General features: G+C 32.0%; 53 protein-coding genes, 3 tRNA genes and 1 pseudogene (2 of these 57 only partly in view). 28 read left to right on the top strand and 29 right to left on the bottom strand.

The window, feature by feature from the left end:
• The 6 genes from ACFSSE_RS03040 to mtgA all read left to right on the top strand — a co-directional run.
• Positions 1-262, top strand: the final stretch of a protein-coding gene (locus ACFSSE_RS03040; protein ID WP_379040535.1) for a M48 family metalloprotease. The gene continues 1190 nt to the left of window position 1, outside the view; only the last 262 of its 1452 coding nucleotides appear in the window; its start codon lies off the left edge, out of view; the stop codon is at positions 260-262.
• 150 nt (positions 263-412) lie between these two features.
• The gene (locus ACFSSE_RS03035) at positions 413-823 is read left to right on the top strand and encodes a BrxA/BrxB family bacilliredoxin (RefSeq protein ID WP_379040537.1); all 411 of its coding nucleotides are present in this window, start codon (positions 413-415) and stop codon (positions 821-823) included.
• 171 nt (positions 824-994) lie between these two features.
• The gene (gene rpsF / locus ACFSSE_RS03030; RefSeq protein WP_379040538.1) at positions 995-1357 is read left to right on the top strand and encodes a 30S ribosomal protein S6; all 363 of its coding nucleotides are present in this window, start codon (positions 995-997) and stop codon (positions 1355-1357) included.
• Positions 1357-1620: a 30S ribosomal protein S18 gene (rpsR, locus tag ACFSSE_RS03025; protein WP_379040539.1), complete on the top strand. Its 264-nt coding sequence runs from the start codon at positions 1357-1359 to the stop codon at positions 1618-1620. Before rpsF ends, rpsR begins: the two co-directional genes overlap by 1 nt.
• A gap of 12 nt (positions 1621-1632) precedes the next feature.
• The gene (gene rplI / locus ACFSSE_RS03020) at positions 1633-2076 is read left to right on the top strand and encodes a 50S ribosomal protein L9 (protein WP_379040541.1); all 444 of its coding nucleotides are present in this window, start codon (positions 1633-1635) and stop codon (positions 2074-2076) included.
• 71 nt (positions 2077-2147) lie between these two features.
• Positions 2148-2867: a monofunctional biosynthetic peptidoglycan transglycosylase gene (gene mtgA / locus ACFSSE_RS03015; RefSeq protein ID WP_379040543.1), complete on the top strand. Its 720-nt coding sequence runs from the start codon at positions 2148-2150 to the stop codon at positions 2865-2867.
• A 3-nt stretch (positions 2868-2870) separates the two neighbouring features.
• Here mtgA and ACFSSE_RS03010 read toward each other — a convergent pair whose 3' ends face one another.
• A complete protein-coding gene (locus ACFSSE_RS03010) occupies positions 2871-3347 on the bottom strand; it encodes an ABC transporter ATPase (RefSeq protein ID WP_379040544.1) in 477 nt (158 codons plus the stop codon).
• Between the two features lie 123 nt (positions 3348-3470).
• Here ACFSSE_RS03010 and ACFSSE_RS03005 point away from each other — a divergent pair, with 123 nt between their 5' ends.
• Complete coding sequence (locus ACFSSE_RS03005) at positions 3471-3920, top strand: hypothetical protein (protein WP_379040546.1); 450 nt, start codon at positions 3471-3473, stop codon at positions 3918-3920.
• 424 nt (positions 3921-4344) lie between these two features.
• Here the strand turns inward: ACFSSE_RS03005 and ACFSSE_RS03000 are convergent, their stop codons facing one another.
• Both ACFSSE_RS03000 and ACFSSE_RS02995 read right to left on the bottom strand, forming a co-directional pair.
• Positions 4345-5139: a (Fe-S)-binding protein gene (locus tag ACFSSE_RS03000; RefSeq protein WP_379040547.1), complete on the bottom strand. Its 795-nt coding sequence runs from the start codon at positions 5137-5139 to the stop codon at positions 4345-4347.
• A gap of 130 nt (positions 5140-5269) precedes the next feature.
• Entirely contained in the window at positions 5270-6571 is a 1302-nt protein-coding gene (locus ACFSSE_RS02995; RefSeq protein ID WP_379040548.1) for a 4Fe-4S dicluster domain-containing protein, read from the bottom strand.
• Between the two features lie 258 nt (positions 6572-6829).
• On the opposite strand from ACFSSE_RS02995, the gene ACFSSE_RS02990 reads away from it, so the two are divergent.
• Positions 6830-6902: transfer RNA gene (locus ACFSSE_RS02990), tRNA-Phe, on the top strand.
• Positions 6903-7125: 223 nt separating this feature from the next.
• On the top strand, positions 7126-8541 hold the full coding sequence (locus ACFSSE_RS02985; protein ID WP_379040549.1) for an alanine/glycine:cation symporter family protein: 1416 nt from the start codon (positions 7126-7128) through the stop codon (positions 8539-8541).
• A 172-nt stretch (positions 8542-8713) separates the two neighbouring features.
• Here the strand turns inward: ACFSSE_RS02985 and ACFSSE_RS02980 are convergent.
• Both ACFSSE_RS02980 and ACFSSE_RS02975 read right to left on the bottom strand, forming a co-directional pair.
• A tRNA-Asn gene (locus ACFSSE_RS02980) sits at positions 8714-8787 on the bottom strand.
• Positions 8788-8949: 162 nt separating this feature from the next.
• Positions 8950-9023 (bottom strand) — tRNA-Asn (locus ACFSSE_RS02975).
• A gap of 109 nt (positions 9024-9132) precedes the next feature.
• Here ACFSSE_RS02975 and ACFSSE_RS02970 point away from each other — a divergent pair.
• The 4 genes from ACFSSE_RS02970 to ACFSSE_RS02955 all read left to right on the top strand — a co-directional run bounded on the left by ACFSSE_RS02970 (position 9133) and on the right by ACFSSE_RS02955 (position 13733).
• Entirely contained in the window at positions 9133-10047 is a 915-nt protein-coding gene (locus tag ACFSSE_RS02970; protein WP_379040550.1) for a PfkB family carbohydrate kinase, read from the top strand.
• A gap of 148 nt (positions 10048-10195) precedes the next feature.
• The gene (locus tag ACFSSE_RS02965) at positions 10196-12454 is read left to right on the top strand and encodes an ABC transporter substrate-binding protein (RefSeq protein ID WP_379040551.1); all 2259 of its coding nucleotides are present in this window, start codon (positions 10196-10198) and stop codon (positions 12452-12454) included.
• Between the two features lie 100 nt (positions 12455-12554).
• The gene (locus ACFSSE_RS02960; RefSeq protein ID WP_379040552.1) at positions 12555-13139 is read left to right on the top strand and encodes a YceI family protein; all 585 of its coding nucleotides are present in this window, start codon (positions 12555-12557) and stop codon (positions 13137-13139) included.
• A gap of 183 nt (positions 13140-13322) precedes the next feature.
• Complete coding sequence (locus ACFSSE_RS02955; protein ID WP_379040553.1) at positions 13323-13733, top strand: response regulator; 411 nt, start codon at positions 13323-13325, stop codon at positions 13731-13733.
• Here ACFSSE_RS02955 and ACFSSE_RS02950 read toward each other — a convergent pair.
• Entirely contained in the window at positions 13728-14501 is a 774-nt protein-coding gene (locus ACFSSE_RS02950; protein WP_379040554.1) for an MBL fold metallo-hydrolase, read from the bottom strand. The two genes, ACFSSE_RS02955 and ACFSSE_RS02950, sit on opposite strands and share 6 nt — an antisense overlap.
• A gap of 104 nt (positions 14502-14605) precedes the next feature.
• On the opposite strand from ACFSSE_RS02950, the gene recJ reads away from it, so the two are divergent.
• The 6 genes from recJ (at position 14606) to gcvP (ending at position 24741) form a co-directional block, all read left to right on the top strand.
• On the top strand, positions 14606-16306 hold the full coding sequence (recJ, locus tag ACFSSE_RS02945) for a single-stranded-DNA-specific exonuclease RecJ (RefSeq protein ID WP_379040555.1): 1701 nt from the start codon (positions 14606-14608) through the stop codon (positions 16304-16306).
• 6 nt (positions 16307-16312) lie between these two features.
• Positions 16313-17047, top strand: coding sequence for an LPS export ABC transporter ATP-binding protein (gene lptB / locus ACFSSE_RS02940; RefSeq protein WP_379040556.1), 735 nt, complete (start codon positions 16313-16315; stop codon positions 17045-17047).
• Between the two features lie 160 nt (positions 17048-17207).
• The gene (locus ACFSSE_RS02935) at positions 17208-18719 is read left to right on the top strand and encodes a GH3 auxin-responsive promoter family protein (protein ID WP_379040557.1); all 1512 of its coding nucleotides are present in this window, start codon (positions 17208-17210) and stop codon (positions 18717-18719) included.
• A 52-nt stretch (positions 18720-18771) separates the two neighbouring features.
• Positions 18772-19494: a pyridoxine 5'-phosphate synthase gene (locus ACFSSE_RS02930; RefSeq protein ID WP_379040558.1), complete on the top strand. Its 723-nt coding sequence runs from the start codon at positions 18772-18774 to the stop codon at positions 19492-19494.
• Between the two features lie 116 nt (positions 19495-19610).
• The gene (locus ACFSSE_RS02925) at positions 19611-21656 is read left to right on the top strand and encodes a tetratricopeptide repeat protein (protein ID WP_379040560.1); all 2046 of its coding nucleotides are present in this window, start codon (positions 19611-19613) and stop codon (positions 21654-21656) included.
• A 199-nt stretch (positions 21657-21855) separates the two neighbouring features.
• Positions 21856-24741 (top strand): aminomethyl-transferring glycine dehydrogenase, encoded by a 2886-nt coding sequence (gcvP, locus tag ACFSSE_RS02920; RefSeq protein ID WP_379040561.1) that lies wholly within the window; start codon positions 21856-21858, stop codon positions 24739-24741.
• 99 nt (positions 24742-24840) lie between these two features.
• Here the strand turns inward: gcvP and ACFSSE_RS02915 are convergent, their stop codons facing one another.
• The 14 genes from ACFSSE_RS02915 to ACFSSE_RS02850 form a co-directional block, all read right to left on the bottom strand.
• Positions 24841-26043 carry a Gfo/Idh/MocA family protein gene (locus ACFSSE_RS02915; RefSeq protein WP_379040562.1) on the bottom strand — a complete coding sequence of 401 codons (1203 nt, stop codon included), beginning with the start codon at positions 26041-26043 and terminating at the stop codon, positions 24841-24843.
• A gap of 1 nt (position 26044) precedes the next feature.
• Positions 26045-26974 carry an FAD:protein FMN transferase gene (locus ACFSSE_RS02910; protein WP_379040563.1) on the bottom strand — a complete coding sequence of 310 codons (930 nt, stop codon included), beginning with the start codon at positions 26972-26974 and terminating at the stop codon, positions 26045-26047.
• A 93-nt stretch (positions 26975-27067) separates the two neighbouring features.
• Positions 27068-28423, bottom strand: a complete 1356-nt coding sequence (locus tag ACFSSE_RS02905; protein WP_379040565.1) for a Gfo/Idh/MocA family protein — start codon at positions 28421-28423, stop codon at positions 27068-27070.
• Positions 28424-28434: 11 nt separating this feature from the next.
• Positions 28435-29790, bottom strand: coding sequence for a 3-keto-disaccharide hydrolase (locus tag ACFSSE_RS02900; protein WP_379040567.1), 1356 nt, complete (start codon positions 29788-29790; stop codon positions 28435-28437).
• 272 nt (positions 29791-30062) lie between these two features.
• Entirely contained in the window at positions 30063-31193 is a 1131-nt protein-coding gene (locus tag ACFSSE_RS02895) for an ATP-binding protein (RefSeq protein WP_379040569.1), read from the bottom strand.
• A 199-nt stretch (positions 31194-31392) separates the two neighbouring features.
• Positions 31393-32277, bottom strand: a complete 885-nt coding sequence (gene atpG / locus ACFSSE_RS02890; RefSeq protein ID WP_379040570.1) for an ATP synthase F1 subunit gamma — start codon at positions 32275-32277, stop codon at positions 31393-31395.
• Between the two features lie 97 nt (positions 32278-32374).
• A complete protein-coding gene (atpA, locus tag ACFSSE_RS02885; protein WP_379040571.1) occupies positions 32375-33949 on the bottom strand; it encodes a F0F1 ATP synthase subunit alpha in 1575 nt (524 codons plus the stop codon).
• Positions 33950-34063: 114 nt separating this feature from the next.
• Positions 34064-34612 carry an ATP synthase F1 subunit delta gene (atpH, locus tag ACFSSE_RS02880; RefSeq protein WP_379040572.1) on the bottom strand — a complete coding sequence of 183 codons (549 nt, stop codon included), beginning with the start codon at positions 34610-34612 and terminating at the stop codon, positions 34064-34066.
• 95 nt (positions 34613-34707) lie between these two features.
• Positions 34708-35202, bottom strand: coding sequence for a F0F1 ATP synthase subunit B (locus tag ACFSSE_RS02875; RefSeq protein WP_379040573.1), 495 nt, complete (start codon positions 35200-35202; stop codon positions 34708-34710).
• Positions 35203-35283: 81 nt separating this feature from the next.
• Positions 35284-35502, bottom strand: coding sequence for an ATP synthase F0 subunit C (gene atpE / locus ACFSSE_RS02870; protein WP_017259479.1), 219 nt, complete (start codon positions 35500-35502; stop codon positions 35284-35286).
• Positions 35503-35607: 105 nt separating this feature from the next.
• On the bottom strand, positions 35608-36714 hold the full coding sequence (gene atpB / locus ACFSSE_RS02865) for a F0F1 ATP synthase subunit A (protein WP_379040575.1): 1107 nt from the start codon (positions 36712-36714) through the stop codon (positions 35608-35610).
• A gap of 409 nt (positions 36715-37123) precedes the next feature.
• Complete coding sequence (locus ACFSSE_RS02860) at positions 37124-37348, bottom strand: AtpZ/AtpI family protein (RefSeq protein WP_379040577.1); 225 nt, start codon at positions 37346-37348, stop codon at positions 37124-37126.
• Positions 37302-37742 (bottom strand): bactofilin family protein, encoded by a 441-nt coding sequence (locus ACFSSE_RS02855; protein ID WP_379040578.1) that lies wholly within the window; start codon positions 37740-37742, stop codon positions 37302-37304. Before ACFSSE_RS02855 ends, ACFSSE_RS02860 begins: the two co-directional genes overlap by 47 nt.
• A 9-nt stretch (positions 37743-37751) precedes the next feature.
• A complete protein-coding gene (locus tag ACFSSE_RS02850; RefSeq protein ID WP_379040579.1) occupies positions 37752-38618 on the bottom strand; it encodes a M23 family metallopeptidase in 867 nt (288 codons plus the stop codon).
• A gap of 153 nt (positions 38619-38771) precedes the next feature.
• Here ACFSSE_RS02850 and porW point away from each other — a divergent pair, with 153 nt between their 5' ends.
• From porW to uvrC, 3 genes are read left to right on the top strand one after another with little or no spacing between them, the layout of a single operon-like run.
• Positions 38772-41735, top strand: a complete 2964-nt coding sequence (gene porW, locus ACFSSE_RS02845) for a type IX secretion system periplasmic lipoprotein PorW/SprE (RefSeq protein ID WP_449304940.1) — start codon at positions 38772-38774, stop codon at positions 41733-41735.
• Positions 41735-43972 carry a penicillin-binding protein 1A gene (locus ACFSSE_RS02840; RefSeq protein ID WP_379040581.1) on the top strand — a complete coding sequence of 746 codons (2238 nt, stop codon included), beginning with the start codon at positions 41735-41737 and terminating at the stop codon, positions 43970-43972. Before porW ends, ACFSSE_RS02840 begins: the two co-directional genes overlap by 1 nt.
• 58 nt (positions 43973-44030) lie before the next feature.
• Positions 44031-45839, top strand: coding sequence for an excinuclease ABC subunit UvrC (gene uvrC, locus ACFSSE_RS02835; RefSeq protein ID WP_379040582.1), 1809 nt, complete (start codon positions 44031-44033; stop codon positions 45837-45839).
• A 47-nt stretch (positions 45840-45886) separates the two neighbouring features.
• Here uvrC and ACFSSE_RS02830 read toward each other — a convergent pair whose 3' ends face one another.
• The 8 genes and pseudogenes from ACFSSE_RS02830 to ACFSSE_RS02795 form a co-directional block, all read right to left on the bottom strand.
• Complete coding sequence (locus ACFSSE_RS02830; RefSeq protein WP_379040584.1) at positions 45887-46789, bottom strand: hypothetical protein; 903 nt, start codon at positions 46787-46789, stop codon at positions 45887-45889.
• A gap of 1 nt (position 46790) precedes the next feature.
• Complete coding sequence (gene porM / locus ACFSSE_RS02825) at positions 46791-48320, bottom strand: type IX secretion system motor protein PorM/GldM (protein WP_379040585.1); 1530 nt, start codon at positions 48318-48320, stop codon at positions 46791-46793.
• Positions 48321-48359: 39 nt separating this feature from the next.
• A complete protein-coding gene (gene porL / locus ACFSSE_RS02820; RefSeq protein WP_379040586.1) occupies positions 48360-49163 on the bottom strand; it encodes a type IX secretion system motor protein PorL/GldL in 804 nt (267 codons plus the stop codon).
• 47 nt (positions 49164-49210) lie between these two features.
• The gene (gene porK, locus ACFSSE_RS02815) at positions 49211-50575 is read right to left on the bottom strand and encodes a T9SS ring complex lipoprotein PorK/GldK (protein ID WP_379040588.1); all 1365 of its coding nucleotides are present in this window, start codon (positions 50573-50575) and stop codon (positions 49211-49213) included.
• 275 nt (positions 50576-50850) lie between these two features.
• Positions 50851-51618, bottom strand: a complete 768-nt coding sequence (locus ACFSSE_RS02810; protein WP_379040589.1) for a uroporphyrinogen-III synthase — start codon at positions 51616-51618, stop codon at positions 50851-50853.
• Between the two features lie 6 nt (positions 51619-51624).
• Positions 51625-52596: a DUF4271 domain-containing protein gene (locus ACFSSE_RS02805; protein WP_379040590.1), complete on the bottom strand. Its 972-nt coding sequence runs from the start codon at positions 52594-52596 to the stop codon at positions 51625-51627.
• Positions 52597-52600: 4 nt separating this feature from the next.
• Positions 52601-54316 carry a hypothetical protein gene (locus ACFSSE_RS02800; RefSeq protein ID WP_379040591.1) on the bottom strand — a complete coding sequence of 572 codons (1716 nt, stop codon included), beginning with the start codon at positions 54314-54316 and terminating at the stop codon, positions 52601-52603.
• Positions 54317-54412: 96 nt separating this feature from the next.
• A pseudogene (locus ACFSSE_RS02795) lies at positions 54413-54574 on the bottom strand (helix-turn-helix domain-containing protein); the annotation flags it as partial.
• 258 nt (positions 54575-54832) lie between these two features.
• Here ACFSSE_RS02795 and ACFSSE_RS02790 point away from each other — a divergent pair.
• Genes ACFSSE_RS02790 through ACFSSE_RS02775 form a run of 4 tightly spaced genes read left to right on the top strand, consistent with a single transcriptional unit; the run spans position 54833 to position 56508 of the window.
• Positions 54833-55024: a hypothetical protein gene (locus ACFSSE_RS02790; RefSeq protein WP_379040592.1), complete on the top strand. Its 192-nt coding sequence runs from the start codon at positions 54833-54835 to the stop codon at positions 55022-55024.
• Between the two features lies 1 nt (position 55025).
• Complete coding sequence (locus ACFSSE_RS02785) at positions 55026-55217, top strand: hypothetical protein (protein WP_379040594.1); 192 nt, start codon at positions 55026-55028, stop codon at positions 55215-55217.
• A 57-nt stretch (positions 55218-55274) separates the two neighbouring features.
• Positions 55275-56006: a hypothetical protein gene (locus ACFSSE_RS02780; RefSeq protein ID WP_379040595.1), complete on the top strand. Its 732-nt coding sequence runs from the start codon at positions 55275-55277 to the stop codon at positions 56004-56006.
• A gap of 1 nt (position 56007) precedes the next feature.
• On the top strand, positions 56008-56508 hold the full coding sequence (locus tag ACFSSE_RS02775) for a hypothetical protein (protein WP_379040596.1): 501 nt from the start codon (positions 56008-56010) through the stop codon (positions 56506-56508).
• Positions 56509-56552: 44 nt separating this feature from the next.
• On the opposite strand, the gene ACFSSE_RS02770 is transcribed toward ACFSSE_RS02775, so the two are convergent.
• On the bottom strand, positions 56553-56804 hold the full coding sequence (locus ACFSSE_RS02770) for a helix-turn-helix transcriptional regulator (protein WP_379100699.1): 252 nt from the start codon (positions 56802-56804) through the stop codon (positions 56553-56555).
• Positions 56805-56986: 182 nt separating this feature from the next.
• Between ACFSSE_RS02770 and ACFSSE_RS02765 the strand changes: the two genes are divergently transcribed.
• Both ACFSSE_RS02765 and ACFSSE_RS02760 read left to right on the top strand, forming a co-directional pair.
• Positions 56987-57169, top strand: a complete 183-nt coding sequence (locus tag ACFSSE_RS02765; RefSeq protein ID WP_379040599.1) for a class IIb bacteriocin, lactobin A/cerein 7B family — start codon at positions 56987-56989, stop codon at positions 57167-57169.
• Positions 57170-57229: 60 nt separating this feature from the next.
• Positions 57230-57671, top strand: partial view of a hypothetical protein gene (locus ACFSSE_RS02760; RefSeq protein ID WP_379040601.1) — the 5' portion only. It continues 128 nt past the right edge of the window; the window shows 442 of its 570 coding nt (coding positions 1-442); it begins with the start codon at positions 57230-57232; the stop codon falls past the right edge of the window.

Here is a 57671-nt window from a genome sequence, read left to right as displayed (position 1 = left end):
TTTGAATACCTTTGAAACATACAATAATCTTTTCAGCAGTACCATGTCTGGATTTAAGCGATTAACCGATGCAGATAAATTAAATAGAAAACCAGAAAGAATAAAAATTATTACTACTAGTGGTATCACTAATTTAGAGCAGGTTTTAAGAATTAGAAAAGAAACTAACGAGCAGCGAAAAAAGGAAATTGCCATTTTAAATGGAATGACTTTAACGCAAAGTATCCCTAGCGGAACAATGATTAAGGTGATTGACAAATAGTTTAAACTCTTAATTAGCAATTTACAAGTTTATTGTAAAACAGATTATGACATCTATTTGATATCCAATATTGTCTATCAAAACAGAAAACAGTAATTTTGTAAGCACAATGTTTTAAAACTTTGTACTTTAAAATTTAAAATATAGAAAATGTATCCAGAATATTTAGTTGCCCCAATGCGTACAGATTTAACAGGCGTGGGATTTGAAGAATTAAAAAGTGCTGAAGAAGTAACAAGAGCGATTGAAAGTGAAGGAACAACTTTTGTTGTTGTAAATTCAGTATGTGGGTGTGCAGCTGCAAACGCTCGCCCTGCGGCAAAGTTGGCAGTTACAGAAGGTAAAAAACCCACTAAAATTGTTACAGTTTTTGCAGGTATGGAAAAAGAAGCTGTTGATGCTGCAAGAAATCACATGCTACCTTACCCTCCTTCATCTCCATCTATGGCGTTGTTCAAAGATGGTAAATTGGTACACATTATAGAGCGTCATCAAATTGAAGGCCGCCCAGCACAAATGATTGCCGATAACTTGATGGGTGCATTTGAACAATATTGCTAATTAAATTCCTGATTAATAAACAATTAAAAAAGCTCAGCAAACTTTGTTGGGCTTTTTGCTTTTACAAACAAATCCACAATTAATAAGTATAAACTATTGTTTTCCAAATTAATAATTAATACTTTTGCAGTCCCGCAAAAAAGCGGAAATTAAAAAACAATATTGTAAGAAATGAATCAATACGAAACCACTATCATTCTTACCCCATTGTTATCAGAAGAAGTAGCTAAAGAAGTAATTGCAAAATTCTCTAAAATACTTACTGATAACGGAGCCGAAATTGTTATGGAAGACAATTGGGGTTTGAAAAAACTGGCGTATCTAATTGAGAAAAAATCAACTGGATACTATCACTTGACCGAATATAAATGTTCAGGTGAGGTTATCGGCAAATTAGAAATCGAATTAAAACGTGATGAGCGTGTAATGAGATTTTTAACAATTAGTTTAAATAAGCATGCTGTTGCGTACAACGATAAAAAACGTACCGGTGCTTTTAACAAGAAAAAAGAAAAAACTGAGGTAGCAAACTAATGGCACAAGACAAAATCCAGTATGTGACTGCTCCCAAGGTGGAGGATAACAGAAAAAAATATTGCCGTTTCAAAAAGAACGGAATTAAATACATTGACTACAAAGACGGTAACTTTTTATTAAAGTTTATCAATGATCAAGGTAAAATTTTACCTCGTAGATTAACTGGTACTTCTTTGAAATATCAACGCAAAGTAGCTCAAGCAGTAAAAAGAGCTCGTCATATAGGTATATTGCCATTCGTGGCTGATGGTTTAAAATAAGGGAGGCTAAACATGCAAGTAATATTAAAACAAGATGTGAAAAACCTAGGAGAGAAAGATGATATCGTTTCTGTAAAACCTGGTTTTGGCCGTAATTATTTAATCCCTCAGGGTCAAGCTATTTTAGCTACTGAGTCGGCAAGAAAAGTTTTAGCTGAGAATATTAAACAAGCTCAGTTTAAACAAGAAAAAATTAAAAAAGATGCTGATGCTACTGCAGCTAAATTAGAAGGTATTGTACTTTCTATTGGTGCTAAAGCTGGCGAAAGCGGAAAAATATTTGGTGCTGTTAACACTATTCAAGTGTCTGATGCATTAAAGAAATTAGGGTTTGAGGTTGACAGAAGAAGAATTACTTTTGAAACTGATGTAAAATTTGTTGGTGAATACATTGCCAACTTAAACTTACATAAAGAAGTTAAAGTACAAGTTCCTTTTAATGTTATAGCCGAGTAAGCTATTCTCTAAAAACTTTATTAAATGCTTTCTGAGAAATCAGAAAGCATTTTTTATTTTTGGCTAAAATTATGGCAAAAAGAAAATCTACCTCACTCAATTTTACTTTACAAAAGCTGAAACGTATAATTTTAAAAACTTTACTATATTTATTTGCTATTAGTATTGTTTGGGTAATACTTCTCCGTTTTGTTAACCCTCCTCTTACATTTTTAATGGTGCAAAGGGCTTTTGAACGTAAAGCCGATGGCAAAACTTTGAAAATTGATAAGGAGTGGAAAAATTTTGAAGAATTATCATCAAATTTAAAAAGAGCTGCTATTGCTGGTGAGGATGCTAACTTCATGAATCATAATGGTTTTGACTTTGCGGCAATTGAAAAAGCATTTGAGAAGAACAAGAAAGGCAAAAAGTTACGAGGTGGTAGTACTATTAGCCAACAAACTGCAAAAAACGTTTTCCTTTGGCCAGGCCGTTCTTATATCCGTAAAGGATTTGAAGCTTATTTTACCTTATTGATTGAGCTATTTTGGAGTAAAAACAGAATTTTAGAAGTTTACCTAAACGTAATTGAAATGGGTAATGGCATTTATGGTGCTGAGGCTGCTTGTCAACATTATTATAATAAACCTTCTCATAGCCTCTTAAAAGGAGAAGCAGCATTATTGATAGCGGTTTTGCCTAATCCAAGAAAATGGACACCCACTAAACCAACAGCTTATATTTATCATAAACAATCCCTCATATTAAGAAATATGAGAAATTTAGGTAAAATTGATTTCGGTAATTAAATATTAAGCCTCTACTTTAAATAATTTGGCATGCCAGCTATTTGCTAATGGAGTTTCCCAATTATTCAAATACTCTTCATAAGTGGGTACTATATTGTTAAAAACAATAGTAAAACTGTTTACTTTGCCATTAGCTATTAAATCTTCAAAACTATTTCTATTTACAGTCACTATTTTATCCCCGTCTTTGTAGGCAATATTAAATCTATCGAACAAATTAACATTAAATTTTTGTTCAACGTCTTTCATTAAATGAACAGATTTATCTATTGAACAACCGCTTGCCCCAGCTTGCGTTTCATCAACAATTAAAACGATAAATCTATTGTATTTTATTTCAAATGAGGCACTAAGTTGCTGATTATGAGCCGACCAATTTGCAGTAAAATTTTTCAATAGGACATCCAAATCAATCAATTGTGACTGTTCAAATTCTTTGTCTGATTGGTATATCCATACCCTTGCTCCCGGATTTATCATTTTCAAAAATAATTATAATTCAAAAAAAGATAGGTAATAAATTGTCATATTCTTTATAAAAAGTTAATAAGTTGATAATTTTTTTTTTGGTGAAATATTTTTAAAATAAATTTGTAAATGTTTATGATTTTAAGCAAAAATATAGCTGTTGCGGCTTTAACTTACTTGTTTTTAAACAACGAAGAAATTAACATCGCAAATGCTAAAAAAAGTGTTGTAAATCATTACCAACAGTACCAAGCAGAAAAAGAGTTTGGGGTTAAAAAAGCAAGCTTTGAACTTTCCAATAATGGATTTATAAGATATAGAAGAACCGGAAACGACAATAAGGTTGAGTATTTTAGTGTAAAAATGGATAAAATACTAAATGTTGACTATTTAGGAACAGAAAAAATGGGTTGGCTAGTAATTAAATGCCTTGAGGAATCAGTAATATACCAAACCTACCAAGATAACAAAGGAAACGTTGATGATATGATTGCTGAAATAAAAATTCCTATAAAAAATATAGACATCACTGAAATAAACGTTTGGGTTAATGATATTAACAACCTTAAAGCATCAAAGTTTTAAAAAATACCCAGAAATTGGTATGTGAATGACTACAAATTTTACCTATATTAGCAATATCAAAAAAATTAAAACTTTTTAGTCTTAATGAAGTCTCCAAAAAAATTTTACTTGTTCTTTATATTTACTGTATTAATTGCACATACAGTAATATTGAGTAATATGTTGGATTCTCCAAACAAAGAAAATTTTCATTCAAAATTAAATATTAAAACCAAGTACACTCAGCCTAGATTTGTTAAAACCAATTTCGGCAATCACTTTATTTCTAAAACAGATTCTACAGATCTCTATAAAACTTATTATTTAAAAAATTCAATTAACACGGAAAGTGTAAAATAACTGGCATACATTAAACCAGTTGATTATTATTATCAATCTGTTTTTAATGTATGCCTTTCCATTAAATGTCTAACTAAATTTTCGATTATAAATTATTTGCTTGCGCTGTGATCTCGGCAATATCTAACACTATAATTTTTTGCTCTTTTTCAAAATGCTTTACGCCATCGTTTATCATGGTCATGCAAAACGGACAACCTACTGCAACTACATCAGCTTTTGATGCCAATACATCCTCCATTCTTTCAATATTTACGTCTTTATTTCCTTTTTCTGGCTCTTTAAACATTTGTGCACCGCCTGCACCACAGCATAAGCCGTTAGCTTTACATCTTTTTAACTCAACTAAGTCAGCATCTAAAATTTCTAAAGCAGCCCTAGGTGCTTCATAAACATCATTTGCTCTTCCTAAATAACAAGGGTCATGAAATGTTATTTTTTTACCTTTAAAACCACCTCCTTCTGCTTTTAATTTACCTTCAGTAATCAAATCTTGAATCAGTTGTGTATGATGTATCACCTCATAATTGCCACCCAAACTTGGGTACTCATTTTTTAAAGTATTAAAACAGTGAGGGCAGGCAGTTACAATTTTTTTAACATCATATCCGTTTAAAACATCAATGTTAACCATTGCCTGCATTTGAAATAAAAACTCGTTGCCAGCTCTTTTTGCAGGATCACCAGTACAACTTTCCTCTGTACCTAAAACAGCAAACTTTACTCTTACATGGTGAAGTATTTTTGCAAAAGCCTTGGTAATTCTTTGTGCTCTTTCATCATAACTGCCAGCACAACCTACCCAAAACAAAATTTCTGGTTTTTCTCCTGATGCTAGCATTTCTGCCATGGTTGGTATTTTTATATCTGTAATTTCCATTTCTTAATTAGTTTGTTTGGTGGTTAGGTGGTAAGTGAAAGTAGTTCATTAGTATCAATAATTTTTGAGCTGTTAATTAGTATTAAACCTTAATCTTAGCTCTAGATTCTTGCATCTTAATTATTCTCTATCAATCTTCCCCTTTCGCCCAGTTTAATCTATCAGCAGGTGAGTATTTCCATGGCGCACCATTATTTTCAATATTAGAAAACATAGCATTAAGACTACCTGCAACATTTGATTCTTCCATTACCGCATATCTACGTAAATCTACTATAATAGAAAGCGGATCTATATTGATAGGGCAAGCCTCAGTACAAGCATTACAAGTTGTACAAGCCCAAATTTCTTCTCGGCTAATAAAGTCGTCTAACAAAGTTTTTCCGTCATCATAACCTTTTCCATGCTGATCTATGTTTTTCCCTACCTCTTCTAACCTGTCTCTGGTATCCATCATAATTTTACGTGGAGATAGCAGTTTACCGGTTTGGTTTGCTGGGCAAACAGAAGTACACCTTCCACATTCGGTACAGGTATAAGCATTCATTAATTGCACCCAATTTAAATCTTGTACATCTTTTGCGCCAAAACGAGAAATTTCTTCAGCAACTGGAGGAGTAAATGAAGGGTCTAACATTGCTTTAACTTCGTTAGTAACTGATTCCATATTAGAGAAACGTCCCTTTGCATTCAAGTTACTATACCAAGTATTTGGAAAAGCTAAAATGATATGAAAATGCTTTGAGAAAGGTAAATAATTAAGGAAAGCAAAAATACCTAATATATGAAACCACCAGCAACCTCTTTCTATCAGTACTAAAGCAGAAGTTGTATTTGGTAATAAATTTACTAAGAATTGCGAAACAGGAAATGCACCTGCTTTAACGTAATGGTCAAAATTTAGCATTTGCAACTTATAATCGGCTGCATTCATGGTTAAAAAAGCCGACATTAATAAAACCTCAATAATAAGAATATAAATTGCGTCCGATTTAGGCCAAGCAGTCATCTCTATTCCAGAAAATCTTTTTAAACCAAAAACTAATCTTCGGGCTAAAAAAACCAATACTCCTACCAAAACTAGTAATGCTAAAATTTCAAAAGACGCGATTAAAAAACTATAAAAGCCCCCTAAGAAAGAAAAAATACGGTGAGTGCCAAAAATACCATCAATTATTATTTCTAATACTTCTAAATTAATGATGATAAAACCAACGTAAACAAATAAATGCATTATGCCTGCAACTGGCCTAACCACCATTTTGCTTTGTCCCATTGCCACTTTTGCCATTACTGCCCAACGTTCCGCAGGTCTATCACTCCTATTTATGTCTTTACCGATATTTATATTTCGGATAATTTTTTTGATTTGAATTGCAAAAAATACAGCTGCTGATAGAAAAGCAACGGTAAAAATAATTTGTGCTATCATTTAAATAAGGTTTATTTGAGCTAATATAATGAATAGGCTTTTAAAATTTACTATGCTTGCATATTATTTTTTTAATTTAGATAGATTTAAAATTAGGAAGCTTACAGAGTTGAATAAAATTTATGGTAATAAATTATTGAAGTTGAGCTAATTATAAAATTTGATCAGAAATGGAGCAATTTTTTTTATAATTAATTTGCTTTTAAACAAAAAGAAGCTACATTTGCACTCCCTAACAATAACAATTAGGAAACGGCGGGTGCCTTAGCTCAGTCGGTAGAGCAAAGGACTGAAAATCCTTGTGTCGCTGGTTCGATCCCAGCAGGCACCACATCCAAAACAGAAAGCTTCACAGTAATGTGAGGCTTTTTTGTTTTAATATTTAAAAAAACCTATTCTTAATTCATTTAAATTTCTTAAAAGTTTCAATTTTTCTAACTTAATTATCGGATTTGATTAAAAATAAGACCATTAAACATAAAAACTTTGTTGCTTTACATTAAATCAGCTAATAAATCATTTACTTTATATCAAAAGCAAAATAAATACCTCAGATGGATAAAATTATCAACACAATTAACGATTTAGTTTGGAGTAATGCCTTAATCATATTATGTATGGGTGCGGGTATTTATTTCTCTATTGTTACCCGCTTTATACAAGTGAGGTATTTAAAAGAAATGGTAAAACTTCTTTTTGATGGTAAAAGTTCTGATAAAGGAGTAAGTTCTTTTCAGGCATTTGCTATTGCAATTTCGGGCAGAATTGGAACAGGAAATATTGCGGGAGTAGCTACAGCTATAGCAATGGGCGGGCCTGGCGCTATATTTTGGATGTGGATTATTGCATTCTTAGGAAGTGCATCTGCTTTTGTTGAAGCAACATTAGGACAGGTTTACAAAGAGGTTAAAAACGGAGAATACAGAGGCGGGCCGTCTTACTATATTGAAAAAGGTTTAGGTATTAAATGGTATGCCATCATTTTTGCAATAGCAACAGTTATTAGCACTGCGGTATTACTTCCAGGTGTACAAAGTAACAGCATTGCTTTAAGTGTCGAAAATGCTTTTCAAATTCCAGTAGCTTACACCGGTGCAGGGGTAGTTATTTTATTAGGGTTAATTATTTTTGGAGGAGTTAAAAGGATTGGAAAGGTTGCTGAAATTGTAGTTCCGTTTATGGCGGGTGGCTATATTTTAATGTCATTGGTAATCATAGGTTATAACTACGCAGAAATACCTACTGTTTTTTCATTAATTATTAAATCTGCATTTAATTTAGAACCGGCATTTGCTGGTGTTTTTGGAATGGCTATAACTTGGGGCGTTAAAAGAGGAATATACTCTAATGAAGCAGGACAAGGGACAGCCCCACATGCAGCGGCGGCAGCCGAGGTTAGTCATCCGGCTAAACAAGGTTTGGTACAGGCTTTTTCCGTTTATGTAGACACTTTATTTGTGTGTACTGCAACAGCATTGATGATTCTTTTCACTGGAAAATATAATGTAACTAATCCAGCAGGAGGATTTTTATTGGAAAATATTCCCGGAGCAAAAATTGGGGCAGAGTACACTCAACTTGCAATAGCTTCTCACTTTCCTTCTTTAGGAGCGGGCTTTGTAGCCATTTCACTATTGTTTTTTGCATTTACTACAATAATGGCTTACTACTACATAGCAGAAACAAACTTAAGTTATCTTGATAAAACAGGAAACAGATGGTTTGTTAATGCCTTAAGGATACTTATTTTATTAGCTACATTTTACGGAACTGTTAAAACAGCAGAAGCTGCATGGACTTTAGGCGACATAGGAGTTGGAATTATGGCTTGGCTTAATATTGTTGCCATTATTTTACTAAGAAAACCAGTATTAAAAGTACTTAAAGACTATGAGCGTCAAAGAAAAGAAGGGAAAGACCCTGTTTTTTTAGCTAAAGAAGCCGGTATTGAAAATACTACAGAATGGTAGTTTATAATATTTCTCAATAAAACATTTATTATCAGGATGGCATCTAAAATTAGGTGCCATTTGTTTTACACCACTTTTTTAAGCGATTACAATAATCCAATCTTAATATTTTATAGCATTTTAAACCAAAGTTCAATACGCAAAAAAGCCTCACATTTCTGTGAGGCTTTTGCTCCCAAGCCTGGACTCGAACCAGGGACCCTCTGATTAACAGTCAGATGCTCTAACCAGCTGAGCTACTTAGGAATTTCTGGTTGTTTCAAAAACTTTAAAGCTTTTGTCCCTTTCGGGAGTGCAATGTTCGGAATTTTAATTCTATTTTCAAAATAAAAATAAAAATATTTTCACATTGTTTTATCAGTCAATTTAATAAAAGCAAAAAAGCCTCACATATCTGTGAGGCTTTTGCTCCCAAGCCTGGGCTCGAACCAGGGACCCTCTGATTAACAGTCAGATGCTCTAACCAGCTGAGCTACTTAGGAATTTCTGGTTGTTTCAAAAACTAATTAGCCTTTGCTCTTTCGAGGATGCAATGTTCGGAATTTTAAATTAAAAATCCAATATTTGTAAAAAAAAATAATTAAAAAAAATATGAGCTTAGTAGTAATTGGCACTGTGGCCTTTGATGCAATTGAAACTCCATTTGGAAAAACTGATAAAATTGTTGGCGGTGCAGCCACGTATGCTAGCTTAGCAGCATCTTACTTTTATGATAAAACAAAAATTGTTGCTGTTGTAGGCGATGATTTTCATAAAGAAGATATAGAAGATATTAAAAATCATGGTATTGATGTTGAAGGTTTACAAATAAAGAAAGGAGAGAAATCTTTCTTTTGGGCAGGGAAATATCACAACGACATGAATAGTAGAGATACTTTAGCCACAGAATTGAATGTTTTGGCTGATTTTGATCCGATAATTCCAGAATCTTACCAAGATTGCGAATATTTAATGTTGGGAAATTTAACGCCTCAGATTCAAAAAACCGTAATTGAAAGAATGCATAAACGTCCTAAATTAATAGTGATGGATACCATGAATTTTTGGATGGACATTGCAATGGATGATTTATTAGAAACAGTTAAATTGGTTGATGTTTTAACTATTAATGATGCAGAAGCTCGTCAACTTTCTGGAGAGTATTCTTTAGTAAAAGCAGCTCAAAAAATTTTAGAGATGGGACCAAAATACCTGATTATAAAAAAAGGTGAACACGGGGCTTTATTGTTTCATGAAGATCAAATATTTTCTGCCCCTGCGTTACCTTTGGCAGAAGTTTTTGACCCAACAGGTGCCGGAGACACATTTGCTGGTGGTTTTATTGGTTATTTAGCAAAAGTAGGAACTATCAATTTCTCAAACATGAAAAATGCCATCATATTTGGATCTGCCCTAGCATCATTTTGTGTAGAGAAATTTGGAACAGAAAGGTTAAAAGATTTAAAACAAGATGAAATTAGCGAGAGAGTGAAGCAATTTGTTAGCCTAAGTAGTTTCGTTATTTAATTAATATTTAAAACACCTAAGTTATTTTAAATCCTGCTGATTATCTCAGTAGGATTTTTTTTAATCCAATATTTGAACTTTACTACTTAAAACAACTAAATTTATTTTTTTCCGTATAAAAATATAAATGCTAAAAAATATATTTAATATGAATAAATGTTTTGCCAACAACAATAAAGAAATAATACCATTGGCAATAAGATACTCATTGTTTTTAGTGTTTTTATTCTTTATTTCATTACATGCATTTTCAAAAGATGTTAAAGAAAAACCAATTAAATTACAGTTAAAATGGCGTAACCAATTTCAATTTGCAGGTTATTATGCCGCAAAAATCAAAGGTTTTTACAAAGAAAACCAACTTAATGTTGAAATTAAACCAGGTGGAAATGGAATTTTCCCAGTTGAAGAAGTTAAAAAGGGGAATGCAGATATTGGAATATTTGATCCTGGAATTTTATTGAAAAATAATGCCAAGCAGCCTTTGGTAGTTTTAGCAACCATTATGCAATCTTCTGGCTATTGTATTATAAGTTTAAAAGAAAAAAAAATCTTAAAACCTTCTGATTTAATAGGTAAAAAAATTCTTGCAGAAGAAGGACAGGGATGGACAATTTTTAAAGCTATTTTATTGAAAGAAGGTTTAGATACCAATAAAGTTCAAATTATTAAAAGAAAAAAAGATTCAGAAGAAATTTTAGATAATGAGGCAGATGCTGTAGTTACTTACGCTACCTCACAACCACAAAGGCTAACAGCTTTAGGATATCAATTAAATATTTTAAGACCCGAGGAGTATGGTGTTGATTTTTATGGAGATGTGATATTTACCACAAGTAAGTTTGCATATAAGGATATTGAAAAAACCAATGCCTTTATTAAAGCTTCTATTAAAGGATGGAAGTATGCATTAACCCACCAAAAAGAACTTATTGATTATATTTTAACCTTACCAGATGTTGTAAAATATGGTACTACTAGAAAAGATTTAGAAATTGAGGCTAAAGAAATAAGCAAATTAATAATGCCTGAATATGTTGAAGTTGGGCATACCAATATAGGCAGATGGCAGTACATGCTTAACTTGTATCAAAAATTAGGCTTAGCGTCAAAAAATGTAACCCTAAAAAACTTTATTTATGATGATGAAGAATTACAAATAAACAAGTGGATATTACCCGTGGTTTATGTCGTTTTTTTTGTTCTAATTATAATTGTATCTATCATATTTATTAATTGGCAATTAAGAAATAGAGTAAGGATAAAAACTAAAGAACTGCAAAACGAAATAGATAGCAGAAAATTAGCTGAAAACTTTGCCAACGAAAGCAGGCAACAAATTGAATTAATTTTAGAAAGTTCAAATATTGGATTATGGGAACTTGATTTAATTACAAACAAAAAAACATTTAATCTTCAATTTAAAACCATTTTAGGTTTTCCTAATGATTTCAATTTTTTAGAAGAAGACTTTTTTGAAAGAATACATCCAGAAGATTTAGTAAACGTACAACCACTATTTGAAATTCTTGATAGTGCTATGAGTTTAAAAAGAATGATCAGTTTTAGAATTGAAAAAGCAACAGGAGAGTATATCAATGTTTTATCATCTTCAAAAATTTTATTTCAAAACGGTGTTCAGTCAAAAATATCTGGTGTTTTACTTGATATTGAAGATATAAAAAGGAAAGAAAATGAGATTATAAAAGTTTCTGAAGAATTGATGCGTAGAAATAATGAGTTAAAAAAGTTTGCCTACATAACATCTCACAATTTACGCGGACCTGTGGTAAATTTATCTAGTTTGTATGGAATGATTGATAAAGAGAGTTTAGATAAAGAGAATAATTTATTTATTGATAAAATTGGCATATCAATAACCAAATTAGAAAACACATTAAATGATTTAATTGAAGTGGTATCTCAAGAAAAAGCGGAAAATTTAAAAATTGCACCCATTAATATAAATGATTGTTTTCAATCGGTTTTACAATCTATAGAAAATCAAATTATTGAATCTGGAGTCTCTTTTACATTCAATTTAGGAGTTAAAGAGATATCGTATCCAAAACATTACTTTGAAAGCATCATACTAAATCTTATTACAAATGCAATAAAATATCGGGCTGAAGACAGAAAACTTGAAGTAATTGTTGAAACTTTTGAAACTGATGACTTTGTAGGCTTGAAGTTAAATGATAATGGAATTGGAATCGATTTGAAAAAAAATAAAAGTAAAATATTTGGTTTGTATCAACGTTTTAACCCTGAAATACAAGGAAAAGGCATAGGTTTATTTATCATAAAGTCTCATATCGAATCTTTAAATGGCAAAATAGAAGTTGAAAGTGAATTGGGTAAAGGCTCAACTTTTAATATTTATTTCCGTAAGGCGTTAAACTTTTAGTGTCACACTAAGGTAATGATTTAACTTTTTTAATAATACATGTTTAAACATATAATATTAAAATTACCTTTGCTTCATCATTAAATTAAAAACATAAAAAATGAAAAAGAACTTATTACTATTAGCCTTCGTTGGCATTTTATTCGCATTTGCTCCAGCTGCTGATGTTTACAAAGTTGATTTATCAAAATCTAAAATTGAATGGATTGGTGCTAAAGTTACCGGTAAACATAATGGTGAAATAAAATTAGCATCAGGTGTACTAAATGCAAAAGGAAACAAACTTGATGGTGGCAACTTTGAAATGGATATGACTTCTATGACTTGTATAGATTTGGATGCTAGCAACGGTAATAAGCTATTAGGTCATTTAAAATCTGACGATTTTTTCTCAGTTGAAAAAAATCCTACTTCAAAGTTTGTAATTACTAAAGTTCAAAACACTGGTGTAGATAAAGCTACTATTACTGGTAACTTAACTATTAAAGGAATAACAAATGCAATTTCTTTTCCGGCAAGTATTAAGCAAAAAGATGGTGTTCTAGTTGCTGTAGCTAACGGAGTAAAAATAAACAGAACTAAATTTGACATTAAATACGGGTCAAAAAGTTTTATTGACGGGCTTGGAGACAAAGCTATTGATGATGAATTTACATTAAACATTACACTTTTAGCTAAAAAATAGTATAAAATAAATTTAATAAAAAAACCAACTTTATAAGTTGGTTTTTTTATGTTTATCATACTTATGTTACAGCTTTATTAAATGTTAAGATACTTTATTTTAAAATTAATAGTTAAGTTAGAATATAAAATAAAATTGTATAAAGTTGAAACCATTTAAAACAGTTTAACGTAAACCATTAAAATGGATAAAGAATTATTAAATATTTTAATTATTGATGACGATGAAATAAACAATTTCATCGCTGTTAAGTTGATAGATAAAATTCCTGTTAAAGCAAAAGTTATAACTCGTTTGAACGGTTTAGAAGGGTTAAATTTTATTAAAGAAAAATTAACAGATCAAAACAATTTTCCGGATATTATTTTTTTAGATATAAACATGCCCATCATGAATGGCTGGGAATTTTTAGATGAATTTGAACAAATTAAGTCCGAATTGAATAAATCCACCTATATCAATATGCTTTCATCATCTGTTTACAATGATGATATTAGTAAAGCTAAAACTTATACCACCGTAAATAAATTTATTTCTAAACCATTAACAGTAGAAAAAATTAGAGATTTGTATGAATCTTTGAGTATTTTATAAAATCTCTTCTATTAAAATGGCATCATCTTTCAATTTCACTTTTGAAACAGATTTTGCTTTGGCATGGTAAAACAAGCAAGTCCAATTACCTTCTGCCGCTTTAACTCCAAATTTCTCTCTTAATTCCATAGATTTTCTTCCGTCTAAATCATACTTCGCTATAAATTTTCTTTGTAGCTGTTCTGGCTCCGGCACAACATCTGCGCCGAAAAATATCGTCTCGCTATTTTCTTTTATGTAATATACTTGATGAAACTCTGTATGCCCTCCAGTAATTTCATAACTTATTTGATCATTTATTTGCCCATCGCCTTCCAAAAATATTACTTGACCAGACCGTTGCAAAACGTCAAAAATTTGAGTTTTGTAAGAACTTGAAGGTTTACTGTAAGCTACTTCCCACTCCCCTCTTTGTATATAGTACTCGGCATTAGGAAAACTAACTTCTAACTTACCCTTATTATCTTTTACCATACCACCACTATGGTCGTAATGTAAGTGAGACATTAAAACTTTTGTGACATCATCTGGATGATAACCTGCCTTTTTAATATTCTCATGTAAAATAAGTTCGCCTTTCTCATTATTATAACCTAAACCTGTATCTATCAAAATTAAATCGGTACTGGTTTTTACTAAAAAGGGTTGAATAAAGATAAAAAGAGAAGCTGGTCTATCGCTTACTTTATCAATATCTGGATTAAATGGAATAAATTTCTTTGAGGCATCAACAGAATATGAACCTTCATGCAGGGCAACTACTTTCAAATCTTATAATTATAATATTAACAAAAACCCTTAAAATTTGCTGAAATTCTATTGCTCAACACATCTTATAAAATGTATATTTACGGGTGATTCAAAGCAAATATATGGAAAAAAGGTGGGTAGCGCAGGAAAAAGCTGATGCACAATTGGTTGAAAAACTCTCGGAGGATTTAAAGGTTAACAAAACCTTGGCGGGGATGATGGTTAAGAGAGGTTTAAACACTTTTGATGAAGCAAAGGCATTTTTTAGACCAACGCTTAACCACTTACATGATCCTTTTTTAATGAAGGACATGGAGCAGGCTATTTTGCGAATTGAAAAAGCGATTAAAGATGATGAAAATATTTTAGTTTATGGAGATTACGATGTTGATGGCACCACTTCTGTTGCTTTAACTTATTCTTTTTTTAAAAAAATACACTCCAAAATAGATTATTACATCCCCGATAGGTACAAAGAAGGTTATGGAATTTCTACCGAGGGTATTGATTATGCTTTTGAAAATCACTATGGTTTAATTATAGCTTTAGATTGCGGAATAAAATCTGTTGATAAGGTAGCTTATGCAAATGAGAAAAATATTGATTTTATAATTTGTGACCATCATTTACCCGGAGACATAATTCCTGCTGCGATAGCTGTTTTAGACCCTAAAAGAGTTGACTGTGAATACCCATACAAAGAATTATCTGGCTGTGGATTAGGTTATAAATTGATACAAGCTTACGCTATCAAAAATAATATAGATGGCAAAGAAGTAGAAGAATATTTAGATTTAGTAGTAGTAAGTATAGCTTCGGATATTGTACCTATTACCGGCGAAAATAGAATTTTAGCCTATTTTGGTTTAGAGAAATTAAACAACAACCCGTGTAACGGTTTACAAGCTTTAAGAGAATTATCAGGTAAAACCGATGATTTCACGATTACTGATATTGTATTTTCTATTGGTCCACGTATTAATGCTGCCGGCAGAATTGACGATGCAAAGAAAGCGGTTAAATTACTAATTGCGAATTCATCAGAAACTGCAGAAGATGCTGGCTTTATTGTAAACCTAAAAAATGCTGAAAGAAGAGAATTTGATACAAACATAACTGAGCAGGCTTTAGCTATGATTTTAAATTCGCCAGAAATGGAGCATAGAAAATCAACAGTTGTATATAACGAAAGTTGGCATAAAGGGGTTATTGGCATTGTAGCTTCGAGATTAACAGAAAAATACTACCGCCCTACTATTGTGCTTACCCAATCAAACGGAATAGTTGCGGGTTCGGCAAGATCTGTTATTGGTTATGATTTGTACGAAGCCTTAACTGCTTGCAGCGATTTATTAGAACAATACGGCGGACATAAATACGCAGCTGGCTTAACTATGAAAGTGGAAAACGTGGAGGCTTTTAGTCAACGTTTTGAAGAAGTTGTTTGTGCTTCAATAACAGATAATTTATTGACTCAAGAAATTATTATTGAGGATGAAATATTATTGAATGATATTGATGCGAAATTTTTCAGAATATTGAATCAATTTTCGCCATTTGGCCCACAAAATATGTCACCAATTTTTTTAAGCAAAAATGTAACTTCGTATGGTTATGGCTCTGTTGTTGGTAATAATCATTTAAAAATGACCATTAGACAACCAAATAGCTCTTTATTTGAATGTATTGCTTTTGGATTTGGTAATCATCTGGAGAATATTAATTTGGGCAAACCATTTGATGTTTGTTACACCATAGAACAAAATGTTTGGAAAGACAGAAAAAACATACAGCTTAATATTAAAGGGATAAAAACTTATTAGAATTAAATGATATTAAAGGCAGAAAATCTAATTAAAAAATACAAACAAAGAGTTGTAGTAAATAATGTTTCTTTCCATGTAAACCAAGGAGAAATTGTAGGTTTACTGGGCCCAAATGGTGCGGGAAAAACAACTTCTTTTTACATGATTGTTGGTTTAATAAGGCCCAATGAAGGCAAAGTATTTTTAGAAGACGAGGATATTACGGGAGACCCCATGTATCGCAGGGCACAAAAAGGTATTGGTTATTTAGCACAAGAAGCTTCAATTTTTAGAAAACTAAGTGTTGAAGATAATATTTTGGCTGTTTTAGAAATGTCAAAACTATCAAAAGAAGAGCAAAAAGATAAATTAGAATCTTTAATAGATGAGTTTAGTTTGCATAAAGTGAGAACAAACCGTGGAGATTTACTTTCTGGAGGAGAAAGAAGAAGAACAGAAATTGCAAGGGCATTAGCTGCCGACCCTAAGTTTATTTTATTGGACGAACCCTTTGCCGGAGTTGACCCTATTGCGGTGGAAGAAATACAGATGATTGTTGCTAGATTAAAACATCGAAACATAGGTATTTTAATTACAGACCATAATGTAAACGAAACGCTTTCTATTACCGACAGAGCTTATTTATTAGCCGAGGGAAATTTGATGTTAGCAGGAACCCCACAAGAAATTGCGGATAACGAAATGGCTCGTAAATTTTATTTAGGTCAACATTTTGAATTAAAAATTAAAAGGTTTTAGCCAGTTGGTTAGTTGGTCAGATTGGTAGTTTGTTAGGCTTTATAAGATACAATATTAATACACCATTCAATTAAAATTTTAATCAACTCATAGACTAACCACCTATAAAACTGAAAAGTTCTGACAAACTAAAAAACTAACCACCCAACCAACTAAACAAATGACAATAGTAAATTCCTTTTTGAATTGGTACATGAAAAAGCGGATGCATCAAATCGAGCTTTTTATGAAATATCCTGTTGAAGTGCAAGAAGAGTGGTTTGGAAGTTTAATTTCTGATGCAGTTTCTACCGAATGGGGTAAAAAATATGATTATCGTTCTATTGAAAACATCAATCAGTTTAAAGAAAGAGTTCCGGTACAAAATTATGATACTTTAAAGCCATATATAGAAAAAATGCTGAATGGTGAGCAAAATGTGCTTTGGCCTTCAGAAATTAAATGGTTTGCAAAATCATCTGGCACCACTAACGATAGAAGTAAATTTATACCCGTTAGTGAAGAATCTTTAGAAGACTGCCATTTTAGAGGAGGTAAAGATATGTTGGCTATTTACTGCAATAATCGCCCTCATGCTAAAATGTTTACAGGTAAAAGTTTGGTGCTTGGTGGCAGCCATCAAATAAACCAACTTAGCCCACATTCTTTTTATGGAGATTTGTCTGCAGTAATTATTAAAAACCTGCCATTTTGGGCCGAAATGCTTCGCACACCAGGTATGGACATTGCCTTAATGGATAATTACGAAGAGAAAATTGAAAAGATGGCCCATGCCACCATCACAGAAAATGTAACAAATATTGCTGGTGTACCCACTTGGACTATTGTTTTAGCTAAACGTATTTTAGAAATCACAGGTAAACAAAACTTGATGGAAGTTTGGCCAAATTTAGAGCTTTACGTTCATGGAGCTGTAAATTTTGAACCTTATAGAGAGCAATTTAGAAGGTTAATTCCAGATCCAACGATGTATTATTTAGAAACCTACAATGCTTCGGAAGGTTTTTTTGGAATACAAGACCAAAGTGATTCTTCTGATTTATTGTTGATGTTAGATTATGGGATTTTTTACGAATTTATACCCATGGAGGAGCTGGATAAAGAATATCCAAATACCATAACCTTAGATGAAGTGGAAATTGGCCAAAATTATGCAATGGTGATTAGTACCAATGGAGGTTTGTGGCGCTACATGATTGGCGATACTGTTAGTTTTACCTCTAAAATTCCTTACCGTTTAAGAATAACAGGCCGTACCAAACATTTTATAAATGCTTTTGGCGAAGAATTAATTATAGATAATGCAGAAAAAGCTTTAAATAAGGCTTGTGCCGATACGGGAGCGCAAATAAAAGATTATACCGCTTGCCCAATTTATTTTAACGAAAACGAAACCGGTGCTCACGAGTGGATTATAGAATTTGAAAAGAAACCCAAAGAATTTGAACGCTTTATAGATATTTTAGACAATACCCTACGTGAAGTAAACTCAGATTATGATGCTAAACGTTTTAAAGACATGGCATTAAGGCGCCCAAAAGTTCATATTGCACCAAACCATACTTTTTACAATTGGCTAAAAGCTAAAGGTAAATTAGGTGGACAACATAAAGTGCCCAGGCTAGCTAACGAGCGTAAATATGTTGATGAGTTGCTAGAGATGATGAGGTAGCAAAATTTTAAAATCATTTATCCAAATTATCAGATTAAATTACCTTTGCACTATGTCACAAGCTAAACTTTCTGTAAATATCAATAAAATTGCAACCCTTCGTAATTCAAGAGGCGCTAACAATCCTAATTTAGTAAAAACCGCCTTAGATTGTGAACGATTTGGAGCTCAAGGAATTACCGTACACCCTCGCCCAGATGAAAGACATATCCGCTACCAAGACACTTTTGATTTAAAAGCTGCAATTAAAACTGAGTTTAATATTGAGGGCAATTGCGAAGAGCAAAAGTTTGTAGAATTAGTTTTAGCCAACCAACCCGCCCAAGTAACATTAGTGCCCGATATTTTAGGGCAGATAACCAGTAATCACGGTTGGGACACCATTAAACACCAAAATTATTTACAAGATATTATTGGAGTATTCAAAGAAAAAAATATCCGCGTTTCCATTTTTGTTGATCCAAATACAGAAATGGTAGAAGCCGCTAAAACAACGGGAACTGATAGAATTGAGCTTTACACAGAAGCTTACGCAAGTGGCTTCCATCGTGATAAAGAAAAAGCAATAGCGCCTTACATTTTTGCAGCCAAAAAAGCGAATGACTTAGGTATAGGGATTAATGCCGGCCACGATTTAGATTTGGATAACCTACAATACTTTGCACAAAACATTCCCGGTTTATTAGAAGTTAGCATTGGCCATGCGCTCATTTGCGATGCCTTATATTTAGGCTTAGAAAACACCATACAAAGATACCTATACCAATTAGCCTAAACATTTTGATTATCAGTTTGTGAAGATGAGATTTATTTCTAAAATTTATTTTTTTACCACAAAATCATACTTTAGTTCACAAATTATTATTTAAGGAGTATTGCATTTTTTAAAACATGAATAAGTTAAATAGAAACATTTTAATTATTGGATCATTAATTTTTTTAGTGCTTTGTGCAGCCTATTCAAACCATTTTTATAACGGCTTTCATTTTGATGATTGGCATACAATAGAAGAAAACCCGTTTATCAGAAATATAAAAAACATTCCTGCTTATTTTTCTGACCCAAAAATGTTTAGTGTTTTACCTTCAAACCAATCATTAAGACCTATTGTTACTACAAGTCTTGCTATTGATTATTGGCTCGGAGGAGGGTTAAATCCTTTTTACTTTCACCTATCAACATTTATTTGGTTTATTGTTTTGGGTATTTTAATTTTCTTTTCCTACAAAATTATTCTCAATAAAGCCATTAACCACCATTATACAAGTTACTTTGCCATTTTAGCAACAGGGTGGTATATGTTAAATACAGCTAATGCAGAAACTATAAATTATGTAATATCTCGTTCCGATGTTTTATCAACACTTTTTATCGTAGCTTCATTTTATATTTACATAGCCTGGCCAGCTAAAAGAAAATGGTTTTTATACATTATCCCCGCAGTTATAGGTGTTTTTACAAAAGAAACTGTATTAGTTTTAATCATTATCCTTTTCTTTTACATTATTCTTTTCGAAAAAAACTTAACCATTTCTAATCTGTTTAAAGCAAATAATTTCAAATTTATATTACAAACAATTTCATCATTAATTCCGCTTATTTTAATTGTTGGTATTGCACAAGTTTACACTTTAACAAGAATATCCGGGATGGACGGCATTAGCAATCCGTTATTTAGTTATCTAATTACACAAACCTATGTTTGGCTACACTATTTCATCAGTTTCTTTTTGCCTTTAAATTTAAGTGCTGATACTGATTGGAAAGTTTTTACAAATTTATTTGATGAACGAATAATCATAGGTTTTGCATTTATAATTGCGCTTTTAATCTCTATTTTTAAACTCTCTGATAAAAAAGAAACCAAGCCAATTACGTTTGGTTTAATTTGGTTCTCTGCTGCACTTTTACCAACTTCAATAGCTCCATTTGCAGAAGTAACAAATGATCATCGTATGTTTTTTCCATTTATTGGTTTAGCATTAAGTGTAGTTACTAGTATTGGTTTATTTATTTTGAAACATGAGCCAAAAATAAAAGCCAACTCATTTTATCGTTTTGGGATTAGCTTAGTTTGTTTAATTGTTTTATCGTTAAATGCTTTTGGTGTATATCAAAGAAATAAAATTTGGAATAATGAGGAATCTTTGTGGTATGATGTTACCATAAAAAGTCCTTTAAACGGAAGAGGTTTTATGAATTATGGCTTAGCATTAATGGAGAAAGGCGACTACGAATCTGCGCTAACAACTTTTGAAAAAGCATTGCCATTATCTCCTAATTATTCTTCATTATACATCAATTTAGGGATAGTAAAAAACAGATTAAACCGTACAGAAGAAGCCGAAAAAAATTTTAAAAGAGCTATAGAATTAGCGCCAGATAAATTTAATCCATATATCTATTATGCTAAATTTTTAGATCAAAATAATCGTACAACCGAGAGTATATCCATGGCAGAAAAAGCAAACTCTTTTGGTGATAATGCGCCAATTGTAATAAACTTTTTAATGCAATTATACAATCAAACTTCACAGTGGGATAAATTATCAAACATTAGCAAACAAATGCTACAAATATCACCTAATGATGAAATGGCTGCTGCTTATTTGAATGCTGCAAAAAGCCAAACACCTTACTTTAATACAGCAAATAAAAGCACTATTAAAACCGTAAGTGATTATATTAATTTAAGTTTAGAACTATATAATTCAGGTAAATATTTAGAATGTATAAATGCTTGTAATGAGGCTTTGAAATTAAAACCAAATAGTACAGAAGCTTACAATAATATTGGTGCAGCTTATAATAAATTAAAAGAGTGGAAAAAAGGAATTGAAGCTTGTCAAAAGGCGCTAGATATAGATCCAAACAATAAATTAGCACTGGGCAACATGGCTTGGGCAAAAGAAGAGCTTGAAAAACTAAACAATTAAGATCATTAATTGTTAAAAAATAAAAAGTTAGAACTTCTATTTAACTAAGTTTAAAAGCGGGAAATTGTCCTCAAAAAATTACAAATAATTGCTTTGTAATTAACACAATAATGAGGCATAATTTACCTATTTTTGCACCAAATTTTAGGAAGTAAAACTTACTACTTAACAGTTTCAAAATCTTTCAATATAGCCCAAAATGAAATTAAATGTAAATTATAAGGAACAATTTGAAAACAGACATATTGCGCCTAATGAGCAGGACACCCAAGCCATGCTTAAAACAATTGGTGTAGCTAATATTGATGAGCTAATTGATCAAACTGTACCAAAAAATATTAGGTTAAAACAACCTATGAATTTACCAGCTGTTAAAAGCGAGTTTGAATACCTGAATAAATTACGTGTTACTGCTTCTAAAAACAAAGTATTTAAATCTTACATAGGGCAAGGTTATTATGATGTTATTGTACCTGGCGTAATACAAAGAAATATATTAGAAAACCCAGGCTGGTACACTCAATATACACCATACCAAGCAGAAATTGCACAAGGACGTTTACAAGCTTTGTTAAATTTTCAAACAATGGTTTTGGATTTAACAGGAATGCAAATTGCAAATGCTTCTTTATTAGATGAAGGAACCGCTGCTGCTGAAGCCATGTTTATGCAATATAGTTTGCGTAAAAAAACAGAAGCTAAAACTTATTTTATTTCTGAAGAGGTTTTTCCTCAAACTATTGATATTTTAAGAACAAGGGCACAACCTTACGGTATTAATTTAGTTATTGGCAACCACCAAAACATTGAATTAACTGATGATATGTTTGGTGCTTTGGTACAATACCCAGCTGCACATGGCGAGGTTTATAATTATAAAGCTTTCGCTGATGCTGCTCACCAAAAAGATATTAAATTGACAGTTGCTGCTGATTTAATGAGTTTGGCATTGCTAACTCCTCCGGGAGAATGGGGTGCTGATATTGTAGTGGGTACTACACAACGCTTTGGTATTCCTATGGGTTTTGGTGGCCCACACGCTGCATTCTTTGCTACAAAAGAGGAATATAAACGCAGCATGCCTGGTCGAATAATTGGAGTTACCATTGATGCGCATGAAAATTATGCTTTGCGTATGGCTTTACAAACCAGAGAGCAGCACATCCGTAGAGATAAAGCCACTTCAAACATTTGTACCGCACAAGCTTTATTGGCAATTATGGCAGGGATGTATGCAACTTACCACGGACCAATAGGTATTAAAGCAATTGCAAGCAGAATACATGGTTTGGCAATTGTTTTAACTAAGGCCTTAGCCGATTTGGGTTATGAGCAATTGAACCAATCTTATTTTGATACCGTAAAATTTAACGTTGGGGTTTTAGTTAATCCAATACACTCCGAAGCATTAAATAATGAAGTTAATTTAAATTACGATGGGGAGTTTATTACCATCGCTTTAGACGAAACTACTCGTTTACACGATATTGAAGTATTGATAAAAGTTTTTGCAAGAGTTAAAGCTAAAAACATAAATGATGTTGATTTAGAAAGCATTACTGCCAATGTTGAATCTGTAATTCCAGATGAATTGCAAAGACAATCTGCATTTTTAACGCACTCCGTATTTAATAAACACCATTCGGAGCATGAAATGTTGCGTTACATTAAATCTTTAGAAGCAAAAGATTTATCACTTTGCCATTCTATGATTGCGTTAGGATCATGTACCATGAAATTAAATGCAACTACAGAAATGATACCTGTTACGTGGCCACAGTTTGGCGGATTGCATCCATTTGCACCGGTAGATCAAACTGGCGGTTATATGCAAATTATGGCCGAGTTAAATGCTTGGCTAAGTGAAATTACAGGTTTTGCTGCTATGAGCTTACAGCCAAATGCTGGCGCACAAGGCGAATATGCAGGTTTAATGGTAATCAGAGCTTACCATCAGGATAGAGGCGATTTCAATAGAAATATTGCTTTAATTCCTTCATCAGCACATGGTACAAACCCAGCTTCTGCTGCTATGGCTGGGATGAAAATAGTAGTTACCAAATGTGATGAAAAAGGAAACATTGATGTAGCGGATTTAAAAGCTAAAGCCGAAGAACATTCAGCTAATTTGAGCTGTTTAATGGTAACTTACCCATCTACACATGGTGTTTTTGAAGAATCTATTATTGAGATTTGTGATATCATACACCAACATGGTGGCCAAGTTTATATGGATGGAGCTAATATGAATGCTCAGGTAGGTTTAACATCTCCAGCTAATATTGGTGCTGATGTTTGCCATTTAAATTTGCACAAAACATTCTGCATTCCTCACGGAGGTGGTGGCCCAGGAATGGGCCCTATTGGTGTTGCTGCACATTTAGTTCCGTTTTTACCAGGGCATTCAGTAGTGGATATGGGTAACGAAAAATCTATTTCTGCTGTTTCTGCTGCGCCTTGGGGTTCGGCATCTATTTTATTAATATCCCACGCTTACATAGCCATGATGGGGGCAGAAGGTTTAACCAACGCTACCAAAGTTGCTATTTTAAACGCAAATTATATCAAAGCAAGGCTAGAGTCACACTACCCTGTTTTATATGCTGGTGCTAACGGACGTTGCGCTCACGAAATGATTTTAGATTGCCGTAGTTTTAAAAACTTTGGAATTGAGGTAACTGATATAGCTAAACGTTTAATGGATTACGGTTTTCATGCTCCTACTGTTTCTTTCCCTGTTGCAGGCACATTAATGGTTGAGCCAACAGAATCGGAACCTAAACATGAATTAGACCGCTTTTGTGACGCTTTGATAGGCATCAGGAATGAAATAAGTGATGTGGAAGCTGGCTTATTAGATAAAGTAAATAATCCACTTAAAAACGCTCCGCATACTGCCGCTATAATTACTGGTAATGAGTGGGACAAACCATATACCCGTCAAAAAGCTGCTTTCCCATTGCCATACGTTGCACTAAATAAATTTTGGCCTTCTGTAGGTAGAGTAAATGATACTTTTGGAGATAGAACTTTAATTTGTACTTGCCCACCAATTGAAGAATATGAATTTGACGTATTGGTATAAGTAGATTTAATTTTGATAACTATTAAATAGCATTGTGGCTTTCCATGATGCTATTTTTTTTAAATAAAATTTAGCCAATAAACCTCAGCCCAATTCAACCTAAACATCAAATTCTGGTTTCCAATACTGGATGGTGTTATTATACATAGCTTCGTTTGCTAAATGTACACAAAAGGCGGTAGTAGCTCCAGTTTTTACGTTAGATGTTGGCTCTTTACGCCCTACAATACAATTATGGAAATCTTTAAGTGAATGCCAGGAGCCATCTTTAGATTTATCAGCATCTATTGGTATTCCTCCATCAGTATTCCATTCAATTTTAGTAGCTCCGGTTACACCATCAACTGTTAGCAATTCTTTAACAGTTTCCTTTTCAGGATAGTAAACTCCGTCGTTTATTAATAAAGAAACCATGCCTTTTGTTCCTTTAATTTTAAACAAATAGCCATCATGGGCATTGGCCAAGGTAGAGCCAAAAGTACCAATCATGTTTTCTTTCTCATACCTAAAAAGTACTTGCACATTATCAAAAGTTTCCCTCCCATCTTTGTAAAAATCTACTCCACCAGTTGCAATAATTTCTTTGGGGCGGGTATCAAAAACCCAATTAATAAAATCCATTTGATGTGATAATAATTCTGCAGCTAAACCTCCCGAGTATTCTTTATACATTCGCCAATTTACAGCTCGTTCCAAATATGAAGACGGCAGTGCCCTTCGCCAAGTACTATTCCTATCCCAACGGCAATCTACATGAGTTATCTTACCCAAATAACCTTTCTGAATCATCTCTTTAACTTTAAAATAAAGTGGAGTGTACCTGTATTGATGCCCTACCTGTAAAATTTGTTTAGGATAATTTTCTTTAAGTTTTACCAATTCTAAAGCTTGCGGAATATCGTAAGTCATCGTTTTTTCTAAATAGATATGCTTGCCCGCCAATAATGCAGCTTTAGCTATTTCAAAATGATTACTCAATGTAACAGAGATAATTACCGCATCAACATCTTTGCTATTCATTAACTTTTTATAGTCTTCGTAAGCAATATATGAACCATCTAATAGTAATTTTTTAGCATTATTTAATCTAAAATCTAAAACATCACAAATGGCATTTATTTTAAAAAAATCTGGTAGGGTTTGCATTACTTTAATTAAACCTGTACCCCTGTCTCCGCAACCTATAACCGCAATTTTTATTGGATTTGATGAAAGCTGAATAGCACTAGCCAACGTATTCTGTAACAAAACTCCGCCAGCTAATAAACTTGATTTTTTTATAAAACTCCTTCTGTACATCATTTTAATTAATACTTTTAATTATTGGAAAACCTGAAGAACAGGTATCTTTAACCAAACCATCCTTATTATAAATAAAATAGGCTGCTATCTGCTTTTCTTTTTCTACAAAATCTAAAGCTTTTTCCATACCCATTAGCATCAATGCATTATCAAAACCATCAGCAGTAATTGCATCTTTTGCAAATACGGTAACACTAATTAAATCTGATTTTATACTATAACCGGTTTGCGGATTGATTAAATGTGATACTTTCTCTCCATTACTTTCGTAAAATTTACGATAGTTTCCAGATGTAGTTATGGCACCGCTTTCTATTTCTATATATTTTTTAATTGGTAAAAAATCTTGGTCTTTTATGGCTTCTATACCAATTTTAAATTTCTGATTTTTTGATTTCGTTCCTTTAACACGCAACTCACCACCTAACTCTACTAAATAATTTTTGATCTTATTTTTCTCTAAAAATTCGGCAATTACATCAACAGTATATCCTTGCGCAATACCGTTTACATCAATTTTAACACAAGGCTTTGTCTTTTCTAAAATACTATGGTTTAAACTTATTTTTTGATATCCAACGCAATTTAATATTTCATTTATCTTATAGTTTGATGGTATATTGTTTGATTTTTCTAAACCAAAACCCCAAGCATTTACTAATGGATAAACAGTAATATCAAAGGCACCGTTGGTAGCGTTTGATATTACTATGGATTTTTCAACCACTTTTTTAAAGTGGTTATCTATCCTAATTCCCTTTTCTGATTTATTGAAAGCATTAATTAAACTGTAAGTTTTATAAATAGACAACGAACTATCTATTTGATTGAGTATTTTCTCAATCTCATCTTTTTTCACCAATTGTTTAGAAGAGCGATAAACTAAATGATAAGTAGTGCCTTGAGCTTTACCACTAAATTCAAAAATCATTTCTTCATCTACTATTGTAAAAGATGAAGAAATGCTTAATATAACGAGGAATATACAGCAATTAAAAAACTTGGTATTTACCACTTTAACAATTTAGTAGGTAAATGCTTTACCATTAACCATAACTTCTTGAGTTTTCTCGTCAAATGTTGCTTTATATCCTGTACGTACGGCAGCATTTGTCATAATATTTGCGATAGAATGATAGTAACCTGCTTCCACTGGTGCATTAGTTTGTTTTCTGCTTCTAATACATTCCATCCAGTTTCTCATGTGGTTGCTCACCAAATCATCTGCACCTGCATTTGCTGCGGCATCTACTTTTACCAACTCTGATAATTTAAGCTGAGGCAATAAATTAGGCTGCATTCCCATTGCGCTAGCTGGACCTTCTTTTAAACCTCCTACTGGCGAAACTGTATTAGTAATTAAATTTAACTCGCCGCCGTTAGCATAATAAATTTCTGCTGGTCTTTCGTCTCCATTGTGCATACGTGATGTAAACACCACCTGAAAACCTTTTTCTTTATCATTTGTAGGTCCGTAATCAAAAACGGCTGTTGTTGTGTCCCAATTTCTGCGTCCATCTTTCCACTTATATATGCCACCGTTTGCAACTACACTTCTTGGGTGTTGCAATCCAGTAAACCAATGCACTGTATCTATTTGGTGCGACATCCATTGCCCCGGCATACCAGATGAATATGGCCAGAATAAGCGATATTCTAAATATTTACGAGGATCCCAAGCTTCAAAAGGTCGGTTCATTAAAAAACGTTTCCAATCGGTATCTTGTTCTCTAATTTTATCTACCAAATCTGGTCTTCTCCATCTCCCAGGTTGGTTAACATTCCAACTTAGTTCTACCATGGTAATATCACCAAACTTTCCTTGCTTTATAAAATCGTTTGCGGCAATATAATTTTTACCACTTCTTCTTTGCGATCCTATTTGCATAATTTGATTAGAGGCTTTTACCGCTTTTAATGCTGCCCTATTATCGGCCATAGTTTCTGCAAATGGTTTTTCGCAATACACATCGCATTTGGAATTTACTGCTTCTATGGCATGTAAAGCATGTTGAAAATCAGCTGTACTAATAATTACAGCATCCAAATCTTTAGTAGCATATAACTCGTCGTTGTTTCTACAGGCTTTTATATCATGATTAAATGTTTCTTTAAGATGTGCTACACCTAAATCTCTTCGGTAATTCCACAAATCTGAAACAGCCACAATATCAAAATTCAGTTCTTTATTACTCTTTAAAAAACTTGGCAAAAGGGCCGATTTAAAACGATCTGAATATCCTACCACTCCTACTCTAACTCTATCATTTGCGCCAATAATGTTAGCGTAACTTTTTGCACTCCAGCCCATGGTGCCTAAATAAGTACCGGTTGCTGCAATTGCAGATTGTTTTATGAATTTTCTTCTAGAATTTTCCATTTTTCTTAGGTTTAGTTTAATTCTCTGATTTTCAAGCTTCGGAAAGACACCTCATCTCCATGGTCTTGTAATAATATGTGACCCTTATCTGCCATACCAAAATTAGCCCAGTCTTTATATTTACTTTCTGACACCAGTTTTAGGAATTCTTCAGAACCACGTGTATATTCTAAAATTTTGTATCCGTTTAACCAATACTCAACCTTATTATTAGGATTAACCCTTATTATACCTTGATTCCATTCACCAATTTTCTTTTGCGAAGCTGGTATTTTTTCTGAAGTAATTAAATCGTACAAAGAACCTAAAGTACGGTTACCATTCTTACCTAATTTGGCATCAGGATGCTTTTGATCATCTAATATTTGATACTCCGGACCAATTGCTGAGCCTTTGTTTCCTTCGTTTTCTGTAACAAAATATTTAACACCGCTATTTGCACCTTCCGTTAATTTAAAATCGAATTTAAATTCAAAAGCACCGTATTCTTTTTGAGTAACAATATCTCCACCGTTTGTAGATTCGGCTCCATTTGCTTTTACTACCGATAACTCTCCATTTTTAACCTCCCAACCACTTTTAGGAAAATTTGCTTTATAAGCCCCACGCCATTGATTAGTACTGCTACCGTCAAATAACAATGAAAACCCATTAGCTTTTTCTTGCAAAGAAAGGTTGTTAGGAATTAAGTTAACAACGTAGATATCATCGCTTTTGGTAGGTGACAAATTTTCTGTTTGTATTTTTATATTTTTCCATTTGGTTATTAAACCATCTTTACTTTTACTATCTCCTACAGAATGAACTTGCAAAGCAATAAAACCTTTAGATGTCATGTCATCAACAACGTTGGCAGTAGGAATTCCGTTAACCCAAGTACGTAAACTGTTACCAATGGCTTCTATTCTGTATTTATTCCACTGCCCGTTTTTAAAAGCCGATTTAGCTTTAGGGTTTAATTCTAAAGTATATAACCATTTACGTCTAGCTTCATCATAAATACCCCCACTCCATTGTCTTTTAGAGGGATCTACTTCCATTTGATAGCCATGCACTCTACCATCCATATAATCTAGTTTGCTTTCACTCCTAAATTGTACTCCAGAATTCATTGTGGTATCTACCAATAGTTCTAATTCTAAAATAAAGTCTCCATATTCTTTTTCGGTAGCCAAAAAAGAATTGGGTTCACCAGCTTTTGTAAAACCTACAATTTCACCGTTAATAACTTTGTACGGAGCTTTCCCATTCAATGTTTTCCAGCCTTTTAAATCTTTTCCATTAAATAATTGTTGCCATTTTTTGTTTTGCGCATTTGAATTATAGACAAAGCACAAGCTCAAGGCAAGTAAAAAAATATTTTTCATTATTTGTGATTTATTAAATTGGTTATCATAGCGTTTAACTAGCATTAAAGCGCTTTTTCAAAAATAGTTTTCTTGTTGTAAAAAACAATCTCGTAATATAATGATAATACTTTTCTTCAAATATTTAGGCTGAGGAAAATTAGAATCAATTTTAACAAGCTTGTTTAAGTTACTAAAAGCTAAAACTACTATAATTTTTACTTTAACAAAAGTATAACAACAAAAAACGAGGCAACTATCGAAAATATTTCTCGAACAAAAAATCTACTTCCTTACAGTCTATTCAAAAACAATCCTCTTTCCTTTTTACTAATAATTAACTCTTCAACATTTGAATATGCTTTTTTAAAAGTTACAGGAATTCTACCTTTTTTATTCTCACTCCATTTAAACTCTACTGCTAATAACTTATTTGTTGTTTTCTCTACATAATCAATTTCTTGCTGCTGAGTTGTGCGCCAAAAATAAGTTTCTGCTTCTAATTGGTTTTGTTGTAAAAATTTAACTCTTTCACTAATCATATAGTTTTCGAAAAGTGCACCAACGTCATTTCTATTTGCTAAAGCATTAAAATTTCTAGTTACAGAATTAATAATACCATTATCGTAAAAGTAGATTTTTCTGTTTTTCTTTATCTCATTTCTAACATTGCCAGAATATGCTGTTAAAGAAAATATTACAAATGCCTTTTCTAATAAATCTATATATTTTTCTACCGTTTTCTGATCTGCTTTTACGAGCTGGGCTAATTCTGAAAAATTGACTTCACTCCCCACTTGTAAAGCCAACGCCTTCACTATCTTTTGGAACAAAGCTGGTTTGCTTACTTGCTCTAAAGCAAATAAATCTTTGTATAAATAGCTATCAGCTAAAAGTTTTAAATGTTCTTCAGCATTACTTGGATCGTTAATTATTTCTGGGTAAGAACCGTAAATTAAACGTTGCTCTAGTAATCTTTCTTCTGTTAAGTAATCAGTATGTTTTACCAATTCGGCATAAGAAAAAGGCAGTAACATCATTTCATACTTTCTGCCAGTTAAAGATTCGTTTACCTTGCCAGTCAGCTCAAATGCAGATGAACCAGTAGCAATTACCTGTACATTTTTGAATCTATCTACAATTATTTTAAGTAGCAGGCCAATTTCATTAATCCTTTGTGCTTCATCAATAAATAAAACGTCATAACCATTTAGCATCTGAGTGATTTGTGCTGCATTAGGTTTTGCTAACATTTCTCTAACGTCGGCATCGTCTCCGTTTAAGCTTAAAGTATTTTTATTGATTTTGGCAAGTAGTGTTTCTACAAAGGTAGTTTTACCTGTTTGGCGAGGTCCAAAAACAATTAACGCTTTGTTTTTGAACATCCTTTGTAGGGCATAATCTATTTGTAGTCTATCTATCACATATCAAATATATAATAATTTAGGATTACAATCCAAAATTAACATAATAATTTTGGATTATAATCCCAAATAAACATAATAATTTTGGATTTTTGATAGTAAAAGTATATTTACAAGCATAAAAAAACCTCAACCATTTATCATGATTGAGGTTTTCATTGCTTTCGGCATTAAGCCTTCCGCTTTATGCTTTTAAAAATTATCCGTTAGATAAAGCCGCAGCACCACTTACAATTTCAGAAAGCTCTGTAGTAATTGCAGCCTGACGAGCTTGATTATAAGCTAATTTTAATTTTTTCAATAAGTCACCAGCATTATCTGTTGCTTTATCCATAGCAGTCATTCTAGCCCCATGCTCAGAAGCGTGAGAATCTAAAACTGCTTTATAAAGCTGTAATTTAATATTCTTTGGTATTAATTCTTCAACTATTTCTTCTTTAGAAGGCTCTAAAATATAATCAACCTGACTAGTACTAGTATCAGCCTTTCTCTCAGCTTTAGGTACAGGCAATAACTGCTCAGTAGTTAAAATTTGCATTGCTGCATTTTTAAACTGGTTATAAATAACCTCAACTTTATCGTATTTACCATCAACAAAACCTTGCATAATTGCCTCAGTAATTACAGAAATGTTTTCGAAATTCAAAGCACTATAAACTTCGTTATTGTTACCAATAATATTGTATTTGCGTTTCTCGTAATAATCTTGTGCTTTTTTACCTATTGCAACAATATGTAAGTTTCCAGATTGATGGAAATTGCTATACTTATCAGCAATTAAATTGTTTGCTGTTTTAATAACGTTGGTATTGAAAGCCCCAGCCAATCCACGATTTGAAGTTACTACAACTACTAAAACGTTTTTAACTTCACGTTCTTGAGTATATACAGAAACACCATCCTCTAAACTAGCAGATAAATTAGCTAAAATCTCTTTTAATTTATTGGCATAAGGACGCAATTGAATAATAGCATTGGTAGCTCTTTTTAACTTAGCTGCCGAAACCATTTTCATTGCTTTGGTAATTTGCTGTGTAGAGCTTACCGAAGATATTCTGATTCTTACTTCTTTTAAATTTGCCATTTTCTGTTTAGATGTGAGATGTGAGATATGAGAATTGAGATGACTTGTTTGTCGGCTCAATAGGTCTCATATCTCATATCTCAATACTCAAATCTATTTAGTATTTCGCTGATAATTCTTTCGCAACAGTCTCTAATACACCAGTTAAGCTATCGTCAAATTTACCAGCCTTTAATGCTGCTAAAACTTCTGGATGACGTTGCTCTAATTGTGTAGTATATTCTAATTCGAATTCTCTAACCTTATTAACTGGTACGTTTCTCATTAAGTTTTTAACACCTGCATATATAATTGCAACTTGTTTTTCAACTGTTACTGGAGAAAACTGACCTTGTTTCAAAATCTCAACGTTTCTAGCACCTTTATCTAACACCAATTTGGTAGAAGCATCTAAGTCAGAACCAAATTTAGAGAAAGCCTCTAATTCACGGTATTGAGCTTGATCTAATTTGAGTGTACCAGCAACTTTCTTCATTGATTTAATTTGAGCGTTACCACCTACACGAGATACAGAAATACCTACGTTAATAGCTGGACGAACACCTGCATTAAATAGATTAGATTCTAGGAATATCTGACCATCAGTAATAGAAATTACGTTAGTTGGGATATAAGCAGAAACGTCACCAGCTTGAGTTTCGATAATTGGTAAAGCAGTTAAAGAACCACCACCTTTTACAATACCTCTGATTGATTCTGGTAAATCATTCATCGCTTGAGCAATAGAATCATTTTGGTTGATTTTTGCAGCTCTTTCTAATAAACGACTGTGTAGGTAAAATACGTCACCTGGGTATGCCTCACGTCCTGGAGGGCGTTTCAATAATAAAGAAACCTCACGGTAAGCAACAGCTTGTTTAGATAAATCGTCATAAACAATTAAAGCTGGTCTTCCTGTATCACGGAAAAACTCACCAATTGCAGCACCTGCAAACGGAGCATAAAACTGCATTGGAGCAGGATCTGCAGCAGAAGCAGCAACAACAACTGTGTAAGCCATTGCGCCTTTTTCGTCTAACGCTTTAACAACGTTAGCAACAGTACTCGCTTTTTGTCCAATTGCAACATATATACAAAATACAGGAACTCCTGCATCGTAAAATTCTTTTTGATTAATGATGGTATCAATACAAACAGCAGATTTACCAGTTTGACGGTCACCAATAACCAACTCACGTTGTCCACGACCAATTGGAATCATCGCATCAATAGCTTTAATACCTGTTTGTAATGGCTCTGTAACTGGCTGACGGTAAATAACACCTGGAGCTTTACGCTCTAAAGGCATTTCGTAAGTAGTACCAGTAATTGGTCCTTTTCCATCAATTGGTGCACCTAAAGTATTTACCACACGACCTAACATACCTTCACCTACGTTAATAGATGCAATACGTTTTGTACGTTTAATGGTATCACCTTCCTTAATTTCATCAGATTGACCTAACAAAACCACACCCACATTGTCTTCTTCTAAGTTTAAAACAATACCTTGTAAGCCTGATTCAAATTCAACCAGCTCACCAGCTTGTACCTTTGTTAAACCATAAACACGAGCAATACCATCACCAACTTGTAGTACGGTACCAACTTCCTCTAATTCAGTTTCTGACTTAAAGCCTGATAATTGCTGACGTAAAATCGCCGAAACTTCATCTGGTCTTACTTCTACCATCTTTTTTTATTTAAGATTTTTGTTTTAAAAAATTGTATCCTATAATGTTTGATAAACGGCCTTATTTTTAAATAAAATACCATGAACCAATACCGATTGTCATCGGGAATTTATTTAAGCAATTACCTTTTGGGCAAAATCCTTCTTTAATTTAGCTAAGCTACTTGAAATACTTGCGTCGAATTGTTTATCACCAACTGTTAAAATAAAACCGCCAATTAAACTTGTGTCAATACTAGTTTTTAAATTAACTTGTCCGCCTGTTACAGCTTTAACTTTATTAATAATTTCTGTTTTTGCCGCTTCTGTTAAATCAGCAGCTGAAACTACTTTAGCTGTAACGATATTTTTAAACTGATTATATTGATTTAAAAACTCTTTTGCTGTGCCGTAAATAATTTCTGCTCTGCCTTTATCAACAACTATCTTTAAAAATGCAGCAGTTACTTTGTTAATCTTATCTCCAAAAACAGCTTTTAATATCGCATTCTTTTTACCTAAAGGTATAATTGGATTTTTAACAACTGCTTGTAATTCAGAATTAGCCTTTAATGTGTTTACAAAAAGGGTCATATCACCTTTAATCTCTTCTAAAGCCTTATTTTCTAAAGCCAAATCAATTAAAGATTTTGCGTATCTGGATGCTACTTTTATTTCTGACATTTTCTTTTAGTTTGTTAGGTCCTAGTTTGTTAGTTTGTTAGGATTTATTAAACGTTTTACTTGTCTAACCAACTAACAAACTGAAAAACTAATTACTAATTCAATTTCACATCTTTCAACAAATCACTTACCAAAGCGTCTTGTTTTTGTTTATCATCAAATTGCTTGCGTAAAACTTTTTCAGCAATCTCTAAAGATAGAGCCGCTACTTGATTTTTAACTTCGTCTAAAGCTGCAATTTTTTGATTATTAATCTCAACTTTAGCTTTCTCAATTAGTTTAGCACCTTCTGTTTGTGCAGCTAATTTTGCTTCGGCAACAATTTGGTCTTTCAATTCTTTTGCTTCTTTCAAAATTTGATCACGCTCTACTCTTGCTTCTTTTAACAAAACTTCATTCTCGTTAGATAAACGAGACATTTCTTCTCTTGCTAACTCAGCTTTATTTAAAGCATCTTCAATAGAACGCTCACGCTCATGAATTGCTGTTAAAACAGGTTTCCAAGCTAATTTTTTTAAAAGGACCATTAGAATCAAAAAAGATACAGCGGTCCAAAACACTAAGCCTATACTAGGAGTTACTAATTCCATAAAATTTATATACTATTTTATTAATAATCATTTAAAAATCGGAAAAATAGCCAATCGCTATTTTTCCGATTTATTTAATTCTTAAGCTCCTACGTTATTACCTAAAAGAGCTACTACCACACCAAACAACGCAACACCTTCAACAAGGGCCGCAGCGATGATCATAGCAGTTTGAATTTTTGAAGCAGCCTCTGGCTGGCGAGCAATACCTTCCATTGCTTTACCACCAATTTGACCAATACCGATACCAGCACCGATAACTGCTAAACCTGCACCAATTGCAGCGATTGAACCTACCATAACTTCTAATTTATTATATGATTGTTAAACAAAATGTTTCATTTTCTGAGAGTAAATAAAGTCTTCATTTTTCATGGTCTTTAATCTTTACTCTTTGTTCCTTAATTAATGGTGATGCTCTTCTACAGCCGAACCAATAAATAGGGCTGTAAGCATCGTAAAAATAAAGGCTTGTAAAAACGCTACTAGTAACTCTAACACATTCATAAACAATACAAATGCAACAGAAACTGGAGCGATAGCCAGTGTTTTAAAAATAAATATTAATGAGATTAAACTCAATATAATAATGTGACCTGCTGTAATATTAGCAAACAAACGAACCATTAATGCAAATGGCTTAGAGAATATACCTATAATTTCAACTACCCACATAATTGGCAATAACCAAAAAGGAACATCTGGCTTAAAAATATGGCTCCAGTAGTATTTATTACCATTAATATTAACGATAATTAAAACAACTACAGAAAGTACCATTGTTACTGCAATGTTACCTGTAACGTTTGCGCCTCCTGGAAAAATAGGAATTAAACCTAATAAGTTATTAAACCAAATAAAGAAAAACATGGTTAGTAATAGCGGCATAAATCTCTCAAATTTATACCCAATATTTGGTCTTGCAATATCGTCCCGTATAAAAATAATTAAAGGCTCTGCCCAAGATTGCAAACCTTTTGGTGCTTTACCTAATCTCTTTTTATAAGAACCTGCAATGCTTGTGAATACCAATAAAATTATTATGATAGCAAGAAACATTGATGCCACATTTTTAGTGATAGAAAAATCATAAACTTTTGCAGAAAGCTCTTCATCAATTTGATTATCTGATTTAAGAATTTTGATATGTTCGTGTTCTAATAAATAGGTGTAATTATTACCTAAATATGGCGTTGGATTGTGGTGCTCATCAACCAGTTTAGATGAAGAAAAAACTTCTAAACCTTGAGGGGTAAATAAAATAACGGGTAAAGGAACTGATAAATGCCCCCATAAATGCCAACTGTGGGAATCTCCAATATGTTCTAAAATAGTTACTGTTGGGTCAAACTTTTCTTCGTGATTTGGAGCAGAATGTTCAGAATTTACTTCTATTTTTTGAGCCTCATTTTCTTGCACTGCAAAAGAATTAAACGTTAAAAACAAAAGGAAAAGAGCGATTATGGCTCTGCTAGAGTAATTTTTAAAATTTAAAATGTGGCTAAAATACATCTATTACGTGTTTTTTACTTCTTAATTTGGTGGCGCAAGTTACACAACAAACAATAAATTTCAAAGACTGTAAAGAATAAATATATAGAAAAAAAGTTAAACAGGAATAAAACCGCCTCTACCTTAATTTTAAGGGTATAAATTAGTATAAATGTTAATGTTAAAAGTAGTCTTAAAACTATTGCTGCTAATAGTATAGAACTTTGATGACCCCCCCCAATTTTTAAACCTATTATTGAAAGGTAATAAACGATAAGGGTAATGCCAGCCATAAAGCCAAACATTAACCAAAAGTAAGGAATGAGTATAGTTTGCTGAAAAACAAAATTATCTAATCCTAAAAAAATTAATGCAATTGATACAACTAAGAAAGCGTAGTATGTTAAAAATTTGGAGGTTTTCAAACTGGTTATTTTAAACTTTTAATAACAATGTATATAGAAATAAAAACGCCAATTAAACTTAGGATACCTGTATAAATTGGAGTTTTGGTGTTTTGATACTCATCAATTTTATACCCAGCAAATGCAAAAACACCAATAATACCAATCATTTGAAACCCAATAGCAGAGTATTTAGCATAAGTATTAAGCTGTTGCTTCTCTTTTTTGAAAGGTTCTTTCTCCTGATTCATTAAATTGTGGTTTTGTAATTGATTTTGTTTGTAAAACACCGGTTTGGCAATGTCCACTTAGGTTAGCTCCATTCTCTACAACCAATTTATTAGATAAAATATCGCCAACAAGGTTTGCTGTAGCTTTAAGAAATAAAATCTCCGTTGTATTTACATCTCCTTTTACGTTGCCAGATATTTCAGCGCTTTCAGAAAATATATTTCCTATTACTTCGCCTGTTGCTCCTATAACAACTTTTGCTTTAGAGTTTACGTCGCCAGTAATTTTACCGTCTATTCTAATATCGCCTTTGGTGTTTAAATCTCCATTAATTTCTGTACCTAAACCCACAATATTAATTGTTCCTGCTTTTTGATTGTCATTCAAATTTTCTGTTTTTTTTCTTCCGAACATGATTAAAATTTAAAATGTCATATAATTTTTAGGATCAACCGCGTTACCATTAAGCCAAATTTCAAAATGTAAATGTGGTCCTGTAGAATACTCTCCCGAATTCCCAACAACTGCTATTACTTCTCCGGCTCTAACGAAACTACCTACTTTTTTCAATAAAACAGAACAATGTTTATAAAAAGTTACTAGATTATTACTGTGTTGTATGGCAATCACATAGCCCGTTTCTGACGTAAAATTAGAAAAAACTATAGTACCTTCTAATGTAGCTTTAATATTTTCGTTTTTTCTAGTTGAAATATCAATTCCATAATGTTGTATTTTAGGGTTAAACTCATCGGTAACTTGTCCTCTAAGTGGACTAAAGAAAGAATACGAAGCAATTCCTGATCTATTTTCATTTGCTTCTTCGTTTAAGTCAAACTTCCCTTCGGCCTCAATGTACTTCCTTAATTCTTTTTCTTCTTTAGATATTTTTTGATTAAGCCGTATGCTATCTGTTGCCTTTGCCCCATCGTTTGTAGGTTTACTTTGTTTAGCCATATTTACCTTGCCCGTAATAACATCTTTTAGGTTATTTAAATAAATTTCATTGGCTTTGGCTAATTTCTCTAAAGAATCAACTTTACTGTAAGCTTCAATAATTTCCTTTTTTGAACCAGCATCACTCGCAACAGATAAATACTCTCTTAGCGGTGTAAATTTGATGGTAGTAATTGTCAAAAAAATAAAAAGAATTGCAAAAGTTGCTGTTCCTATAATTAAGTACCATAAGGAAGCATTAAAGGATGCTTTCTCCTCAAAAGTGTCATCATTAAGAATAACCAGCTTGTATTTTTCTCTTAGTTTATCTATGAGTTTTCTTCTTTTACTCATTTTCGCTTTATTTTCTTTTCTTAATTAATATCTTTATTTTCTCAAAGTTGGCAATATAAAATAAATTTGCCCGTATTAAAGTTCGAATCATCTAAAAATAAAGTATTGAAACTGCATTCAAAAAGTACTTATATAATACTATCTACAATTTGTGTGTTGCTGTGGAGCTGTGCTGCAAAAAAAGATAAGCCTAAAGTTAAATTTATGAAAAATTTAACGGCACATTATAATATTTATTTTAATGCTAAAGAATCACTTTTAGAAAGTAAAAGAGCTATAACCAATTCTTATGAAGATGATTTTAGTCAACTATTAGCTATTTTTCCTGTACCAAGCCTAGAATCTTCTGGTAACGAGACCGAAAATTTGGATAATGTAATATTAAAAGCCAATACCATTGCATTAGAAAAATATGAAAGTAATTGGTTAGATGATTCTTTTTTACTTTTAGCTGATGCACAATACCTTAAAGGCGATTTTTATAATGCTATTGAATACTATAGCTATGTGGGTTTAAATTTTGAAAAAGAAAAGGAAAATAAATTAAAAGCTTATTTAGGTCAAGTTAAAAGTGATTTTGCATTAGATTTAATAAAAGAAGCAGATTCTGTTCTTAAAATGGCTGTAGCTTTAAAATACAAATACCATAAAGACCAAGTAGCCGCTTCACAAGCTAAATTAGCTTTAATTAATAATAATATTGATGATGCAATAATGCATTTGGAGAATGCTGTTAAATTCACAAAAAACAATCAACAAAAAATCAGGTGGAGATATGTTTTGGCTCAATTGCAAGAAATAAATGGTAAAACCAAAGATGCAGCTTATAATTACGAAAAAATAGCAAAAAGTAATGCTTCTTTTGAAATGTCTTTTAATGCAAATTTAGCTAGAATTAGAATAAGTGAAAATGCAGAAGGTAAAACATTTGATAAAATTGCCACCTTAAAAAAGCTATTAAAAGAAGACAAAAACAGACAGCTTAAAGACCAAATTTATTATCAAATTGGTAATGCTTATGACGAAAGTAATGATTTAGGTAAAGCGTCAGAAAACTTTGTGATTGCAGCACATACTATCCCAGGCACTGCTAAACAAAAAGGTTTGAGTTACTTAAGGTTAGCGCAATTGAATTTTGAAAAACTTAAAAATTATACCCAAGCACAATTGTATTATGACAGTACGCTGCAATATCTTCCAAAAAATTATCCTGACTATAAGAACATCGCAGTTAAAGCTAAGAATTTACAATATTTAGCAGATAGGTTAATCATTATTCAGAAAGAAAAAGATAAGCTGTATTTAGCTTCACTTAGCGATACAGAACTTGATACTAAAGTAGATTCTATATATCAAAGTAATGTTAAAACAAATGTTAAATTAGAACAAAACACTAACACTGGGCAGTCGGTAAGTATTTCCGATTTTTCATCGGCAAATAAAACAGCAAGTTCTTTTTACTTTTATAATGATGCCGCAATTAGCCAAGGATTTAGTGAATTTAAAAGAAGGTGGGGTGATAGGAAACTTACTGATAATTGGCGAATTAGCACAAGCAATTTAGCAGCATCAAATACAGATAAAGGTTTAAACCCTTTAGACCCTGATATTGATACAGATTTGACAGCTAAAGTGGAAAGCAGAGATAGTTTAAAATCTAAACTTTTGAGAACTTTACCATTTACTATTGCGTCAAAAAATTTATCTTATGATAAAATATCGACCTCATTATATGAAATTGCAGTTTTTTATAAAGATGAATTAAATGATGAGAGTGAATCTATTGCAGCATTTGAGGCCATTTTAATAAATTTTCCTAATGATAAAAATGCTGCAAACATTTATTACCAACTTTATAGGTTAACCGCTGTTAGCGACCCCAAAAAATCTGAATACTATAAACAAAAATTATTGGGTCTTTTTCCTGATTCTAACTACGCGAGATCTATAACCGACCCTAATTATGGTAAAGAAAAAGATTATAACTTATCTATTTTAAAAAACGAGTATCAAAATGCTTATCAAATGTATAATCAGAAAAACTATAGCCAGGTTTTAGCAAAAATAACTCAACTAAAATCAAAGTATGGTTCTTTTGAAGATTTAAGTCCACAATTTGCTTATTTAGAAGCTTTAGCAATTGGCAATACTCAAAAAACACCTGTTTTTTTAGCCAGTTTAAATCAAATTGTAGCAAATTATCCGGCTAATTCTGAAGTTACACCTTTGGTGAAAAGACAAATTAATTTTATCGGAATAAATAGAACAGCATTTGACCAAAGACCTACTGCGCTGTTATCAAGAGATGATAATGCGTACAATTATATTGAACCACAATTAGCAGTTTTAGCCCCTGTTAAAGAAAAATTAAATGTGGTTGATCCTGTAAAAACTACTCCAGAACCTTTAAAGGAAAAAGTAATTGAAAAACCAATAATTAAAAAAGAAGTAATTGAAACACCAAAAGAACCCATAAAAACCGAACAAGTTGTTATTGAAAAACCAAAAGAAATTGTAAAACCCGTACCAATTGTTGTTGAGGAGCCTAAAGAACCAGCGAAAACAGAACCAGCTGTGATTGAAACACCTAAAGAACCTGTTAAATTTGATCCTGTTGTTGTTGAGGAACCAAAAGAAATTATAATTGCAAAAGAACCTGAGGTTGAAAAGCCTATTGATGTACCAGTTGTTGAAAAACCAATAGAAAAAGTAGAACCCGCTGTAATTTTACCAGAAAAACCTAAGAGTTTGGTTTTTAGCACCAATGAAAGACAGCGACATTTAATTGTAATTGATATTTCTGATCCGAAACAAAATATTGCTCAGCCTTTTTCAAAGCTTTCTCAATATTTTTATTCTAAATTTGACCCTTCACAAGTAAAGTTGGTGATAAGAATTGTGGGAGGAACAGAGAAATTCATCATTATAAGTGGCAATTTTGTTAGTAAAAAAGATGTTGATTTAGTTGCTGATGAATTAAAAAATAACCTCCCAAAAATAATGGAAGGACAAACTACTGATTATACTCAATTTGTAGTTTCTGAAGAAAATTTAAAACTACTAACAGATAAAAAAGCAATAGACGAATATTTAAAATCTATTACCCCTAAAAAATAATGCAAAAAAAAACACAAATAACTGCTTCGGATATTAGTAGGTACAATAAAACATTCTGGAAAGTAATCATTGGCTTTGTATCTTTTATTGCATTAACAATTATAGCTACAAGTTTCGGCTTGTTTGGCGAATTACCTTCTTTTAGAGATTTAGAAAACCCAAAAAGTAACCAAGCTTCTGTTATTTATACTTCTGACAAAGCTGAATTAGGTAATTACTTTGTTCAAAACCGTTCTAGTATAAGGTATCAAGATATATCTGCAAATGTAATTAACGCCCTTATTTCTACAGAAGATGTAAGATTTAAAGACCATTCTGGTATTGATTTTAAAAGAACTTTCACCATTTTTCTTTATAATTTTATAGGCAAAAAACAAGGTGGCAGTACAATTACACAGCAATTAGCGTTAAACCTATTTTCTGAAGAAGGCCGGGCAAGATCTACTTTTAAAAGAATACCCCAGAAGTTGCGAGAATTAATTGTTGCCATAAAATTAGAGCGTAATTATACCAAAGAAGAAATTATTACCATGTATTTAAACACTGTTGACTTTGGGAATAACTCTTTTGGTATAAAAGCAGCCGCCCGTACCTATTTTAATACTACACCTGCAAAACTTAGCGCTTCACAAGCAGCTACTTTGGTTGGTATTTTAAAAGGTGTTACCATGTACTCGCCAACCAGAAATCCTGACAGGGCTTTAGGTAGAAGAAATTTAATTTTAAGCAAAATGTACGATGAGGACTTTATTTCTTTGGATGTATATGAGGCTGCAAAAACAAAAGGTTTAGAATTAAAATTTAGACCAACTAACCATAACGAAGGTTTAGCAACCTATTTCAGAACCATATTAAAACAAGATATTCAAAAAACTTTTGTCGCTTTATCAATCACAAAAGCCGATGGCTCTAATTATGATTTAGATAGGGATGGTTTAAAAATTTACACCACAATTGATTCTAAAATGCAATTATATGCAGAAGAAGCACAAAGGGAGTATATGAAAGATTTGCAAAACCAATTTAACAAACATTGGAAAGGAATGAATGCTTTCAAAGGCAACGAAAATTTATTGATTCAGGGAATGAAAAGATCTGATAGATATATTGCTTTAAAAGAAGAAGGAAAATCTGACGAAGAAATAAAAGACAATTTTAATACCCCTGCTAAAATGGGAATTTTTTGTTGGAAAGGGAATATAGATACCACCATGACTCCAATGGATTCTATTAAGTATTACAAAATGATTTTAAGAAATTCTATGATGGCTATGGATCCACAAAATGGAGAAGTTAGAGCATGGGTAGGTGGAATTGATTTTGAACACTTTAAATACGATCAAGTTAAAATGGGGAGCAGACAAGTTGGTTCTACTGCAAAGCCTTTTACTTATGCAGTTGGCATTGATAATGGTTACTCACCTTGCTATCAGGTAAATAATGTTCCATTTACCGTTACGGGTTACGGAGACCCTTGGACCCCAAGGGGGTATGGTTCAATTCCGGGTTATTTAACTTTAAGAAAAGCCTTAGCAAATTCACAAAACTTTATAACTGCTTGGGTTATGCAACAAGTTGGTCCAACTGCTGTGGCAACATTAATTAAAAGAATGGGTATAACTACAGATATACCACCCTACCCTTCTATCGCTTTGGGTTCTTTTGAAGCTTCAGTTTACGATATGGTGGGTGCTTATGGAGCATTTGTAAACCACGGTGTTTGGACGGAGCCAATTTATTTAACAAGAATTGAGGATAAAAATGGCAATATTTTATATGAACGTAAACCTAAAGTGGTACAAGCTTTAAATGAGCAAACCGCTTACGTGATGACTTATATGCTTAAAGGTGTTGTAGAACAAGGTACTGGTGTAAGACTACGTTACAAATACGGATTAAATAACCCTATTGGTGGAAAAACAGGAACAACTAATGACAACTCTGACGGTTGGTTTATGGGCATTACCCCACAATTAGTTGCTGGTGTATGGACTGGTTGCGAAGACAGAGCCATCCATTTTAGAAGCACCAATTTAGGTGAAGGTGCAAATACCGCATTACCTGTTTTTGCATTGTTTATGAAAAAAGTTTATGCCGATGGTTCTTTACGAATCACAAAAGGAGATTTTGAGGCTCCAAAAAATGGGGCAACGGTTACATTAGATTGTAATCAATATCAAAAACAAGACAGCCCAAGTTCAAGCGGCTCAAACACTGATGAAAGATTAGGCTTTTAATAAATACATTACATAAAAATGAACCACCTATATGGTGGTTTTTTTATTTTTGCATCACATGTTCGATTATAAATCTGCTTTAAAAAATGTACCTCATAAACCAGGAGTTTATCAATATTATGATGCTGATGGAGAACTGATTTATATTGGTAAGGCTAAAGATTTAAGAAATAGGGTTGCTTCTTATTTTAATAATGATAATTATAAAGTAAACGCAAAAACAAAAGTATTAGTTAGCAAGATAAGAAACTTAACTTTTACCATTGTTGATACCGAAATAGATGCTTGGTTATTAGAAAATAGCTTAATTAAAAAGCACCAACCACGCTACAATGTAATGCTTAAGGATGATAAAACTTATCCTTGGATTGTTATTAAAAACGAAAGATTTCCCCGTATTTTTTCTACCCGCAGACTAATCAAAGACGGTAGTAAATATTTTGGTCCGTACCCTTCTGTAAGTATGATGCATCATATTTTAGGGTTAATTAAAGAAACCTATCAACTCAGAAATTGCAGCTTAGCATTAACAAAACCCAACATTGAAGCTGGTAAGTTTAAAGTATGTTTAGAGTATCAAATAGGGAACTGCAAAGGCCCTTGCGAGGCATATCAAACAGAAGAAAGCTATAACCAGTATGTTGAAGAAATTAAGGATATTTTAAACGGAAAAATAGGCTTTGTTTTAAGAAACTTAAAAGATTTAATAACAAAAGCTGTAGGAGAATTAAATTTTGAGGAAGCGCACCGCATTCAATCTAAATATGATCTTTTAGAAAGATATCAAAGTAAATCAACCATTGTAAATTCATCAATTACAGAAGTTGATGTATTTAGCATTGCATCTGATGATAAAATTAGCTTTGTGAATTACCTAAAAGTAATGCATGGAACTATTATACAAACACAAACCATAGAAATTAAAAAGAAGCTTGATGAGTCTGACGAAGAACTTTTATCTATTGCGATATCTGAGTTTAGAACAAAATTTGAAAGCTTATCTAAAGAGATTATTGTGCCTTTTGAAATGGAATTGGAAGATGAGAATGTAAAATTTACTGTTCCTAAACAAGGTGAAAAAAAGAAGCTTTTAGAATTATCTCAAAAGAATGTACTATTCTTTAAAAAAGATAAAATTGAGCAGTACGAAAAACTTAATCCAGAGCTTAGAACAGAGCGTTTACTTGCACAAATGCAAAAGGATTTGCATTTAACGGAGTTACCACGTCATATAGAATGTTTTGATAACTCAAATTTTCAAGGTAATTATCCGGTTTCGGCTATTGTAGTTTTTAAAGATGCAAAACCATCTAAAAAAGACTATAGACACTATAATGTTAAAACAGTAGAAGGTCCTAATGATTTTGCGACAATGGAAGAAGCAGTTTACAGAAGATATAAAGGACTTTTAGCCGATGGAGAACCATTGCCGCAATTAATTGTGATTGATGGTGGTAAAGGGCAATTATCATCCGCTGTAAAAAGTTTAAAAGTTTTAGATATTTATAACAAAGTAGCTATCATAGGAATTGCTAAAAGGTTAGAAGAATTATATTATCCCGGAGACCAATACCCATTGCACTTAGATAAGAAATCTGAAACTTTAAAAATAATCCAACAATTACGGGACGAAGCTCACCGTTTTGGCATTACGTTTCACCGTAAAAAAAGAGATCAAGGTACGCTTAAGACAGAATTAGAATTAATTGAAGGTATAGGTAAAACTTCTGCACAAAATTTGTTGAAACACTTTAAATCTGTAAAGAAAATTAAAGAAGCTACAGAAATTGAATTAATGCAAGTTGTTAACACTAACCAAACAAAAGCAATTTTAAACTTTTTCCAACAAAAAAACCCTTCCGAATAGAAAGGGCTTTTGAATTTTTTCTTTATTTAAAGAATTAAGTATTTAGATTAGTGTTCCCACATATCTTGCTCGTACTGAATTAAAGATTTTTTTATCCTATCAGCTTCTAATAATTTATCTAATCCTAATTTCAAATCAGGTCTGTTTGCAAGTTTATATCCATCAGGATTTGATTCTTCAATAATTAAACTAGAGAAATATCTTAGCTGAAATACATCATCAAAGCTGTATCTAATTTTTTCGTTAGGATGGTAAACGTTAAATTTACAAATGAAATTTCTAATGGTTGGATAATTAAGATAAAACAATCCTACCATTCCTTCACCAGCTTCGCCTAATTTTACCGATGGATCTTTTAATTTAGGAATACTTTGAGAACTCGCAGCTAAACTGGGAACAATCATTCCTATAGCAATAATGAAAGATTTAAACTCTGCTCTATTGGTATCAAAATACCAATCCTCAACAACTCTTAAACCACATTTTGCTAATAATTCTTGATCAGAAAATTGTAATGGAAAACCTAAACCAGCAGATGCATCAGTTTTTGTAAGTAAAGTATTGTAGTCAATTAACTCTTCTACCCTACCAGTACTTGGGTTCCAGCTTTGGTAAGCTTCAATTTCTCCTGTAGAAATCCCTCTTAACAAAACTGTCAAAAAATTTCTGTTGGTATCAACAGGTGTTAAATACCTGTTAGTAGGGTCAGCAAAATAAATATCTCTTGTTAATCTTTTGGCAAAAATAACATCATCACTTTTAACCCTAGGCAATTCCGGAGCGCAGTTTATTGGCGTTTTACCAAGCTCTTTCTCTCTATTTACCTTTTCAGCATCTGACTTTTGAAAAATAGAGTAAATAGGCATTACTTTAGGTTTATCAGAATCCTTTTGTGCAAAAAGCTGACTAGTAACACTTACTAATAACAATATAATGCTTAATTTTTTCATATTATCTTCCTACTGATATACTTACTGAACCTTCCAGCGTTCTTGTTGTACCATCTTCACCTGAAACCACGATGCTTTGGAAACTCAAAATGTCCCCCGGATTTAAACTATTAATGGTGGATTTTATTGTACCCTCAAATGAGCCAGACTCTGACTTATAAAATAATGGATCTTGTCTTGGACGAGTTACAAATAAATTAAATTTAACGACTCTAAACTTTAAATCAAAGTCGAAGTTTTTTAATTCAGCTTCTAAACGACTAGTTGCTCTTGCTGTAGAAGAAGATATTTGCCCCGAACCCTTGTTTGCAAAAGTTGCAATTGGATCTGGTACTTCTTTAATTCTAAATTTTGTTACTCCTAAAACAGATGTTTTTCCTTTTTCTATTTCAGCAGAAACTGTTACAGTTGCTTCTGTACCTCCACTAACTTTAACAGTATAGTTTCCATTTGAGCCAGAAATTGAACCTGATGAAATACTGACTTTTAATTTTTCTTTTGCAATACCTGGAGCAGAAACAGAAACTGGATTTGGTACACCTTTATAAAACACATTCATTTTATCTGGTGAAACTACCGCTGATGGTTTTGCAACCTGATATTCTATTGGATCTGTTGTGAAAGATTTTATTTCGCCAGAAGTAGGATCTTTAAAAGAAACTGTACCAGTCCATTTATACATCCCTTCTTTTGTACTTCCTGCTTTATATTTACCTCTTCCATCAACATTTGGAAGAGAAGAACCGTTTACAGTTGCTGTAATTGGAATACTTGAACTTCCTGCTGTTAAAAAAACATCTGCTTCGTAAGTTTGACCAGCCAAAATGTAACTACTTTTTGCAACAGCAACTGCTTTATAAGAATCAACAACACCGCCACCAGTTGTATTTTGGTAAAGTTTATTAATTACATAGGCTTCTGCATTTTTAGCATCGTTTTGAAACTTTGCTAACAAAGTAATAGTTGATGTTAAAGGCTTACCCTCTCCAAAATTGTAATTAGCCCAAGATTGTTTAGATTTATTACTTGGATCTATTTTTGGCCAATCTAACTCTAAGCCAATACCTTTTGGTGTTTCTCCAATTAGTGAAGCCATTTTTTTAGCCGCATCTTCAATTTTCTTTTGCAAAACATCGCCTTTCTTACCTTCAACCAATTCTTTGTAAGAGACACCTAAATCATCACGCTTTTTTAAATCTCCGTTTTCTAATAATCCGTCTGTTAAAGTAATTAGGTCTTTTTTAACCTTTTCTATATCAGCAACTAAACCGTCTCCAATTCTTTTTGCTTCTAATGCTTTGTTGTAATTCTCTTCTGCCTTCTTTGGGGCGTTATCATAATAGTTTTTAAAAAGCGTCATAATAAACTTTAAACGATCGTTCATGTTATCATTACTTTTCTCCAACCCATCTCTAACTGTTTTAAAGGCATCTAAAACGGTATTACTTACGTTAAGTGCTAGCATTGCCATTAACACTAAGTACATAATACCAATCATTTTCTGCCTTGGGGTTTCCTTACCGCCTGCCATATCTTATTTATTTACCGTGTGCTAATTAATAATAATAAATTAAACTCTAGGCTGATTCATTGCAGATAGCATATTGCCATAAACTGCATTTAAACTAGTTAGATTTTTAGATAGTTTTGCAACTTCATCTTTAAACTGCTTAGAATCGTCCATTGATTCATTAAAATTAGACATGGTTTGAGATAAGTTTTGGTAAAACCTATTCATTGATTTTAAGTGTGCACTAGAATCTTGTAATTCTAATTCATAAACTGCATTTAATGCAGAAATATTTTTTCCTAAATTGTTAATTTGGTTATGGTATTCTTTTGAACCTTCTGTTGCTGCTGAAATGCTATTTACACCAACAGTAGCATTGTCAAACGCAACACCTAAACCGCTTACTTTTGTTGAAGCCGTTTTTACATTTGTTAAAAAATCTTCTGTAGCAACAGTAGCATCTGCAGCATTTGAAATTGCGCCAACTTTATTTGAAAAATTTTCTAACCCAGCTTTTATTTTAGCAATAGCATCGTCTCCAATTTGTAAATCTGGCAGGCCGCCACCACCTGTAGAACCTTTAATCTCTAACTCGTTTAATTTAACTGGTTTTGACATATCAATAGCTGTACCTTCAAATTCTTCTGATAGTTGTGGATACACTTTTTCCCAATGTGGATCTTTGTGTGGAGGCATAAAACCCATGATAAGAAACAACAAAGCTTCAGTACCTAAACCAACACCAATAATTAATTCACCACCTGGCCAGTGAAGAATTTTTGCCATTGCACCAATAATTACCACTGTAGCTCCCCATGAAATAATTGCATCCATGGTAAATAGGTTTCTTTTTTTCTTAGCCATTTTTTGAGACGTTTTTTTTTAGTTTAGGATTTTATTTTTTTTTATTGTTAAGGTTTCATTTTGCCTGGTTTATCTTTAATGTCTCTTCCTAAGAAAGGAGTAACACATCTAAAACCAATTGAAGATCTTGCAGAGTCTGGATATTCGTAAGATTTTGCAGAGTTTTGTAAGAAGTAGCCTATATCTTTCCAAGAACCACCTTTTACAACTCTCTTCTTATTATAATCAGGATCTCCTTTTTTTACTGCTTTATTAAAGGAAGGGTTCATTGTACTTACATAAGCAGTAGCAGCATCGCTATAAATAGAGCTTGTCCACTCAGCTACGTTTCCTGCCATATTATATAAGCCAAAATCATTAGGGAAATAAGATTTTACATAAACTGTAAATGCACCTCCATCATCAATGTAATTCCCTCTACCTGGTTTAAAGTTAGCTAACAAACATCCTTTAGCATTTCTGATATAAGGACCACCCCAAGGGTAACTTGTTGCTATTCTACCACCTCTTGCTGCATATTCAAATTCAGCTTCTGTAGGTAAATCGTAATCTAATCTTGCTGGTAAATTTTTTGAATTTTTGTAAGATTCGTTAAGTCTTGATCTCCAAACAGTAAATGCTTTGGCTTGTTCCCAAGTTACACCCACTACTGGGTAATTTGCAAAAGATGGGTGAGAGAAATAACCTTTAGCCATAGGGTCATTTTGTGCGTAAGTAAAATCTGAAATCCAAACTAAGGTATCTGGATAGATATAAGTTTCTTCTTTTACAATAAATTCATCTCTTTCTACAGTAGGAGCAGCTCCTTTTGTTAAATTTGGATCTCTTAAGGCTCTATAGTTTGCAGCTTTTTTATAATCTATCCAAGCGTAGTCATATTTTAACTGTTCTACTTTTAATTCTTTCTTATTAAAAAACTTTGCAGAACCGTCATAGTACATGTCTTTCTCTAATTTAGCAATTAGTTTTTTATCAGACCATAAACCTTTCTTGCCATTAACGTTACTCCAGTTAATATACTTTTGAGGAGTAGTTCCTGGAGCTCCTTTAAGCTTTGGAGTAATAAAATATTTCTTGTCTGTTTCTGGTACAACTTTAAATTGTTTGATGGCTATAGAATCTCTAACCCAGTTTACAAACTGTTTGTATTCACTATTAGAAATCTCAGTTTCGTCCATGTAGAACGCAGAAATAGTTACTTGCTTGTTTTGTGGAAACTGTGAGATGGTAACATCTTGATCTACTTGCCCCATTACAAATGTACCAGCAGGTATGTAAACCATCCCATAAGGAAGCTCTTGCTTTACCGTTTTGGAGCTGACACCGATTAATTCTCCTCGTCCGTCGCCTCTGCCACAGCTAAACAAGGCAAGAGTAATCAATATCATTATAGATATGAATAAATTTTTCATGTGCTCATCAAGTTTTATTGTGTTTTCCTTGTGTAAAAAAACGTCTCTAATATACAGAAATTCAACATTTTCAAATAAAAAATTTTTTTTTACTATTTCACGACTTTTAATTCATTCAAAAAGTAAATGTAAAGCCTTAAAAACTGTATTCATATACCAAATAATGGGTATATTAATAATTCAGTTTTTATCCTATTACGTTGCATTTTTGATAAGGTTTCAAAAAAAAAGCAACTAATTTACTAATAGACCTTATTATTAAAAGCGTAAAATTCTTATTTTATTGATTTTATGTACTGTTCTATGGCCATCGTCATGGATGGAGCTTCTGGAGTTGGCGCCAGAATATCTAAAATTAAATTTTTGTCAATAATAGCTTGTTGGGTAGTTTTACCAAATGCTGCTATTCTTGTGCTGTTTTGTTTAAACCCTGGAAAATTCTCATATAAAGACTGAACACTAGATGGACTAAAGAAAACAATAATGTCATAAAACACATTAGCTAAGTCTGATAAATCAGAAACAACAGTTTTAAACAATACCGCTGGTGTAAAATCAATACCTTGGGTTTTTAAAGCAGTTTCTGTAGCCTCGGCAGCAACATCAGAACATGGATATAAAAATTTCTCGGAAGTATGTTTTTTTAAAACCTCGGCCAAATCTTTGGCTGTTTGTTTCCCAAAGAAAATCTTTCTTTTACGGTATTGTATATATTTTTGTAAATAAAGCGCAATAGATTCTGATAAACAAAAGTACTTCATATCTGCCGGTACATCAAATCTCATTTCTTCACATACCCTAAAATAATGATCGGCTGCATTTCTACTAGTTAAAATAACAGCACTAAAATCGCCCATGTTTATTTTATCTTTTCTAATATCTTTACCAGGTACGCCTTCAACATGTATAAAAGATCTAAAATCAATTTTCAGATTTAAACTAGCTGCTATATCATAATATGGAGATTTCTCTCCTTCTGGTTCTGGTAAAGTTACAAGTACGCTTTTTACTTTAGTCTTTCGTTCTTCTAAATTATTCTCCATAAATCACTATAAACTAATATTTATTGTTTTTGCAAATAAAATTATCGGACAAATTTCAAAGGTGCAAAGATACAGAAATAAATAAAATTTTGATAATTGGTGATTTAATAAAATTTTAATTGCAATTCTAACAAACTGAAAGCCTATTAAGCCTGAAAATACTGCTAAAAAAGTCCAAACTATAACATTACCTTGATTAATACTTACTAAACTTAATACAAAAATAATGGGTAATAGAATAAATAAGGAATTTACGTAAGTAATATATATAACATTAAGGTACTCTTTGGTAATTTTCTGTATCTCAAATAGAAATCCAATTAATCTTAAGCTTAAAATTTTTATTCCGAAAAAAATAAACGAAAATAAAGAGATGACTAAAAATGAAGTAAAATCTGTCGCCAAATTTGAAGCCTTTGTTTTGTACATTAATAGGCAAATAAATAACCCTACAGTAAAAGAAAAAATTAAATACAAAAACACGAACTGCCATGTTATTAAAATATTGTCCTCTTTTCCAATTTGGCTCAGCGTTCTATCATCAAAAAAAGCTTTAAATATTACTGAAATTTCTTTGCTAAAGGCTACTTTAACTATAGCAAACAAGCATAATAAAACAATGGCCACCATTAAAAACCATTTTGGATACTTATTAATAAACACACCCAAACCGTAGCTATTGGTTACTTTCTTATAATTTTTTGGTAGTGATAATAAATAAGGATCTGTTGTTACATTGTCTCTTAACAGTTTTTCAACATACGGATTAGCTCTTTTAGGGTCGGGATTAAGGAAATACCAAGTAATAGAATCTCTTACAAAAGCTTTACGAGCTAAATTTGCAGAGTCTAAAGCTGTTAGTACTCTATATTTTATTTTAATAACAGTATCTGTTTTTTGAGTAGAATCTTGTAAAGCATATCCTAAACTTGTTTGAGTAATGCAGAAGAATAAAACAAATAAAAGAATATACCTCATAAAATTAAAAGTAGCTTAAAATACCAATATGTATTTTACCTTGCTGCAAATCTACTGGAATATTTTTTTGTTTTCCTAATGCGTAGCTTAAAGATGTGATACCAATTTTAGTTTGAAACGTAATACCTGCACCAAAACCTAAAGGATAATCTGTTGATTTTAGATTGGTAAAGCTTTGTTTTATATATGCCTGATCGTAAAAGATATTTACAAAAGAATTTTTTTCTACAAAATACCTAAACTCTGTAGTTTGTATGCTAAAGCTATTTACGTTGATAGATTGTTCATCAAAACCTCTTAAAGTTTTAAAACCTCCTATTCTAAATGCTTCGTTTTCAAAAATATTATTCCCTGTTAAAACCGCAGATTGGTTACGAAAGTACAAAACAGAACGAGAACCTAATTTTAGGTAATATTTTAAATTAGCTAAAATTTTAAATTGCTGACTAGCAGATTCCTCAAAAAAGTTAGCCGGATTAAAGTTTTGTGATGAACTAATTTTACGCTGACCAACTGCGGCTTCAAAAATCAAATCTGCACCGCTTAGCGGAATAAGTTTATTATCTAAATTTACATAAGCGAAGGCCAAACCGTAAAAAACAGAATTAATGTTAGCCGTTGGTGGAATAACTGAAGTTAAATTGTTTGTAGAAACTTGATTTCCGTTAAAGTTTTCTAAGAAAAAACTCAGCTTTTTGGTAAGGCTAAAATTATAATCGAAAGCTAGTTTTGTGCTCAAGTTTAAAAAACTGGTATCTCTTTTAAATAATTGAAAAGAAGTACTTACACCCAATTGGCTTTTAAAAATATAAGGATATACTATTGCCAGATTTAATTCTTGCGATTGTGATGGCAATCCTCGGTAATTAAAATCTAACGTTTCGCCACTTTTTAAAGCGTTTTTTAAGTTAAGCTTAAAATCTCCGGTTAATTGTAATTTACCAGTTTGATTATTTGGTAAAAAACCTATAACACCATCAAACTGGTTGGCATTTTGCTTATCAACAAACAAATTAATTTTTGTCCCATCGCCACTAAAAACAACTTCTGGTGGCTTAGGTAATGTCATGTAGGGCAAATCTTTTAAGCGTTTATCTATGTTTTTAACTTTTTCTTCATTATAGTTTTGCCCATTTTTTAAACCTAAATAACTACTTAAAAAGGCTTGACTTAACTTTGCACTTCCGACCAACCTTAATGTATCTATGGTTATTTTTTTATTGGGACTAATAAATACTTTTGCCGTTAACTGATTGTTAGGGCTTTGTAAACTATCTAGCCAAACTTGTGCAAACGGATAACCATTGTTTTGAAAATAGTTAAGTAATGAGGTATAGGTTTTACTTAAATCTTTAAGAGCAAGTGGTTTGTTTTTTTGAAATTGCTCTTTTAAATTTAAATCCGCAATAAGTTCAGGTGCTATGTTTCCATTTTTAAGATACATTCCTCTTTGTAGTTCCCCTAAACTTAAAGTGGCATTTAAAGTGTCATTTTCAAAAGTGCTTTCTATTATATCTATATCAAAATAACCTAAAAATTGTAATTGCCCAATTTGGTTTTGTAAAGCTTGATAAGCTGTTAAAGAATCTACTAAAGGCTTTGTTGAGTTAAATTTATAGCCTTTTGGTAAACCATTAACATTTAATTGAATAGGTTTGCTTTGGCTTAAGCCGATTTGGATTGTAAATAAAAATAGGATTAATAGGTGAAACCTAAGCATATACAAAATAAAGGATTATTTTGTGAAATTTGCTGTTGATTAATTAATTAAGATAGTGTGTAGGTTCTATCTATTCATTAAGCTATTCAACTTGCTTCAATATTTTTGAGGGGGGGTAACTTTATCTAACAAATCTGCTAATGGAACCTCAAAAAACTCACTAATACGTTCTAGCTTAGAAAAAGAGAAGTCTATTTTGCCATTTTCCCAATCTTTATAGGCGGTTCTACTGATATTTAAGCAATCTGCTACAAATTCTTGACTTTTTTTTTACTTACACGCAACTTTCTTAATGTTTCTCCCATTAAAAGGTTAGATTTTGAGCTATTCATAGTTTAATGTTTTTAGATAGACGAAAATACATATTGTTTGATGAAAATTGGCAAGCTTAGGTTGCCAATTGTTAATTAATTTGCTTTTACCTTGTGTTTATGTTTCGCGAGCATAAAAGGGAAAATACTTTGCCTTGCCAAGGTGGCGAAAGAAAGAATTTTAAAACAACTTAAATTTATTGAAATGAAAAATTTAGAGTTAGAAGGTTTTGGGTTGGTGGAGATGAAGCAAAAGGAGATGGTTGAAACTGATGGAGGTAAAAATTGGTTTTTTAAAGGTGTGGGAAATTTATTAGAGGCTATTTACATTGCCGGAAAAGAATTTAGAGATGGATGGAACTCGGTAGATTGTGATGAAAGAAAAAAAAATAACTAACATGGAAAATTTAAAGGATAATCTTCAATTAATAGAACTTTCTGAGTTAGAAGTTTTAAATATTAACGGTGGTAAAGGCAGTTTAATTTATAAAGCTGGACAATGGTTAAAAGAAGTTTTCTGTGATTGCTATTGGAATAGCGATTATGAAATGGATCGAGGAAGTAAAGCTGCTTGGACAGCCTTACATTAATTTAACACTTTGGGGAGTAATAATTATAATTCCCCAATGTATTTTAAAAGTTGACTTTTGAAAAGCTTTAATTTAAAAAATGAATTTTTGTTTTTTAGATTATTTCTAAAAAACCCAAATAAAGGAGGTATTGGAACTTCAAAACATAATAAATTTAATCATTTAATTTTCGCACTGGTAATTAATATACTAATAATAATCTCATTAGAGATAGTTGAAATAGGCTTTAATCTTATTGACAGAAATTTTCATAAGAATTTCTCTATACAAAACAACTTAGATGATGATTTAAACGGAATTTCAAAACCATTACTATTTCTAATACTTTGCATAATTGTGCCTACAGTTGAAGAAGTAGCATTTAGATTGCCTTTAAATAAAAACTTTAAATGGAGTCTGATTTTTACGTTTTTAATTATAATGCTAAGCTTAAAATTCAAGCCTAATGACATTACTACTATTCTAATGTCACTAACCTTACTAATTGTAATATTTGTGGCAAACCAAATTTTGAAAGCAAGGTTTAACTTAATTATTAATGAAATATTTTACGGTAAATATTTCTATATTTTCTTTTATTGTCTAACATTAATATTCTCATTATGTCATATAAACAATTATGAATGGAATAATTATACAATTATTAACGGTTTGATTTTCCTCTCCTTAAGTTTTATTATCGATTTATTGTTTGGATTTTTAATGCTCAACTGCGGATTTTGGTACTCACTGACACTACACATTACAAATAATTTTATTGGTTATATAATTTATTTCTCAATTAAATAAAGTGAATAATTCTATTGTTTTAAAATCAAATTTTAGTAAGCAAGGTCAGTTTATTTACATCATCATTTTAGTTAGTTTAATATTAGGATTCATTAGTCTGCCCTATCTAAAAACCACAATTTCCATCAAATCACAAGGTTTACTACAATCCTCAACAGAAAAAGCAGATTTAAACATCCCAGTAAACGGCATAATCAAACAAATCAATTTAAAAGACAATGCAAATATTACTGCAAAATATACTTTATTGGTTATAGATGCCAATTTACCAGAACAAGAAAATAGCAATATTACAGAAAGGGTAAACTTATTAAACCAAAACTTGGCAGATACGTATCAGCTTTTAAAGCAAAACCATGCTACCCTTAATTTAACAACCAACCAATATACTGCATCTTGGCAGCAATACCAACAAGAGGCAAGTAATGCCCTTTTAGCTAAACAGCAAAACCGAAGCATATACAAAATAAAGGATTATTTTGTGAAATCTGCTGTTGGTTGATTAATTAAGATTAATGTGCTGGTTCAATCTATTCATTAATCTATTCAACTTGCTTCAACATTTTTGAGGGGAGGGGGGGTAACTTTATCTAACAAATCTGCTAATGGAACCTCAAAAAACTCACTAATACGCTCTAATTTAGAAAATGAAAAGTCAATTTTACCATTTTCCCAATCTTTATAGGCCGTTCTGCTAATATTTAAGCAATCTGCTACAAATTCTTGACTTTGTTTTTTATTAACACGCAATTTCCTCAATGTTTCTCCCATTAAAAGGTTAGATTTTGAGCTATTCATAGTTTAATGTTTTTAGATAGACGAAAATACATATTGTTTGATGAAAATTGGCAAGCTTAGGTTGCCAATTGTTAATTAATTTGCTTTTACCTTGTATTTATGTTTCGCGAACATAAAAGGGAAAATACTTTGCCTTGCCAAGGTGGCAAAAGAAAGAATTTAAAAATCTTAAATTTATTGAAATGAAAAATTTAGAATTAGAGGGTTTGGGTTTGGTGGAAATGAAGCAAGATGAAATGTTAGCAGTTGATGGTGGTAGGTTGCCTTGGTGGGCATGGGCTCTGTGGGGAATTGCACTTGTTGGTTCATTAATTTTAGCTGATAACCAAACCGAAGAAGTTGAACAGACTGAATACTTAGCCTAAAATTTAATTCTTTTCAGGTTTAAAATCTGGAAAGAATTGTTATTTATAACCGTTATGTAAATGAAAATTATTTTTGCAATTTTTTTCCTATTTTTTTTTAATAATTCTTTTACCCAAACTAAATATACTTCACATTTTGGTTTCGGGTTTGGATTAAATACCTCTAAAATTAATGTAGACGATGTTTTAATTAAAAATTCTTATAAAAATGGATTTGATATGATTTTTTATTTTCACAAACAATTTGAAAAAAAAATATTAGTTGCTAGTGGCATTAATTTTAGTTTCAACAACTATCTCTTCAAGGGTAAAAATAACGAAATAAATATCAAATATAAAAAGGTATCGATTCCAATAATATTTGAATATATTCCTTTCAATAAATTACCCGTAGGAGTGGGGCTGGGTCCTGAAATTTCTATTAGTTCAGATAATTTTAGTTTATTACCAATATTAAACGATAGATTCAAACCCATTAATTCATCAATAATTTTAGTTGTGA

Source organism: Pedobacter alpinus (genome assembly GCF_042684645.1).
Classification (GTDB): domain Bacteria; phylum Bacteroidota; class Bacteroidia; order Sphingobacteriales; family Sphingobacteriaceae; genus Pseudopedobacter; species Pseudopedobacter alpinus.
This window is presented reverse-complemented; position numbering and strand designations above follow the sequence as displayed.

Excerpts from the sequence above, each read along its gene's own strand:
- ACFSSE_RS03035 (WP_379040537.1), top strand. The coding sequence starts at position 413 with ATGTATCCAGAATATTTAGTTGCCCCAATGCGTACAGATTTAACAGGC.
- rpsF (WP_379040538.1), top strand. The coding sequence starts at position 995 with ATGAATCAATACGAAACCACTATCATTCTTACCCCATTGTTATCAGAA.
- rpsR (WP_379040539.1), top strand. The coding sequence starts at position 1,357 with ATGGCACAAGACAAAATCCAGTATGTGACTGCTCCCAAGGTGGAGGAT.
- rplI (WP_379040541.1), top strand. The coding sequence starts at position 1,633 with ATGCAAGTAATATTAAAACAAGATGTGAAAAACCTAGGAGAGAAAGAT.
- mtgA (WP_379040543.1), top strand. The coding sequence starts at position 2,148 with ATGGCAAAAAGAAAATCTACCTCACTCAATTTTACTTTACAAAAGCTG.
- ACFSSE_RS03010 (WP_379040544.1), bottom strand. The coding sequence starts at position 3,347 with ATGATAAATCCGGGAGCAAGGGTATGGATATACCAATCAGACAAAGAA.
- ACFSSE_RS03005 (WP_379040546.1), top strand. The coding sequence starts at position 3,471 with ATGATTTTAAGCAAAAATATAGCTGTTGCGGCTTTAACTTACTTGTTT.
- ACFSSE_RS03000 (WP_379040547.1), bottom strand. The coding sequence starts at position 5,139 with ATGGAAATTACAGATATAAAAATACCAACCATGGCAGAAATGCTAGCA.
- ACFSSE_RS02995 (WP_379040548.1), bottom strand. The coding sequence starts at position 6,571 with ATGATAGCACAAATTATTTTTACCGTTGCTTTTCTATCAGCAGCTGTA.
- ACFSSE_RS02985 (WP_379040549.1), top strand. The coding sequence starts at position 7,126 with ATGGATAAAATTATCAACACAATTAACGATTTAGTTTGGAGTAATGCC.
- ACFSSE_RS02970 (WP_379040550.1), top strand. The coding sequence starts at position 9,133 with ATGAGCTTAGTAGTAATTGGCACTGTGGCCTTTGATGCAATTGAAACT.
- ACFSSE_RS02965 (WP_379040551.1), top strand. The coding sequence starts at position 10,196 with ATGAATAAATGTTTTGCCAACAACAATAAAGAAATAATACCATTGGCA.
- ACFSSE_RS02960 (WP_379040552.1), top strand. The coding sequence starts at position 12,555 with ATGAAAAAGAACTTATTACTATTAGCCTTCGTTGGCATTTTATTCGCA.
- ACFSSE_RS02955 (WP_379040553.1), top strand. The coding sequence starts at position 13,323 with ATGGATAAAGAATTATTAAATATTTTAATTATTGATGACGATGAAATA.
- recJ (WP_379040555.1), top strand. The coding sequence starts at position 14,606 with ATGGAAAAAAGGTGGGTAGCGCAGGAAAAAGCTGATGCACAATTGGTT.
- lptB (WP_379040556.1), top strand. The coding sequence starts at position 16,313 with ATGATATTAAAGGCAGAAAATCTAATTAAAAAATACAAACAAAGAGTT.
- ACFSSE_RS02935 (WP_379040557.1), top strand. The coding sequence starts at position 17,208 with ATGACAATAGTAAATTCCTTTTTGAATTGGTACATGAAAAAGCGGATG.
- ACFSSE_RS02930 (WP_379040558.1), top strand. The coding sequence starts at position 18,772 with ATGTCACAAGCTAAACTTTCTGTAAATATCAATAAAATTGCAACCCTT.
- ACFSSE_RS02925 (WP_379040560.1), top strand. The coding sequence starts at position 19,611 with ATGAATAAGTTAAATAGAAACATTTTAATTATTGGATCATTAATTTTT.
- gcvP (WP_379040561.1), top strand. The coding sequence starts at position 21,856 with ATGAAATTAAATGTAAATTATAAGGAACAATTTGAAAACAGACATATT.
- ACFSSE_RS02915 (WP_379040562.1), bottom strand. The coding sequence starts at position 26,043 with ATGATGTACAGAAGGAGTTTTATAAAAAAATCAAGTTTATTAGCTGGC.
- ACFSSE_RS02910 (WP_379040563.1), bottom strand. The coding sequence starts at position 26,974 with ATGATTTTTGAATTTAGTGGTAAAGCTCAAGGCACTACTTATCATTTA.
- ACFSSE_RS02905 (WP_379040565.1), bottom strand. The coding sequence starts at position 28,423 with ATGGAAAATTCTAGAAGAAAATTCATAAAACAATCTGCAATTGCAGCA.
- ACFSSE_RS02900 (WP_379040567.1), bottom strand. The coding sequence starts at position 29,790 with ATGAAAAATATTTTTTTACTTGCCTTGAGCTTGTGCTTTGTCTATAAT.
- atpG (WP_379040570.1), bottom strand. The coding sequence starts at position 32,277 with ATGGCAAATTTAAAAGAAGTAAGAATCAGAATATCTTCGGTAAGCTCT.
- atpA (WP_379040571.1), bottom strand. The coding sequence starts at position 33,949 with ATGGTAGAAGTAAGACCAGATGAAGTTTCGGCGATTTTACGTCAGCAA.
- atpH (WP_379040572.1), bottom strand. The coding sequence starts at position 34,612 with ATGTCAGAAATAAAAGTAGCATCCAGATACGCAAAATCTTTAATTGAT.
- ACFSSE_RS02875 (WP_379040573.1), bottom strand. The coding sequence starts at position 35,202 with ATGGAATTAGTAACTCCTAGTATAGGCTTAGTGTTTTGGACCGCTGTA.
- atpE (WP_017259479.1), bottom strand. The coding sequence starts at position 35,502 with ATGGTAGGTTCAATCGCTGCAATTGGTGCAGGTTTAGCAGTTATCGGT.
- atpB (WP_379040575.1), bottom strand. The coding sequence starts at position 36,714 with ATGTATTTTAGCCACATTTTAAATTTTAAAAATTACTCTAGCAGAGCC.
- ACFSSE_RS02860 (WP_379040577.1), bottom strand. The coding sequence starts at position 37,348 with ATGAATCAGGAGAAAGAACCTTTCAAAAAAGAGAAGCAACAGCTTAAT.
- ACFSSE_RS02855 (WP_379040578.1), bottom strand. The coding sequence starts at position 37,742 with ATGTTCGGAAGAAAAAAAACAGAAAATTTGAATGACAATCAAAAAGCA.
- ACFSSE_RS02850 (WP_379040579.1), bottom strand. The coding sequence starts at position 38,618 with ATGAGTAAAAGAAGAAAACTCATAGATAAACTAAGAGAAAAATACAAG.
- ACFSSE_RS02840 (WP_379040581.1), top strand. The coding sequence starts at position 41,735 with ATGCAAAAAAAAACACAAATAACTGCTTCGGATATTAGTAGGTACAAT.
- uvrC (WP_379040582.1), top strand. The coding sequence starts at position 44,031 with ATGTTCGATTATAAATCTGCTTTAAAAAATGTACCTCATAAACCAGGA.
- ACFSSE_RS02830 (WP_379040584.1), bottom strand. The coding sequence starts at position 46,789 with ATGAAAAAATTAAGCATTATATTGTTATTAGTAAGTGTTACTAGTCAG.
- porM (WP_379040585.1), bottom strand. The coding sequence starts at position 48,320 with ATGGCAGGCGGTAAGGAAACCCCAAGGCAGAAAATGATTGGTATTATG.
- porL (WP_379040586.1), bottom strand. The coding sequence starts at position 49,163 with ATGGCTAAGAAAAAAAGAAACCTATTTACCATGGATGCAATTATTTCA.
- porK (WP_379040588.1), bottom strand. The coding sequence starts at position 50,575 with ATGAAAAATTTATTCATATCTATAATGATATTGATTACTCTTGCCTTG.
- ACFSSE_RS02810 (WP_379040589.1), bottom strand. The coding sequence starts at position 51,618 with ATGGAGAATAATTTAGAAGAACGAAAGACTAAAGTAAAAAGCGTACTT.
- ACFSSE_RS02805 (WP_379040590.1), bottom strand. The coding sequence starts at position 52,596 with ATGAGGTATATTCTTTTATTTGTTTTATTCTTCTGCATTACTCAAACA.
- ACFSSE_RS02800 (WP_379040591.1), bottom strand. The coding sequence starts at position 54,316 with ATGCTTAGGTTTCACCTATTAATCCTATTTTTATTTACAATCCAAATC.
- ACFSSE_RS02790 (WP_379040592.1), top strand. The coding sequence starts at position 54,833 with ATGAAAAATTTAGAGTTAGAAGGTTTTGGGTTGGTGGAGATGAAGCAA.
- ACFSSE_RS02785 (WP_379040594.1), top strand. The coding sequence starts at position 55,026 with ATGGAAAATTTAAAGGATAATCTTCAATTAATAGAACTTTCTGAGTTA.
- ACFSSE_RS02770 (WP_379100699.1), bottom strand. The coding sequence starts at position 56,804 with ATGAATAGCTCAAAATCTAACCTTTTAATGGGAGAAACATTGAGGAAA.
- ACFSSE_RS02765 (WP_379040599.1), top strand. The coding sequence starts at position 56,987 with ATGAAAAATTTAGAATTAGAGGGTTTGGGTTTGGTGGAAATGAAGCAA.